Annotated in this window: 50 protein-coding genes, 1 pseudogene and 1 riboswitch; of the genes and pseudogenes, 34 read left to right on the top strand and 17 right to left on the bottom strand. The window is 67.5% G+C overall.

Translation table 11 applies throughout. The annotated features are described in order from the left end of the window. Positions 1–257 precede the first annotated feature (257 nt). From K3F48_RS12685 to K3F48_RS12705, 5 genes are all read left to right on the top strand, one after another. The gene (locus K3F48_RS12685; protein WP_222575892.1) at positions 258–833 is read left to right on the top strand and encodes an HD family hydrolase; all 576 of its coding nucleotides are present in this window, start codon (positions 258–260) and stop codon (positions 831–833) included. Between the two features lie 2 nt (positions 834–835). After that, positions 836–1,348: a tyrosine phosphatase family protein gene (locus K3F48_RS12690; RefSeq protein WP_222575811.1), complete on the top strand. Its 513-nt coding sequence runs from the start codon at positions 836–838 to the stop codon at positions 1,346–1,348. Beyond that, positions 1,345–2,358, top strand: a complete 1,014-nt coding sequence (locus K3F48_RS12695) for an NAD regulator (RefSeq protein WP_222575812.1) — start codon at positions 1,345–1,347, stop codon at positions 2,356–2,358. Before K3F48_RS12690 ends, K3F48_RS12695 begins: the two co-directional genes overlap by 4 nt. Positions 2,359–2,437: 79 nt before the next feature. After that, positions 2,438–3,208, top strand: coding sequence for a hypothetical protein (locus K3F48_RS12700; protein WP_222575813.1), 771 nt, complete (start codon positions 2,438–2,440; stop codon positions 3,206–3,208). A 258-nt stretch (positions 3,209–3,466) separates the two neighbouring features. After that, positions 3,467–5,134 carry a DUF882 domain-containing protein gene (locus K3F48_RS12705; protein WP_255608944.1) on the top strand — a complete coding sequence of 556 codons (1,668 nt, stop codon included), beginning with the start codon at positions 3,467–3,469 and terminating at the stop codon, positions 5,132–5,134. Positions 5,135–5,294: 160 nt separating this feature from the next. On the opposite strand, the gene K3F48_RS12710 is transcribed toward K3F48_RS12705, so the two are convergent. After that, on the bottom strand, positions 5,295–7,769 hold the full coding sequence (locus K3F48_RS12710) for a bifunctional diguanylate cyclase/phosphodiesterase (protein ID WP_222575815.1): 2,475 nt from the start codon (positions 7,767–7,769) through the stop codon (positions 5,295–5,297). A 270-nt stretch (positions 7,770–8,039) separates the two neighbouring features. Between K3F48_RS12710 and cobT the strand changes: the two genes are divergently transcribed. After that, positions 8,040–9,953, top strand: coding sequence for a cobaltochelatase subunit CobT (cobT, locus tag K3F48_RS12715; protein WP_222575816.1), 1,914 nt, complete (start codon positions 8,040–8,042; stop codon positions 9,951–9,953). Positions 9,954–9,956: 3 nt separating this feature from the next. Here the strand turns inward: cobT and K3F48_RS12720 are convergent, their stop codons facing one another. Then, a complete protein-coding gene (locus K3F48_RS12720; RefSeq protein WP_222575817.1) occupies positions 9,957–11,699 on the bottom strand; it encodes a DUF4153 domain-containing protein in 1,743 nt (580 codons plus the stop codon). Positions 11,700–12,245: 546 nt separating this feature from the next. After that, positions 12,246–12,542 (bottom strand): 50S ribosomal protein L28, encoded by a 297-nt coding sequence (gene rpmB, locus K3F48_RS12725; RefSeq protein WP_222575818.1) that lies wholly within the window; start codon positions 12,540–12,542, stop codon positions 12,246–12,248. A 231-nt stretch (positions 12,543–12,773) separates the two neighbouring features. Here rpmB and K3F48_RS12730 point away from each other — a divergent pair, with 231 nt between their 5' ends. Together K3F48_RS12730 and K3F48_RS12735 are read left to right on the top strand one after the other, a co-directional pair. Beyond that, on the top strand, positions 12,774–13,256 hold the full coding sequence (locus K3F48_RS12730) for an AAA family ATPase (RefSeq protein ID WP_222575819.1): 483 nt from the start codon (positions 12,774–12,776) through the stop codon (positions 13,254–13,256). Between the two features lie 116 nt (positions 13,257–13,372). Then, on the top strand, positions 13,373–14,707 hold the full coding sequence (locus K3F48_RS12735; RefSeq protein ID WP_222575820.1) for a TldD/PmbA family protein: 1,335 nt from the start codon (positions 13,373–13,375) through the stop codon (positions 14,705–14,707). Here K3F48_RS12735 and K3F48_RS24340 read toward each other — a convergent pair. Continuing rightward, entirely contained in the window at positions 14,646–15,029 is a 384-nt protein-coding gene (locus K3F48_RS24340) for a hypothetical protein (RefSeq protein ID WP_255608948.1), read from the bottom strand. The two genes, K3F48_RS12735 and K3F48_RS24340, sit on opposite strands and share 62 nt — an antisense overlap. Next, a complete protein-coding gene (locus K3F48_RS12740; protein WP_255608950.1) occupies positions 14,939–17,107 on the bottom strand; it encodes a tetratricopeptide repeat protein in 2,169 nt (722 codons plus the stop codon). The genes K3F48_RS24340 and K3F48_RS12740 overlap by 91 nt, the downstream gene beginning before the upstream one ends. Positions 17,108–17,366: 259 nt before the next feature. Here K3F48_RS12740 and K3F48_RS12745 point away from each other — a divergent pair, with 259 nt between their 5' ends. From K3F48_RS12745 to K3F48_RS12765, 5 genes are all read left to right on the top strand, one after another. Further along, entirely contained in the window at positions 17,367–18,980 is a 1,614-nt protein-coding gene (locus tag K3F48_RS12745) for a globin-coupled sensor protein (RefSeq protein ID WP_222575821.1), read from the top strand. Between the two features lie 268 nt (positions 18,981–19,248). After that, positions 19,249–21,999: a PAS domain S-box protein gene (locus K3F48_RS12750; protein ID WP_222575822.1), complete on the top strand. Its 2,751-nt coding sequence runs from the start codon at positions 19,249–19,251 to the stop codon at positions 21,997–21,999. Next, positions 21,996–22,646: a response regulator FixJ gene (gene fixJ, locus K3F48_RS12755; protein ID WP_222575823.1), complete on the top strand. Its 651-nt coding sequence runs from the start codon at positions 21,996–21,998 to the stop codon at positions 22,644–22,646. Before K3F48_RS12750 ends, fixJ begins: the two co-directional genes overlap by 4 nt. A 196-nt stretch (positions 22,647–22,842) precedes the next feature. Further along, complete coding sequence (locus tag K3F48_RS12760; protein ID WP_222575824.1) at positions 22,843–23,397, top strand: hypothetical protein; 555 nt, start codon at positions 22,843–22,845, stop codon at positions 23,395–23,397. 237 nt (positions 23,398–23,634) lie between these two features. Then, complete coding sequence (locus tag K3F48_RS12765; protein WP_222575825.1) at positions 23,635–24,225, top strand: Yip1 family protein; 591 nt, start codon at positions 23,635–23,637, stop codon at positions 24,223–24,225. 141 nt (positions 24,226–24,366) lie between these two features. Here K3F48_RS12765 and K3F48_RS12770 read toward each other — a convergent pair whose 3' ends face one another. Next, a complete protein-coding gene (locus K3F48_RS12770; RefSeq protein ID WP_222575826.1) occupies positions 24,367–24,756 on the bottom strand; it encodes a hypothetical protein in 390 nt (129 codons plus the stop codon). A 234-nt stretch (positions 24,757–24,990) separates the two neighbouring features. Between K3F48_RS12770 and K3F48_RS12775 the strand changes: the two genes are divergently transcribed. From K3F48_RS12775 to K3F48_RS12795, 5 genes are all read left to right on the top strand, one after another. Next, positions 24,991–25,512 (top strand): sigma-70 family RNA polymerase sigma factor, encoded by a 522-nt coding sequence (locus K3F48_RS12775; RefSeq protein WP_370631418.1) that lies wholly within the window; start codon positions 24,991–24,993, stop codon positions 25,510–25,512. Then, positions 25,509–26,147 carry an NrsF family protein gene (locus K3F48_RS12780; protein WP_222575828.1) on the top strand — a complete coding sequence of 213 codons (639 nt, stop codon included), beginning with the start codon at positions 25,509–25,511 and terminating at the stop codon, positions 26,145–26,147. The genes K3F48_RS12775 and K3F48_RS12780 overlap by 4 nt, the downstream gene beginning before the upstream one ends. Next, complete coding sequence (locus K3F48_RS12785; protein ID WP_222575829.1) at positions 26,141–26,881, top strand: TlyA family RNA methyltransferase; 741 nt, start codon at positions 26,141–26,143, stop codon at positions 26,879–26,881. Before K3F48_RS12780 ends, K3F48_RS12785 begins: the two co-directional genes overlap by 7 nt. 4 nt (positions 26,882–26,885) lie before the next feature. After that, positions 26,886–28,145: a class I SAM-dependent RNA methyltransferase gene (locus K3F48_RS12790; protein WP_222575830.1), complete on the top strand. Its 1,260-nt coding sequence runs from the start codon at positions 26,886–26,888 to the stop codon at positions 28,143–28,145. Between the two features lie 415 nt (positions 28,146–28,560). Next, a complete protein-coding gene (locus K3F48_RS12795) occupies positions 28,561–29,931 on the top strand; it encodes an FAD-binding oxidoreductase (protein ID WP_370631416.1) in 1,371 nt (456 codons plus the stop codon). 35 nt (positions 29,932–29,966) lie between these two features. On the opposite strand, the gene K3F48_RS12800 is transcribed toward K3F48_RS12795, so the two are convergent. The 4 genes and pseudogenes from K3F48_RS12800 to K3F48_RS12815 all read right to left on the bottom strand — a co-directional run bounded on the left by K3F48_RS12800 (position 29,967) and on the right by K3F48_RS12815 (position 32,917). Next, the gene (locus K3F48_RS12800; protein ID WP_222575831.1) at positions 29,967–30,278 is read right to left on the bottom strand and encodes a hypothetical protein; all 312 of its coding nucleotides are present in this window, start codon (positions 30,276–30,278) and stop codon (positions 29,967–29,969) included. A gap of 366 nt (positions 30,279–30,644) precedes the next feature. Next, a pseudogene (gene rplM / locus K3F48_RS24345) lies at positions 30,645–31,202 on the bottom strand (50S ribosomal protein L13); the annotation flags it as partial. A 500-nt stretch (positions 31,203–31,702) separates the two neighbouring features. After that, positions 31,703–32,335, bottom strand: a complete 633-nt coding sequence (locus K3F48_RS12810) for a hypothetical protein (RefSeq protein ID WP_222575833.1) — start codon at positions 32,333–32,335, stop codon at positions 31,703–31,705. A 48-nt stretch (positions 32,336–32,383) separates the two neighbouring features. Further along, the gene (locus K3F48_RS12815) at positions 32,384–32,917 is read right to left on the bottom strand and encodes an invasion associated locus B family protein (RefSeq protein WP_222575834.1); all 534 of its coding nucleotides are present in this window, start codon (positions 32,915–32,917) and stop codon (positions 32,384–32,386) included. A 358-nt stretch (positions 32,918–33,275) separates the two neighbouring features. On the opposite strand from K3F48_RS12815, the gene coxB reads away from it, so the two are divergent. From coxB to K3F48_RS12895, 16 genes are all read left to right on the top strand, one after another. Then, on the top strand, positions 33,276–34,148 hold the full coding sequence (gene coxB, locus K3F48_RS12820) for a cytochrome c oxidase subunit II (RefSeq protein ID WP_222575835.1): 873 nt from the start codon (positions 33,276–33,278) through the stop codon (positions 34,146–34,148). 46 nt (positions 34,149–34,194) lie between these two features. After that, the gene (gene ctaD / locus K3F48_RS12825) at positions 34,195–35,865 is read left to right on the top strand and encodes a cytochrome c oxidase subunit I (protein WP_222575836.1); all 1,671 of its coding nucleotides are present in this window, start codon (positions 34,195–34,197) and stop codon (positions 35,863–35,865) included. 81 nt (positions 35,866–35,946) lie between these two features. Beyond that, positions 35,947–36,882, top strand: coding sequence for a heme o synthase (locus K3F48_RS12830; RefSeq protein WP_222575837.1), 936 nt, complete (start codon positions 35,947–35,949; stop codon positions 36,880–36,882). A 30-nt stretch (positions 36,883–36,912) separates the two neighbouring features. Further along, on the top strand, positions 36,913–37,095 hold the full coding sequence (locus K3F48_RS12835) for a hypothetical protein (RefSeq protein ID WP_222575838.1): 183 nt from the start codon (positions 36,913–36,915) through the stop codon (positions 37,093–37,095). 1 nt (position 37,096) lies between these two features. Then, on the top strand, positions 37,097–37,702 hold the full coding sequence (locus K3F48_RS12840; protein WP_222575839.1) for a cytochrome c oxidase assembly protein: 606 nt from the start codon (positions 37,097–37,099) through the stop codon (positions 37,700–37,702). A gap of 126 nt (positions 37,703–37,828) precedes the next feature. Next, positions 37,829–38,692: a cytochrome c oxidase subunit 3 gene (locus tag K3F48_RS12845; protein WP_222575840.1), complete on the top strand. Its 864-nt coding sequence runs from the start codon at positions 37,829–37,831 to the stop codon at positions 38,690–38,692. Positions 38,693–38,789: 97 nt separating this feature from the next. Next, entirely contained in the window at positions 38,790–39,170 is a 381-nt protein-coding gene (locus K3F48_RS12850; protein WP_222575841.1) for a DUF983 domain-containing protein, read from the top strand. Beyond that, positions 39,160–39,897: an SURF1 family protein gene (locus tag K3F48_RS12855; RefSeq protein ID WP_222575842.1), complete on the top strand. Its 738-nt coding sequence runs from the start codon at positions 39,160–39,162 to the stop codon at positions 39,895–39,897. Before K3F48_RS12850 ends, K3F48_RS12855 begins: the two co-directional genes overlap by 11 nt. Before the next feature lie 401 nt (positions 39,898–40,298). Continuing rightward, complete coding sequence (locus K3F48_RS12860; protein ID WP_255608959.1) at positions 40,299–41,579, top strand: hypothetical protein; 1,281 nt, start codon at positions 40,299–40,301, stop codon at positions 41,577–41,579. 182 nt (positions 41,580–41,761) lie between these two features. Continuing rightward, positions 41,762–43,171, top strand: coding sequence for a threonine synthase (thrC, locus tag K3F48_RS12865; protein ID WP_222575843.1), 1,410 nt, complete (start codon positions 41,762–41,764; stop codon positions 43,169–43,171). Between the two features lie 10 nt (positions 43,172–43,181). After that, positions 43,182–43,784 (top strand): GNAT family N-acetyltransferase, encoded by a 603-nt coding sequence (locus K3F48_RS12870; RefSeq protein ID WP_222575844.1) that lies wholly within the window; start codon positions 43,182–43,184, stop codon positions 43,782–43,784. 203 nt (positions 43,785–43,987) lie between these two features. After that, positions 43,988–44,770, top strand: coding sequence for a WecB/TagA/CpsF family glycosyltransferase (locus K3F48_RS12875; RefSeq protein WP_222575845.1), 783 nt, complete (start codon positions 43,988–43,990; stop codon positions 44,768–44,770). Positions 44,771–45,114: 344 nt separating this feature from the next. Then, positions 45,115–46,563, top strand: a complete 1,449-nt coding sequence (locus tag K3F48_RS12880) for a chromosome condensation regulator RCC1 (protein WP_370631417.1) — start codon at positions 45,115–45,117, stop codon at positions 46,561–46,563. A gap of 348 nt (positions 46,564–46,911) precedes the next feature. Beyond that, positions 46,912–47,113: riboswitch (cobalamin riboswitch) on the top strand. 103 nt (positions 47,114–47,216) lie between these two features. After that, entirely contained in the window at positions 47,217–49,235 is a 2,019-nt protein-coding gene (locus K3F48_RS12885; RefSeq protein WP_222575847.1) for a TonB-dependent siderophore receptor, read from the top strand. Positions 49,236–49,569: 334 nt separating this feature from the next. Continuing rightward, positions 49,570–50,523 (top strand): bifunctional 2-polyprenyl-6-hydroxyphenol methylase/3-demethylubiquinol 3-O-methyltransferase UbiG, encoded by a 954-nt coding sequence (locus K3F48_RS12890; RefSeq protein ID WP_222575848.1) that lies wholly within the window; start codon positions 49,570–49,572, stop codon positions 50,521–50,523. Positions 50,524–50,733: 210 nt separating this feature from the next. Continuing rightward, positions 50,734–51,261: a hypothetical protein gene (locus K3F48_RS12895; RefSeq protein ID WP_222575849.1), complete on the top strand. Its 528-nt coding sequence runs from the start codon at positions 50,734–50,736 to the stop codon at positions 51,259–51,261. On the opposite strand, the gene K3F48_RS12900 is transcribed toward K3F48_RS12895, so the two are convergent. The 7 genes from K3F48_RS12900 to K3F48_RS12930 form a co-directional block, all read right to left on the bottom strand. Beyond that, positions 51,252–52,325: a hypothetical protein gene (locus tag K3F48_RS12900; RefSeq protein ID WP_222575850.1), complete on the bottom strand. Its 1,074-nt coding sequence runs from the start codon at positions 52,323–52,325 to the stop codon at positions 51,252–51,254. The two genes, K3F48_RS12895 and K3F48_RS12900, sit on opposite strands and share 10 nt — an antisense overlap. Positions 52,326–52,397: 72 nt before the next feature. Continuing rightward, entirely contained in the window at positions 52,398–53,357 is a 960-nt protein-coding gene (locus tag K3F48_RS12905; protein ID WP_222575851.1) for a hemolysin family protein, read from the bottom strand. A gap of 5 nt (positions 53,358–53,362) precedes the next feature. Continuing rightward, positions 53,363–53,869, bottom strand: a complete 507-nt coding sequence (gene ybeY, locus K3F48_RS12910) for an rRNA maturation RNase YbeY (RefSeq protein WP_222575852.1) — start codon at positions 53,867–53,869, stop codon at positions 53,363–53,365. Then, entirely contained in the window at positions 53,866–54,912 is a 1,047-nt protein-coding gene (locus K3F48_RS12915; protein WP_222575853.1) for a PhoH family protein, read from the bottom strand. Before K3F48_RS12915 ends, ybeY begins: the two co-directional genes overlap by 4 nt. Further along, positions 54,909–56,267 carry a tRNA (N6-isopentenyl adenosine(37)-C2)-methylthiotransferase MiaB gene (gene miaB, locus K3F48_RS12920; RefSeq protein ID WP_255608964.1) on the bottom strand — a complete coding sequence of 453 codons (1,359 nt, stop codon included), beginning with the start codon at positions 56,265–56,267 and terminating at the stop codon, positions 54,909–54,911. The genes K3F48_RS12915 and miaB overlap by 4 nt, the downstream gene beginning before the upstream one ends. An 84-nt stretch (positions 56,268–56,351) precedes the next feature. Beyond that, complete coding sequence (locus tag K3F48_RS12925; protein ID WP_222575855.1) at positions 56,352–57,155, bottom strand: 1-acyl-sn-glycerol-3-phosphate acyltransferase; 804 nt, start codon at positions 57,153–57,155, stop codon at positions 56,352–56,354. Positions 57,156–57,248: 93 nt separating this feature from the next. After that, entirely contained in the window at positions 57,249–57,599 is a 351-nt protein-coding gene (locus tag K3F48_RS12930; protein WP_222575856.1) for a hypothetical protein, read from the bottom strand. Positions 57,600–57,671: the final 72 nt, after the last annotated feature.

The raw sequence follows: 57,671 nt of genomic DNA on the forward strand, positions 1-57,671 counted from the left end.
CGGACCGAAAGGTCCGGCCGGTTTTTCTTTGGTGCGTCGCCATTCGATGACGGCCGGCCGGCGCGAGGCGCCTCCGCCCGAAGAAATTGCCGCGGCGTGCTTCGGCGCGCTTGTCGCGCCGACGCCCTCTACGATATTGGGCGAGGACAGCGTCATCGCGGGCCGGCGTTCCGCCGCCGCGGCGCGCAGACGGCGTCCACCGGAGAAGGCGGGTGAAAGACAAGACCGCGCAGTTTGCGCCGCGCGCCTGGCAGCGCATGCTGTCCGGCCGGCGCCTCGATCTGCTCGACCCCTCGCCGCTCGATATCGAGATCGAGGACATCGCCCATGGCCTCGCGCGAGTGGCCCGCTGGAACGGCCAGACGATCGGTCCACATATTTTTTCGGTCGCGCAGCACAGCCTGCTGGTCGAAGCGATCGCCGGCGCGCTGGAACCCGGATTGGATCGAAGGGGCCGGCTATTCATGCTGCTGCATGACGCGCCCGAATATGTGATCGGCGACATGATCTCACCGTTCAAGACGGTGATCGGCGACGCCTACAAGGGCGTCGAGAAACGCATCCTCGCCGCGATTCTCCTGCGTTTCTCCCTGCCGCCCGAACCCGATGCGGCGCTGCTTCGCCTCGCCAAGCGCGCGGACAAGGCCGCGGCGTTTTTCGAGGCGACGCATCTCGCCGGCTTTACACGCGCCGAGGCCGAGCGCATCTTCGGCCGCCCGGCGATCGCGCCGGACGCCTGCGAGGAGGCGCTCGCTCCGCTCGGCGCGGAGGCGGCGCAACAAAGTTTTCTCGCCCGGTTCGCCGCGATCGAACGAGGGGATGAGGGGGGGTGAAAATGGCGCGCCTCTACGTCTGCTCGCTCACCAAGGTCGTCGACACGGTCCGCTCCAGCGGCGCCCGCTCGCTGGTCACCATTCTGACCGGCGGCGCCTCCCTCGTGCGACCCAATGAGATCGCGCCGGAGCGCCATCTGCGTCTGTCCGTCTCGGACATCGACGTGCGCCAGGAAGGACATGTCCTGGCCTGCTGCGAGCATATCGAGACGCTGCTCGCGTTCGCGGCCGCTTGGGATCGCCGTGAGCCGTTGGTCATTCATTGCTATGCGGGGGTCAGCCGCTCGCCGGCCGCCGCCTTCATTCTCGCCTGCGCCCTGTCGCCGCAGAAGAGCGAGGGCGAGCTCGCCCTCGATCTGCGGCGCGCCTCGCCGACGGCGACGCCCAATCGGCGCCTCGTCGCGCTCGCCGACAAAATTCTGCGCCGCGACGGCCGCATGTCCGAAGCGATCGAGGGCATCGGCCGCGGCGCCGATTGTTTCGAGGGAGCGCCCTTCGCGCTCGAGCTCGCGTGACCTCGCGCCTCGGCGCGACCAGCGAGCGGAGGGACGATACAACGGGCCCGCTGCCGGTCGAGATCGGCCTCACCGCCGCGATCGTCGCCGTGCAGGGCGACGCGCCGTTGATCCTCACCGTGCGCGCGAGCGAGGTCGACACGCGCGCCACTCTCCCGTCCGGACCGTTCGATCCCGTCCGGCACAGAACGTTCGAAATCGGGCTGCGGTCCTGGGTCGCCGAGCAGACCGGCATGAGCCTCGGCTATGTCGAGCAGCTCTATACTTTCGGCGATCGCGGGCGGCACGCGCGGGCCGGCGACCGCGATCCGCACGTCGTTTCCGTCGGCTATCTCGCGTTGACGCGGATCGCCGAGGGCCAGACCGGCGAACTCGCCGGCTTTCGCAGCTGGTATGATTTCTTCCCCTGGGAGGATTGGCGCCAGGGTCGCCCGGAGCTGCTGGAGACGACGATCCTCCCCGGCCTCGCCGAATGGGTCGAGGCGGCTCCCGCGGCGTTGTCGTCTTCGGGCCTGCGCCGGCGCGAGCGGGTCAATCTGCTGTTTCAGCCGGCCAGCCGCGGCTTCGACGACGAAAATGCGCTCGAGCGCTACGAGCTGCTCTATGAGGCGGGGCTGGTGGAGGAGGCCTGGCGCGACGGGCGCGAGGCGGCGCTGCAGCGCGGGCGGCGTCCGCCGCCGCTCGGCGCGCCCATGCAGCACGACCATCGCCGCATCCTGGCGACCGCCATGGGGCGGCTACGCGCCAAGATGAAATATCGCCCGGTGATCTTCGAGCTGATGCCCCCGGCCTTCACGCTCACCGAACTGCAGCGAACGGTGGAGGCGATCGCCGGTCGCCATTTGCACAAGCAGAATTTCCGGCGCCTGGTCGAGACCTCCGCCGCCGTCGAGCCGACCGGCGACGTCTCGCTGAACACCGGCGGGCGGCCCGCCGCGCTTTTTCATTTTCGCCGCAATATCCTGCAAGAACGATCGGCGCCGGGGCTGCGGGTCGGCGTCAGAGGATGATCGCCTGCTTAAGAGGTTGTTCACCATGAAGTGGTGAATTTTCCTCGGGGCCTGTCCTCGTCGAGCGTAGGGGTGTTGCTTGGGTTATCTGTCGCCGCCGCCGTCTCCGGCGCCGGTCATCGTCTATAAGGACGTGGGCGGTCTCGTCTCGGATTATCAGGCGCAAACGGAAATCTATCGACGCGAGAGCCGTGAGGTCCGTCTCCATGAATGCCGATCGGCCTGCACATTGGCGCTGAGCCTGCCCAATGTCTGTGTCTATCCCGATTCGCTGGTGAAGTTCCATCTCGCCTATAATGCGATCGACCGTCAGACCGACGCCGGCGTCTCGGCGGAGCTGTTTCGCTCCTATCCGTCCGCCGTGCAGCAGCGTCTCGGCGGGCTCACCCGCCAATACAAGGTGCTGACCGGCAATGAGCTGATCTCGCTCGGCGTGCGCAATTGCAACGGCGACCGCACGATGATCGCCGAAGGAACTCCCCTGCGGCGCCGCCGGACGCCGGCCGCGCCCGCAGCGCCGCATGGAGGCTCTATCGGGGATCTCGCCGAGACGGTCCGCGGCGCGGTCGCTGAAGCCTTCGGCTCGTCCGCGCCCGATCCGCAACGTCCGATCCGCGTCGCCGTGGCCCGGCCCGAGCCGCCTCGCTCGCTCGGCGTCGATCCGAGCCCCACCGCCTCGATCGGCGTCCGCGCCGTCGACGCGCCCGAGCCGCCCCGTCGGCCGCCGACGGCGGCGATCGCGCCGACGCCCGCCGAACATCCGGCACCGCCGCTCATTCCGGGCGGCCAGCCGATCCTCGCGAGCGGCGCCTTCGTCCCGCCGCTGCCAGCGCGGCTCGCGCAGCAATGACAAAGAAAGCGCGAGCGCGGCATTGTGTCCGAATGGCGCCTCGGCTATTTTTCGCCACGATGTTGCTCTACGGACACAGTCGGCGGGCAAATCGTGGCGTGCGTGCGCAAACCCAATGCGTTCCGCGTCACGGAGAAGCGCTGATCGGGCGCTTCGCCGACGGGTGACTCTTCCCATCGCAGTCTCGCGCCTCCTCGCGCGCAAATGAGCCAACACGTCGGGCGCCCGCGCCCGCCGCCAGCGGAAAGACGAGATAATTTGCTGGATCGCTGGAGACTGACGTCTTTTGCCGAGTCACGATCGATCGCCCGCGTCGCCGGCGCTTTCGCGATCCTCGCGGCGTTTTTTGTTCCATCCTTCACCGAAGACGCGGTCGCCAATGGCGAGACTCGCACGCTCTATCTCTATCACGCCCATACTCAAGAGCAGATCGCCGCGACCTATCTGGTGAACGGCCGCTATGACGAGAGCGTGCTCGAGAAGCTCAACTGGTTCCTGCGCGACTGGCGGCGCGACGAGCCGGCCAAAATGGATCCCCGCCTGTTCGATGTCGTCTGGCAGGCCTATCGCGAGGCCGGGGCGAGCGAGCCCGTGCATGTCGTCTCCGCCTACCGCTCGCCGGAGACCAACGCCATGCTGCGCGCCCGCTCGCGGGCGGTGGCGCGCTATTCCCAGCACATGCTGGGCAAGGCGATGGACACGACCATGCCGGGCATGTCGATGTCGCATATTCGCGAGATCGGCATGCGCATGCAGCGTGGCGGCGTCGGCTATTATCCCCATGCCGGCACGCCCTTCGTCCATCTCGACGTCGGCAGCGTGCGCTCCTGGCCGCGCATGAGCTATGAGCAGCTGGCGCGGCTGTTCCCGGACGGCAAGACCGTGCATCTGCCGACCAATAATCAGCCGCTCGCCCGCTATGAGGAAGCCAAGGCCGAGATCGAGGCGCGCGGCGGCTCCTATGCGCCGGTCGAGAGGAAGAGCAAGAGCTTCTTCGCAATGTTGTTCGGCGGCGGAGAGGACGACGAGGACGCCGCGGCGGCGGCGCCGCCGCCCGCCGCGCGCCGGCAATGGGCGTCGCTGGCGCCGCGCCAGATGGCGCGCTTGGCGGAGGCGGAGGAGGAGGGCGCCGTCGAGGCCGCGCCCGTCGAAAAGCCGCGACGCGGGCGCGCGGAAAAGCTCCTGGCGGCCGCCGAGCGAAACCTGCCGCGCGGCGAGACGCAGCTGCGGCAGGCGCCGCCCGAGCCCGCGCCGCCGGAGAGGCCGGCGCCGGTCGCTGTCGTCGCCTCGCTCGCGCCGGCCGCCATGAACGAGGCCGATCCGGCGCTGGTTCCGCTGCCGCCGCGCCGGCCCTCGGGGCTCAGTCTTCTCGGCGCGCCGCTGCCGCCGGCGCGACCCTACGGGCTCGTCGCCGCGGTCGACGGCTTCGCCTCGGTTCCGCTGCGGTCCGGCGCGGGCGTCGCCGCCATCGCCAATCTCATCGACGCCACGGCGTCGACGCCGCTCGCGCCGCCGCCCGAGCCGCGCCCCGCCAAGCCGGAGCCTCTGCTCGCCTATGCTCCGACGGCCGAGCCGGCTGCCGCGCCGCCGCCGCTGGTCGCGCCCGTCTCGGCAGCGCGCGAGGCGTCCGAGCCGGCTGCGGGGCTGCGCCTCTCCGCTTCCGTCATCAAGTCGCCGCCTGCCGCCGCCGCCAAAGTCGCGCTGGTTCCGGCGCGGCTGGATCGGTCGAATTTCCAGGCGCTGACCTCGGCCCGCTCGGCGCGGCTGCTCGCTTTGGGCTCGGCGCTCGGCTCGATGATCGGCGCGCCGCGCTCGGCGGCGCGGGCGGAGGCCAGCCTGTTCTCCGCCTCCCTGACCGGCGGTCAGACCGGCGTCTTTGCGTCCGCCGCGAATCTGCTCCCGACCGACCATTTCGCGCGGCGGTGAGCCGGTCGCCGGGGTCGCCCCCGTCGAGGACGAGCCTGAAGGCTCGCGCTTCGAAAACGCTAGCGCTTTCCGATCGAACGGAATCGTTCGATCGATCAGAATTCGCTCAACAGAAAGAACCCCAGAGCCTTATCCGATCCAATTGGATCCGGATAAGGCTCTAGGCCGCCGTCTCGATCGACCGTTCGGCGGCCAGCATCCGCCGCAGCTCCGCGGCGGGCGTCGGCCGGCTGAACAAAAAGCCCTGCATTTGCGTGCAGCCTTCCTCGCGCAGCCGCGCCAATTGGTCGAGCGTCTCCACCCCTTCCGCCACTGTCGCCACGCCGAGGCATTGGCCGAGGCCGGCGACCGCGCGCACGATCGCCCCGCATTCGTGATTTTCCGGCAGCTCCCGCACGAAGGAGCGGTCGATCTTGATCTTGTCGAAGGGGAAGGAGCGCAGATAGCTGAGGCTCGAATAGCCGGTGCCGAAGTCATCGAGCGAGATGCGCACGCCGAGCGCGCGCAACTGGTGCAGCACCGAGAGATTGGCGTGGTTCTCGGCGAGCAGCACGGTCTCGGTGATCTCGAGCTCGAGCCGGCGCGGCGCGAGGCCGCTGGCGGCGAGCGCCGACATCACCGCCTGGGCCAGCGCCCGCGAGCGGAACTGGGCGGGCGAGAGATTGATGCTGACGCCGAATCGCTCGGGCCAGGTCGCCGCCTCGCGGCAGGCTTCGCGCAGCACCCACTCGCCGATCGGCACGATGAGCCCGGTATCCTCGGCGAGCGGGATGAAATCGCTCGGCGCCACGGCGCCGCGAATCGGATGGAACCAGCGCAGCAGCGCCTCTGAGGCGACGATCTCATTGGTCTCTATGTCGATGACCGGCTGATAATAAATCTCGAATTCGCCGGCGCGCAGCGCGTGACGCAGATCGGCCTCCAGCGTGCGGCGCTGGTGTATGGTGGCGGCCATCTGCGACTCGAAGAAGCGATGGACGCCGCGCCCGTCGGATTTGGCGCGATAGAGCGCGATATCGGCGTTCTTCAGCAGAGTGTCGGCGTCGTCGCCGTCATTGGGCGCGACCGAGACGCCGACGCTCGCCCCGATGTTCACCTGATGTCCGTCGATCTCGCAGACGCGGCCCAGCGTCTCGACGACGATTCCCGCGAGACGTTCCGCCTCGGCGCGTCCCGCGCCGAACTGCACGATCGCGAATTCGTCGCCGCCGAAGCGCGCGACGAGGTCGCCCGGCGGAAGAATGCGCCGCAGCCGCTCGGCGATCGCGACCAGCAGCCTGTCGCCGATCGGATGGCCGAATGCGTCATTGACGTCCTTGAAGCCATCGAGATCGAGATAGAGCAGGCCGAGCCCTGCGCCGCCGGCCTCGCCGAGGCGCTCCAGCCCCTCCGACAGCCGCATGCGGAACAAGGTGCGATTGGCGAGGCCGGTGAGCGGATCGTGGTGCGCGAGATGAGCGATGCGCGCCGCCGCCTCGCGCTGCTCGGTAACGTCCACGACGGCGAGCAGCACGGCCGGCCGGTTGTCGAAGACGAGCTCGCGCGCATAATTGAGAACCTCGATGACGCGTCCGCCGGCGGCCCTGTTCGACCACACGCGGTCGGCCGGGTGGCGCCGCGACGGAAAATCGCGACTCATCGCCAGCGCCGCCCATTCCTCCTCCGCATAGAGGTCGAACAGGGTCGAGGCGAGAAAGCGCTCGCGCGGCAGGCCGTAATGCGCGACCGCGGCGTCATTGACGGCGAGGATGCCGAGGCTCTGCGGATCATGGACCCACATGGGCATCGGATTATTCTCGAACAGGAGGCGAAACGAGGCTTCGCGCTCCTTCAGCTCGGTGACGTCGGTCAGAGTGAGACCGATGAGGTCGCCCATCGGCGAGGCGGCGACGCGCAAATGCGTGGTCTTGCCGCCGGCGCGATGCGCGACGTCGAATTCGTCGTGCCGCATCGCCTCGAAAATCGCGCCGAGGCGTTCGAATGTCCCATTGCCCATCCATTCGGGCGCGATCTCGCGCAGCCGCCGCCATTGCAGGTCGCCCTCCGAGCCGCCGAGAATGCGAGAGGCGCTCTCGTTGAGGCTGACGATCTGCAGATCGACGATGCGGCGGCCGGCCTCATGGACGGCGGCGAGGGTGACGAGGCCGTCGCGCGTCGCGCGATAGATCGCGTCGACGAGATTTTGCGTCGAGGCGCGCTCGCGCGCGAAGATCAAAAACAGCGCGCCGCCCCAGCGGCTGGAGAGCGGAAAGGCGACGATCTCGCAAGTGCGCACCAGCCCGTCGCGAATCGTGCGGGCCAGGGTCGCGGCGGGAGTCGCGCGCAGATGCGCCAGGCCCAGCGCGTCGTGCAGCGCGTCGGCGTGATTGCGGGGAAGCTGGTCGGTCGGCAGGCGATGCGGCGCGACGCCGAGCCAGGCCGCGACGCCGTCGCCGCCGTAGAGAATCTCGTAGGAGCCGTTCCTGCGGCGTATGGCGAGCGCCAGATCGTCGGCGAGGCGCCCGAGGCTGCCGATCCCGATCTGCTCATAGGGCGGCAGTCGGTCCGGAGTCGTCTCGACCTGCCAGTTCAGGCAGAGCTCCTCGACATCCGCGAACTGGGTGGCGACGCCATATTGCGAAGCGATTTTCTTCATGGGGGGAAACGGGGCTGGCGAAGCGCCGGGCGGCGCCGAATGGCGCTAATGTGACCGATCGCTTTGAAAAAAACGTAAATGTTTCAACATCTTGCGTGAAAATGTTGTCACATTGACTTCATAATTTCATCTAGCTAATTGATTATAAAACACAAACGCCATCTCTTTGCGGGATCGCGGACCATGCGCGTCTTTCTTGGAGCAGGCCGCCGAACATCGGCTATATTGAGCGCGTCAGCCGCCGCTCGGGATCGCAGCAGAAAAAGACGAATGGCCACGAATCGCAAGCCCGCCACGCCGAGGGAGGCTCCGCAGGAGCCATTCAAGCGCGCCGTCGCCGGCGCCATGCGCGCCATGGCGAGAACGCCGGAGCTCGAGGTCGCCTTTGCGCCCGAGCGCGCGGCCTTGTTCGGCTCCGACGGAAAGGCGAAGGCGCGCCTGCCCGAACCGCCGCGCAAGCTCACCGCGCAGGATGCGGCGGTTCTGCGCGGCCACGCCGATTCGATCGCGCTGCGCCTCGCCTGCCATGACGAGGCGGTTCACCGCCGCCTGCAGCCCGCCGATCTCGAGGCGCGCGCCGCCTTCGACGCGCTGGAGCAGGCGCGCGTCGAATCGATCGGCGCGCGGCGCATGACCGGCGTCGCCGCCAATATCGGCGCCATGCTCGACGATCGCTATTCTCGCGCCAGGCTCGGCGAAATTGCGAGCCGCGAGGACGCGCCGCTCGAGGACGCGCTGGCGCTGCTGGCGCGGGAGCGGCTCACCGGCCTCGCGCCGCCGCCCAATGCGCGCAAGCTCGTCGATCTCTGGCGCCCCTTCGTCGAGGAGCGCGCCGGCTCCGATCTCGACAAGCTCCCCGAGGCGATCGAGAATCAGCGCAGCTTCGCGCAGCTGGCGCATCGGCTGCTCACCGCGCTCGAGCTTGCGGGCGAAAGCGCCGGCGGCGAGGAGCAGTCGGAGGATTCCGAGCAGGACGAGCCGAAGAGCCCCGATGAGTCCGAAGGCGACGAGAACGAGGACGAGACGCCTTCCGGCTCCTCCGAGATGGAGACCGCCATGGCCTCCGAGGACTCGCTGAAGGAGGGCGAGAGCGAGCCCGCCGAATCTCCCGACGCCGAGAAGATGGAGGAGGTCGAAGCCGGCGATCTCGACGAGGCGATGGAGACGCGCCGCGGCCAGTCGCCGCCGCTCGACCGCGCCGGCGGCGACTATCATGTCTACACGACGCGCTTCGACGAGATCGTGAAGGCCGAGGATCTGTGCGATTCCGAGGAGCTCGACCGGCTGCGCGCCTATCTCGACAAGCAGCTCCTGCATCTCTCCTCGGTCGTCGGCCGCCTCGCCAACCGCCTGCAAAGGCGCTTGATGGCGCAGCAGAACCGCTCCTGGGAGTTCGACCTCGAGGAGGGCATGCTCGATCCGGCGCGCCTGCCGCGCGTCGTCATCGATCCGCAGCAGCCGCTCTCCTTCAAGCGCGAAAAGGACACGGATTTCCGCGACACGGTGGTGACGCTGCTGCTCGACAATTCCGGTTCTATGCGCGGCAGGCCGATCACTGTGGCGGCGACCTGCGCCGACATTCTCGCGCGCACGCTGGAGCGCTGCGGCGTGAAGGTGGAGATTTTGGGCTTCACCACCAAGGCGTGGAAGGGCGGCCAGTCGCGCGAAGCCTGGATCGGCGACGGCAAGCGGCCCAACCCCGGCCGGCTGAACGATATTCGCCACATCATCTACAAGGCGGCCGACGCGCCCTGGCGGCGCGCGCGCCGCAATCTCGGCCTGATGATGCGCGAGGGGCTGCTCAAGGAGAATATCGACGGCGAGGCGCTCGATTGGGCGCATCGCCGGCTGCTGGCGCGCCCCGAGCAGCGGCGTATTCTGATGATGATCTCCGACGGCGCGCCGGTCGACGATTCGACGCTCTCGGTCAATCCCGGCAATTTCCTCGAGCGCCATCTGCGTCATGTGATCCATGAGATCGAGACGAAATCGGCGGTCGAGCTGATCGCCATCGGCATCGGCCATGACGTGACGCGCTACTACCGCCGCGCGGTGACGATCGTCGACGCGGAGGAGCTCGGCGGCGCGATGACCGAGAAGCTCGCCGAACTGTTCAGCGAGAATGCGCGGACGCCGCTCGCGCCCCGGCGTTCGTCGCGCGGCAGGCCGATCGCGGCGGAGTGAGGCTCACTTCGTCGCGAGCACGAAGCCGCTGTATCGCGTCGGCGCGCTGACGCCGTCGTCGACACGGATGGCGAGAGCATCGACGAGCAGGGCGAGATCGCCGGCGCCGTCGGACGTCGTCACGATCTGCGGCATGGCGAGTCTGCTCTTGTTTTCGGCCAGGCGCCACATGAGATCGGCGAGATCGAACGTCGACCGGACGTGACCCGGCGCCTCGACGATCAAGCGGGAGCCATTCGCCTCATAGGTCAGGCTTGCGCTCGCGTTATCCGCGCCTGGGCCTCGAAGCGTTTCGGTTCGCGCTCCGGGCACGACGATGCGCGCGACGACGTGGGCTGTGCGGAGCGCGTCATCGCTCGCCAGCCAGCTCGATTCCGAAGAGGCGGTGAAGAACTTCGTACGGCGCGCAGATTGTAGGGAGTCCTTGACCATCACACGCGCTTGCAGCGCGCGCTCGATCGTGCGAGCGTCCTCCGGCGCGCCGGGGAACAGCGCCGACCAGCCATGATGGCGTTCGAGCACGTCTCGCGCGGCTTGCCATTTTTTCGTCTCGGCCTCGGATAATGCGATGCGTTCGTCGTTGTCGGCGAGGCGGTTGTCCGTCGACGCGCCATGGGCCACGAGAATGGATCGCATCGACGCCGCTTGCCAGCGCGTCGAGACGGCGATCGCGCCCCATGGGCCGAGGCTCGCCAAGAGTGACCCGATCGCTGCGGCGGCGGGGGCGAAGCGGATGATGCGCTCGCGCCGGCCGAGCGCGACGACGCCGTTCGCCGCGCAGAGGGCGGTGAGTAAAACGGCGATATAGCGGTCCGGCGTGAATCCATAGGCGTCGACCCGCTCCCAGATCGCGACGGTGAGCAGGATGAGCGGGGCGGGTAGGAGATAGGGCCAGATGCGCCAGAGCAGACGCACGTGGCGCGGCCCGCTCGCGCGATCGGGAAAGACAAAGGCGATCGTGGCGAGAGCCGAGAAGCCGAAGGCGCCGACCATCCTGCCGACCTCGCCCATTGGCAGCGAGCCTGCAAGCGCGATCTTGCCGGCATAGGCCCACAGCAGCGCAGAATAGACGAGGACGAAGGGCGCGAGCGCCCAATTCGTGACAGCGGCGACGCCGCGGCGGGTCAGGTCCCTCGCGCCCGCTGCGAGGCCGATCTCCTCCACCGCAGGCAGTCGCGCCGCGAATACGATCGGGGCGACGCCGAAGAACAGGAAGATCGCCGCGCGCTGGCTCGTCTTCCATGAGGATTGTGCGTCATAGAGATGGAATAGCAGCTCTGCGCTCCAAATGGTCGCCCAGACGCTGACCCAACCGACCGCCGCTCCGAGCCCGGCGACGCGCGCGGCGAAGCAGAATTTTTCGACGAACGCCCAATAGGCCTCGGCGTCCTTCAACGCCGGCAGAGGGGCGGCGAGGCAGGCGAAGGCGAGGGCGGCGAAGAAAGCCGGATGGAAGAGAGCGAGCGGCTCGGAGAACCATATCGCGGCGCCCGCAGCGAGGGCTGCGAATGATTGCAGCGCGTAGTCCTGCGCAGCGTTTCGCCGCAGCGCCGTCGCCAACAGGCCGGCTGCGAGGCTCGCCAGCCAAGCAGCGATCAGCGCCTCCACGATAATCTCGCGGCGCTCGCTCGAGGGCGACTCGACGAGCTGCAGGGCCGCGCAGGCGACCGCGAGCGCATCGGCGAGGAGGGGACGGAAGCGGCGTTCGTCTCGTGAGAAGAACCGACGGAGAAAGAAGGGTTTCATGAACTCGCTCCGAAAAATCAGAGCGGGAAGCATCGGTGTCCAGAACGGCCGAATTACGGCCTCGGTGTTTCACCGGATAGGCCGAAGATTGAAAAACTGTTAATTTCGCGCTCAGCGCTCAGCGCTCAGCGCTCAACCGCGCCGAAACCAAGAGTCGGCGGCGGGAACTCGAGGGCGGCATAGGCGTTTACGTTTCGGCGCGATCGTGGCGCTCGCGTGATGTGACGATCATCCGGCGCGCCTCGCGCGGCGGATGAAAGTGAGAGGTTGCGTAATGATTTCCTTTGGCAAAGTTCGAAATGCGGGATTGCCCGCGGCGTCTTACGAGCCGCTCGACGTCCAGAGGGTTCTGTGCGTCGCCGCGATCTTCTCGCTCGCCTCCCTTCCCCTGCTGCTCAGCGTCGCGTTGTCGATCTGGGGCTGACATGCCGCCCGGAGCGATTGCGGTCGACCTCGAGAGGCTCGGCGGCAAGGGCGGCCGGCGACGATAAGAGACCCCGCGTCGTCGGCGCGGGGTCTTTTATGTTTTCGCTATCCGCTGCTGGCTCAAGCGCTCGGCGCGGCGGCCGCCTTTTTGACGATCTCGCGCTTCAGCGCGCGGGCATTGTCCGAGAGGTCCGTCTCGCACGCCTTCAGAAGGAAGGCGTCGAGGCCGCCGCGATGCTCCACCGAGCGAAGCGCCGCGGCCGAGACGCGCAGCCGCACGGCGCGCGCCAGCGCGTCCGAGGCCAGCGTCACATTGACCAGATTGGGCAGAAAGCGCGTGCGCGTCTTGCGATTGGAGTGGCTGACGAGATTGCCCGTCTGCACGCCTTTGCCGGTCAGTTCGCAACGGCGGGACATTTTCTTCTTCCTTTCGATCGGTCGAAGGCGCGCGGCTCGGCGCTTCGAAATCGTCGCATGACGAGAAATTCGCAAAAGGTTCTCGCACCCCGGGGCGAGCCCTTGGTCGGGGCCTTATAGCGGCACGGGGCCCGAAAGGTCAACAGAGGATCGCATTGAACTCGCTCGATTGCGGCCTAGAATGCGGCCGAAGCGTGTCGGCGTCGATCGCGATAGGACAGATCCGAGATCATGCGCAACGGGACCGCAACCGCCTTTCTGATCCATGGCTATCTCGGAGCCGGCAAGACCACATTGGCGCGTCGCTTGGAAGCCGAGAAGCAGGCAGTCCGGTTCACGCATGACGAATGGATGCGCTCGCTCTACGGCGACGATCCTCCGCAAGCGATGTTTCGAGAGTGCGCGCTGCGCGTATCCAACGTCATCGAGGCGACGTGGACGCGGTGCGTCACCCTGAAAATGAATGTCATTCTGGATTTCGGCTTTTGGTCGAGGCAAGAGCGGGATCGTGTGCGAGGCTTGGTCGCCTCGCTCGGAGGCGAAGCTATACTGTATCGTCTCGCCTGCCCGGATGATGTCGCCTGGGAACGGATCAGCAAAAGGAACCAGCGGCTCGAGTCGAGCCTCTATATTTCTCCGAACACGTTCGAAATCCTGAAAGCCGAGTTCGAGCCGCTCGATCCGGACGAAGAGCGCGTCGCGATCCAAGACTAGTTGCCCGTCGTTTTTTGATCCGGAGCGAATTCCGTTCGATCGGAAAGCACTCTAAGCAATGGTCGGCGCGCGCCGGCCTGTCGCCGTCCCGCCGAGCCAAAGCCTCGAGCCCCGCCATGTTCCTTACGCGAGACGACGTCAAATCCATCGCCGACCGCCTCATCGGCCGGTCGAACGCCGATTCTTGCAAGATCTTCGTCGAGGGCTCGGAAACGCAGAGCCTGCGCTTCGCCTGCGGCAGCGCGACGACCAATGTCGCGAGCGCGCAGGCGCGGCTGCGCGTCACCTCGCATATCGGCGCGCGATCGGGCTCCGTCTCGATCGGCGGCCTCGACGCTCGGGCGCTCGAGCGGGCGCTGGCGCGATCGGAGGAGATCGCGCGGCTGATGCCCGAGGATCCCGAGTTCATGGCGCCGCTCGGCCCGCGGAACTATCTTTCCGGCGCGCGCTATGACGAAGCGACCGCGGCGCTCGGCCTCGGCGATCTCGCCGAGGCGGCCGGGCGCATCATCGCGGCAGGACGCGGGAGCGGCGTGAACATGTTCGGCTTCGCCGGCTCGGGGCGCGGTTTCGAGGCGATGGCGACGAGCAACGGCCTCTTCGCCTATGATCGGACGAGCTTCGTCGATCTCTCGACCACCGCGCGCCGGCGCGACGACCTCTGGTCCGGCTGGGCGGGCGGGCGCGCCTTTGCGGCGGCGGGACTCGACGCCTCGGCGATCGGCCGCCGCGCCGCCGAAAAGGCGGCGCAGGCGGCGGAGCCGGTCGATCTCGAGCCGGGACGCTATACGGTCGTCCTCGAGCCGGTGGCGGTCGGCGAGCTCGCCCGCTGGCTCGTGTGGATGATGGACGCGCGCGCCGCCGACGAAGGCCGCAGCTTCTTCTCCGGCCGCGGCGGCGCCTCGCGCATCGGCGAGGCGCTGTTCGACGAGAAGATCACGCTGCGCTCCGATCCGCAGGACGGCGTCGCTCCCGAAGCGTGCTTCGGCGCCGAGGGCCTCGCGCAGACGCCGCGCCGATGGATCGAGAAGGGCGTGCTGCGCGAATTGGCGCGCTCGCGTTTCTGGGCGCGGAAGACCGAGCGCGAGAGCGTCCCCGCCGCGCGCAGCTTCACGCTCGAGGGTGGCGGAACGAGCATCGACGAGATGATCCGCGCGACGCGCCGCGGCGTGCTGGTGACGCGCCTCTGGTATACGAACATGCTCGATCCGCGCAGCCTGCTGCTCACCGGCCTGACGCGGGACGGCAATTTCCTCATCGAGAATGGCCGCATCGTCGCGCCGGCGCGCAACATGCGCTTCAACGATAGCCTCGCGCAAATCTTCTCGCGCGTCGGCGCTCTCGGCCCGAGCGCGCGCGTCTGGCTGGACATGGGCGACGACGCGGCGATCAGCGCGCCGCCGATGATGGTCGAAGAGTTCGAGTTCTCATCGAAGTCGAGCGGGATATGAGCGCTCTCCCGCGTCCTTGCTGCTGCGCCTCGTCGTAGGATTTCTCCTCGACGATGGCCGAGCCGCAGAGATCGTCGGTGCGGCGCTTCAACAGCGCGCGATGGTCGTTGCGCTGATAGACGCCGCGCGCGAGCGCGACGAACTCGTCGCCGAAATCCTGGCGCTTCTCGCAAGCGCGGATGCGGTCTTCGATGTCCCACAGCGCGAGATCGGCGTCCTTCAGCTCGCGCGTCAGCGCGTCGAGCGCGCCGCCGGCGCCGGCCGCGCGGCGTGGACGGCGCGCTCCAGCTCGCGCGCCATGCGGGAGAACACATCGTCCCAATCGCCGCGCCGCTCCTGCCGGAACAAGCGCGCGCTGTCGTACCAGGGCGTGTCCTCGCGCTCCAGCATCCAGCGCCATTCGGGCGAATGCTTGATCGCGATCCACACCTTTTGACCGAGCGCGCCGGCGAGATGGGCGATCGATGTGTCGATGGTCACGACGAGATCGAGATTTGCGATCACCGCGGCGGTGTCGACGAAAGCGTCGGCGCCGCAATCGAAATCCGCGCCGAGCGATTCGACGCGCATGCCTGCCGGCGCGCTCCGCAATTGTTCGGCGCCGAAATTCTTCTGCAGGCTGACGAGCCGCACGCCGTCGATGCGCGACAGCGGCGCGAAGGCGGACAGCGGCGCCGCGCGCGTATGATCGGAGCGCGAATGCGAGCTGCCGTGCCAGGCGATTCCGACCTTGAAGCCGCCGTCGCCCAAGCGCTCGCGCCAATGCGCGACGCGCTCCGGCTCGGCGCGGAGATAGGGGCGGCCGGAAATCGTGTCCGCGCGCGTCGCAAAGGCGCGCGGCAGGCTGCAGATGGTGACGCAGCAATCATAATTCGCATCCGGCGGCGGCGCCGTGACGATCTCGACATTCAGCCCGAGCCCGCGCATCACGCGCGCGAGCGAAGGACGGCAATGATAGGCGGCGCGCGCGCCGGCCGCGGCGAGCAGCGGCGCATAGCGGCTGAATTGCAGCGCGTCGCCGAGGCCCGCTTCGTCCAGAACGACGATGGATTTTCCGGCGAGCGGCTCGCCGCGCCATTCCGGCCAGCGATAGGCGATCTCCGCTTTCGGCCGATCGCCCTGCACCCATCTGTGCTCGAACAGCTCCCAGCCTTCCGCGAACTCTCCGAGCAGCAGCAGCAGCGAGCCCTTATTGGCCTTCGCCTCCGCATGGCGCGGGTCGATCGCGATCGCGCGATCGAAATCGGCGAGCGCCTCGTCATAGCGACCGAGCTCCTTGAGCACGATCGCGCGGCCGCAGAGGACGTCCGCATCCGCGCTCTCGAGGCGCAGCGCGCGATCGAACGACACGAGCGCCTGGTCGAGCTCGGCGCGGCGCAGCTCGGTCATGCCGCGGCATCGCCAGGCGAGCGCGAAGCTCGCATCGATGGCGATGGCGGCGAGCGCCGCCGCATGCGCCTCGTCGAAGCGGCCGAGCTCGAACAAGGCCATGCCGCGATTGGTGGCGAGCCGCACATCGTCCGCGGCGCGCGCCAGCGCCGCGTCGAAGACGGCGAGCGCCTCCTCGAAGCGCTTCAATTCGTGAAGCGCATTGCCCTTGGTCAGCAGCGCCGATCCATGGTCCGGCGCGAAGGACAGCACATGGTCGCAGAGCGCGCCTGCCTCATCGAAGCGGCGCAGCGCCATGAGGGCGGCGGCGGCGCCGTCGGCGGCGTCGAGATAGGCCGCATCCAATGCGAAAGCCTGCGCGAAGGACGCGAGCGCCTCCTCATGGCGGGCGAGACGCGCGAGCGACACCGCGCGGTTGCGCAGCAGCGCCTTGTCGGCGCCGGCGAGCGCAATGGCGCGGTCGTAATCCGCGATTGCCTCCGCGTCGCGGCCGAGCGCGTGCAGCGCCAGCGCGCGATTGCCGAGCGCCGCGGCATGGCCGGGCGCGAGCGCGAGAACGCGCGTCCAGGCGTCGCATGCGTCCGAATGTCGCTGCAGCGCGATCAGCGCCTCGCCATAATTGAACCAGCCTTCGACATTGGCGGGATCGAGGCGCAGCGAAGCCTCGTAATCGGCGAGCGCGTCCCGCGCGCGCCCGCATTTTTGCAGCGCGACGGCGCGGCCGTAGAGCGCCTGCGCATGTTCGGGAGAAAGCGCGATGGCGCGGCCGAAATGCGCGATCGCCCGCTCTTCCTCGCCCTTCGCGACGCGAATGAGTCCGGCGAGATAGCTCGCGAAAGGATGCGCATCGATAATGTCTCGGCGCGCGTCGATCTTCTGCGTCGCGACATGCAGCGAGCCGTCGCGCACATCCGCCATCAGCGTCGCGAGAAACAGCTCGGAATCGGCGGGCGGGCGCGAGAGCTCGGGCCGTGTCTTGCCGGGGCGTGTCTTGCGCGGTCTCGATTTCATCGAGCGGGTTCTCGCTGCGGGGATCATCGCCGCAGTAGAGGTTCGAGCTTGTCTCGGACTGACCTCGCGCGAGCATTCGCGCCGGCGTGTAACAATGTCGCACAGCAGCGGCGGGGAATGTGCAAGAAAGTTTTATGTCGGATTTGTAATGTCTGAAGGCTGCGAATCGCGTAACGATTCGTTCGTGGCGTCAATAAGGGAACGGCGACGGCCTCGCGGCGAGTGGCGCGATCGCCGTGCCGCCGGCAGAGGGCACAGCATGACCAATTCGTCGCAGCATTCGATGACGATGGAGCAGAGGCTCGCATTCATAGACATGTCCGAGGAAGGTCGGGCAGCGCTGCGTCAGCTGAAGCCCCTGCTCGCCCGCGCGCTCGGTCCGGCTCTCGACAGCTTCTACGACAAGGTGCGCGCGGATCCCAATATGCGCGCCTTCTTCAGCGACGAGCGCCATATGGCCTCGGCGAAAGCCGCCCAGCAACGCCATTGGGCGCAGATTTCCGAAGCGGACTTCGGCCCCGAATATGAACGCATGGTGCAGAACGTCGGCAAGGCCCATGCGCGGATCGGCCTCGAGCCCAGTCTCTATATTTCCGCCTATGCGGTGGTCGTCGATCGTCTGCTTCGCGCCGTCGTCGACGAATGCGCGCCGACCAGCCTGCTCGGCGGCAAGAGCCGCAACGACCGTCTCGCGCGGACGGTCGTCGCGCTGGTCAAGGCCGCTTTCGTGGACATGGATCTGTCGATCTCGGTCTATCTCGAGACGATGCGCGAGCAGCGGCGCCTCGCGGACGAGAAGCGCGCCGAGGCCGAGGCGATGCAGCGCCACGCGCTCGACGTGATGGCGCGGGCGCTCGACGCGCTCGCCCATGGCGATCTGCAGCGGCGCATCGACGAGAAGCTCGACGGCGGCTTCGACAAGATCAAGGACGATTACAACAACGCGCTCGACAAGCTGCGCGAGGCGTTCGCCGATGTCGGCAATTCCGCGAGCGTCATCCAATCGTCGAGCACGGAGGTGGCGAGGGCGGCCGACGATCTGGCGCGACGCACGGAGACGCAGGCCGCGAGCCTCGAGGAGACGGCGGCGGCGCTCGAAGAAATCACCGCGACGGTGAACAAGACCGCCGACAGCACGCGCCATGCGAGCGAGGTGTTCGACGCGACCAAGGCCGAGGCCGAAAAGGGCGGCGCGATCGTGCGCGAGGCGGTCGACGCCATGCGCCGCATCGAGCATTCGACGCGCGACATCGGCCAGATCATCGGCGTCATCGACGAGATCGCCTTTCAGACCAATCTGCTCGCGCTCAACGCCGGCGTCGAGGCGGCGCGCGCGGGCGAGGCGGGGCGCGGCTTCGCCGTCGTCGCCTCGGAGGTGCGGGCGCTCGCCCAGCGCTCCGCCGAGGCCGCCAAGGAGATCAAAGGCCTCATCTCGGCGTCGACGTCGCAGGTGGAGAACGGCGTCCTGCTGGTGACTCGCACCGGCGAGGCGCTGGAGCAGATCGTCGCGCAGATCGGCGATGTGAGCCAGGTGGTGACCGAGATCGCCGCCGGCTCGAAAGAGCAGGCGACGGGCCTGAGCGAGGTCAATCGCGCGGTCAGCCAGCTCGACGGAATGACGCAGCAGAACGCCACCATGGTCGAGGAGACCACGGCCGCGAGCCACAGCCTCTCGCACGAGGCCGAGGAGCTCGCGGGGCTGATCTCGCATTTCAAGATCGACGCCGCCGGCAGAGACGTCCGGCCCGGCGCGGCCGAGGCGCGACGGCCCGCCCCGGCGCAGACGGCGCCGCGTCGCCGGGCGGCGGCTCAGGCCGGCGGCCGCTCGGCTCATGCCGGCGCGTCCGGAGACGACGACTGGCGCGATTTCTGAGGGCTCTCCGCCCTGTTCGGACGGCGCGCGCAGCTACGTAATTTCCACAGGCAGCTTGCCGCGCGCGCGTGACGTATCAAGCCTCCCGATCCAGCGCGAGGCGAAGCGCCTCGCTTCCACGGTCGAAGCGCGCCGAGCGCGAGCCCGCCCCTGGCGGCCTCGGTCTCACACGCTGCGTCCTCGGCCCGAGCGGCCCCGGCCGCGCGTGACTTCCAGACGCAGGCGTCGACGACGTCCGCTTCCGTCGCGGAAGGGGGGAGGCAGGTCAGTGGATGAATCCTGCGTTCGTGTCTGTTCGCCCTCGGAGCGGCAGCGTCGCTCGTCGAACGGCGCGGCGCGCGCTGAAGGCGGCGCCGACGCTTTTCGGCAGAGCGTCGAGCGCATCTGCCGCCGCCTGCGCGAGATGCGCGAGGGCACGATCGAGCTGGACCGGAACGCGGTCATTCTGCACTGCAATCGGCGATTTCGCGAAATGATCGGGCGGCCGGCCGGGAGGCTCGTGGGCGGGCGCCTCGTCGACCACGTCGCGCCGCCGCAGGCGGCGCGTTTCGCCCGATTTCTCGCCGCGGGACAATCGGAGAGCCGGGAATTCGAATTCGCGCGCGCCGACGGATCGCTGCTGCCGGTGAGCGTCGCGCTCGGCGCGCCGATCGGCGCCTCCGCGCCGTCGCGGCTCGCCGTGGTCACCGATCTTTCGCCGATCAAATGGATGGAGCACAGCTTCGCCGCGAGCGAGGCGCTGCGCGAGCGCGAGAAATGGCTGCGTCTCGCCGTCGCGTCGGGCCGGGTCGGCACGTTCGACGCCGATCTCGTTCGGGGCTGCAGCTGCTTCTCCGCGACTGCGCATGAGATTCTCGGCCTGCCGCCCGAGCGCGCGATCTCCCTCGCCGATGTCGAAGCCCTGTTGCTCGAGGAGGACCGGCCCGGTTTCGACGCCGAGCTGCGCGCGGCCTGCACGGGCGGGAGCGGGGCCGAATGGAGCTATGAGCTTCGCATCCGGCGCGCGGACGGCGCGCTGCGTTGGGTCGCCGTCGCCGGCCAATTCGAGCTGCGGTGGAGCCCGCGCGGGCCCGTGCCGGTGCGCGTGCTCGGCACCGCGATCGATGTGACCGAGCGGCGCGAGATCGAGGACTCTCTGCGCCGCAGCAACGAGCGTCTGCGGCTGGCGCTCGCCGCCGGCGCCATCGGCAGCTGGGAGCTCGACATCGGCTCCGAGACCCTCGACGTGGACGCCAAATATCGCGAGATCTACGGCATCCCCGCCGAGGCGTCGATCTTTCCGCAGATGGTGCTCGATCTCATTCATCCCGACGACGCCGAGGACGTGCGGCACGCCGTGCTTTCGGCTCTCGATCCCGCCGGCGACGGCCGCTATCAGTCCGAATATCGCATCCGCAGGCTCGGCGACGGCGACGAGCGCTGGATCGCCTCGCGCGCGCAGGCGCAGTTCGAGAGCAAGCGCGCCGTCCGCATGATCGGCGTCGCGAGCGACATCACCGAGAAGAAGCGGACCGAGAGCGAGCTGTGCGAGAAGGTGAAGCTCGCCGAGCAGCTCGCCGGCGTCGCGGCGTCGGTGCCGGGGCTGATCGCCTCGTTCCGGCTCACGCCGGACGGCAAGGCGTCGCTTCCATACACCTCGCGCAATGTCGAGGACGTCTACGGCCTTTCGTCCGAGGCGTTGCGGGAGGATGCGGAGATCAAATTCGCGCGCGTCCATCCCGACGACATTGCTCATGTGCGCGCGAGCATCGCCGAGTCGGCGCGATCGATGACCGTCTGGCGCGACAGCTATCGCTATAACCATCCTCGCAAGGGCTGGATATGGATCGAGGCGCAATCCTCGCCGATTCGCGAGCCCGACGGCGCGGTGCTGTGGAACGGCTATCTTCAGGACGTCACCGAGCGCAAGCGCATCGAGCGGGCGCTCGTCGACAAGGAGGCGCGGCTCCACGCGACGGTCGAAGGCGCTCATGACGCGATCGTCACCCTCGACGAGCAAGGCGCGATCCAGTCGCTGAATTCGGCGGCGGTGCGCATGTTCGGCCATTCCGAGGCGGAGGCGATCGGGCGCGGCATAGAGGCGCTCATTCCCGTGTGTCTGTGCGGCGGCCGCCGGTCGAGCCTGCTCGCGCGCGTGTACGAGACCTGCGCGGAAGACGGCGCGATCTGCGAAGCGGAGGGGCGGCGCAAGAACGGCTCGCCATTTCCGGTGGATCTCTCGGTCAGCGAGGCGGCCTTTCACGGTCGGCGCCTGTTCATCGCCTTCGTCCGCGATCTCAGCGAAAGGCGCCGGATCGAAGCGCGCATGCAGAAGCTGCATGCGGAGCGGCTCAGCGCGGTCGGGGAGCTCGCCGCCGGCCTCGCCCATGAGCTCAATCAGCCGCTGTCGGCGACGACGATCTATCTCAAGGCGGCGCGGCGCCTCCTGCAGATGCCGGCGGACCAGCGTCCCGCCAATGTCGAGGACGCGCTCGACAATGCCGCGACGCAGATCATGCGCGCCGGCCAGATCATCTGCCATTTGCGCGAGTTCATCACGCGCGGCGAGCCCGACAAGACGATCCAGAGCCTGCACGAGCTCATCGACGAGGCCAATGAGCTCGTCATGGTGGAGGCCAAGCAGGCCAATATTCGCGTCGCCTTCCAATTGAACGCGCCGGACGATCGGATTGTGGCCGATCGGGTGCAGATCAAGCAGGTCGTCGTCAATCTGATGCGAAACGCCAAGGATGCGATGAGCGCGTCGCGGACGCGCAGCCTGGTCGTCTCGACCCGCGCCGCCGGCCGGAGCATGATTCGCGTCGATGTCGCGGATACGGGCCTGGGCCTCACCGAGGAGGCCCGGGCCAGCCTGTTCGAGCCTTTCACCACGACCAAGGCCAACGGCCTCGGCGTCGGCCTGACCATCGCGCGCTCGATCGTCGAGGCGCATTATGGAAAAATATGGGCCGGACCCAACCGGGACGGCGGCGCGACGTTCAGCTTCACTTTGCCGCTCGGCGCGGAGACGGAGACGTGAGCCATCCCATCGTCCATGTGATCGACGACGACGCCGCGGTGCGCGACGCCTTGCGGATGTTGTTGAAGACCGAAGGCCTCGATGTCGTCACGCATGATTCCGCGCTCGGCTTTCTCGACTCCGTCGATCGCGCGGGCACCGGCTGCGTCGTCACCGACGTGCGCATGCCGGAGATGACGGGCATGGAGCTCTTGTTCAAGGTGAAGGAAATGGGCCTGTCGTTGCTGGTCATCGTCATCTCGGCCCATGCGGATGTGCCGCTCGCCGTGCAGGCGATGAAGGAGGGCGCGCTCGACCTGTTGGAGAAGCCTTTCGACGACGAGGCGCTGCTCGCCGCGGTGCGCCAGGCGCTCGCTTTCGACAGCGGCAAGCGAGCGCAGTCGTCGCAGGAGCAGGAGATCGCGCGCCGGCTCACGACGCTCACCGGGCGCGAGAACGAGGTGCTGGCCGGTTTGCTGAGGGGCCAGCCCAACAAGATCATCGCCCATGAGCTCGGCATCAGCGTGCGCACGGTCGAGGTGCATCGCGCCAATGTGATGGCGAAGATGCAGGCCGGCAGCCTGCCGGAACTCGTGCGCATGTCGTTGACGGGGCAGGCGAAAGGGGCGGCGGCGGAGGCGGGCGCCCAGCCGCCGGGGGATCGTTGACCGAGGAGACGGGGGAGCAGCAGGATGTGTTTGCATCCTTTCGAATAATATACACGTATAGATGGTATTTCGCATTACTCCACGCGATGCGCCGTGCGCGAGGCCCTCGAGGCGTCTCGCCGCCGCGCGAAACCGCTGCGGGTCGCTTATGACAATGAATTGTTCGAGCTTTGCGAGGGGCGGCCCGGCTCGGGCCTTGTTGGTCTGCGTCACCGAATCGCTTCGCGAGCCGCCGTCCGGGCCGCTCGCGGCGAGCGCGCTCGAGGCGGCCGGGTCGAAGCTGCTCGGTCGGTGGGAGAACGCCGACTGGCCGGCGGTTTTTGTCGAGCCGGATCCCGCCTTCCGCCTCACGCCGTCCTATTCGATGTCCGACTCGGTCGCGGTTGGACGAGAGCGCGGCGGACCGGCGCGGCCCGATCCGCGCCGGCGGCCGAAGCCGGACGATTTCCTGTTCCAGCCCCGGCGGCCGTCCTTGCTGCGCCATGGCGGCTTTGCTCGGTTGTTCGAGACGCTCGGCGGTCCGCTGCTGATCCTGCTCGGAGACGAGCTCGGCGAAATCGTGCTGCAGACGGCGATCGACGGTTTCCTGGCCAGCCATCCGATCATCGTGGTGAAGGACGCGGCTCCGCCGGGATTCATGTCGAGCGCCGAGGCCGAGGCCGCGCGCCTGTCGGCGCTGCCGCTTCTCTCCTGTTTCGCCCGGCTGATGAGCGCCGCCGAATTGATGCGGGACTGGACCGGCGCCGATTAGAGGGTTTTCCGCTCGAAACACGTCGCCGGAGCCATGCGTCCCTGTTTCGACGAGCGAGCCTCTCAGGCTCGCGGTCCGGACGCGCCCTTGGACCGCGAGCCTGAGAGGCTCGCGCTCGAGCGATCGCAATTTGGCCGACGCGAGGCGCGCGATCTTCGCGGGCGAGCTTGTCTCGGCGCGCGGCTCGAGCCAGTCTCCTTGCCGCGGCTGAAATCGAAGACCCCGGGGAGCCAAGCGATGGACATCAAGGAGCGGGCGAGGGACATCGCCGAGCGCGCGAAGCGCATCATCTTGTCGCCGAAGAGCGAATGGGCGGCGATCGAGGCCGAGCCGATCACCGTGCGCGAGATCTACCTGAATTATGTCGTCTATCTCGCCGCCATCCCGGCCGTGGCGAATTTCCTCGGCAATTGGCTGTTCGGATTCGCGCGCGGCTCCGATGGCGTCGTGCATACGACCTTTTTCGGCGGGCTGTGGCGCGCGCTCGCGCAATACGGGCTCGGCCTGCCGCTGATCTATCTGGTCGCGATCGCCATCTCGCGCCTCGCGCCGAGCTTCGAAGGAAAATCGGACGATCTGCGGGCGTTCAAGCTGGTCGCCTTCTCCTACACGCCGATCTGGCTCGCGGAGATTTTCGGCCTCGTTCCCGGCCTGCGCTGGCTGGATGTGCTCGGGCTCTACGCCGTTTATCTGTTCTATGTCGGCGTGGCGCGCATGACGCGCAGCAAGGACGAATATGCCGACGTCTATACGGCCGCGGGGGTCGGGCTCGGCATTGCCGCCGCCTTCCTCCATGGCGCGTTCATCCATCTGATCGCGCCCCTATAGAAATTTGGAAAGCGAACGGCCTCCCGGAGGGGAGTCCGGGAGGCCTCGAATCCGCCGTCGCGCGAGAGGGGGCGGGGGAGCGGCGGCGGGCTTCGGGCGCCCTCGGGGCGGAGGGCGCCGAAATCAATTACAGACCTGCGCTCAGTTGCAGACCTGCACGCGGCGATAGCCGACGACCTGACCCCAATCATTGTAGAGCGGCTGATCGGCCGGATAGCAGGCGGGGGCGTAGTAATAGGGCCGTGACGCGGCGGCGGCGGCCGCGCCGAGCGCCAGTCCGCCGATCAGGCCGGCGGCGGCGGGAGCCCCCCAGCCATAGCCGCCGCGGTGGCCCCAGCCGCCGCCGCGATATCCCCAGCCATGGCCACCCCATCCGCCGCCATGATGACCCCATCCACCGCCATGGCCGCCCCAGCCACCGCCATGGCCCCAGCCATAGCCTCCGGCCGCCGCCGGCGTCGCGAGGACGATGGAGCCCGCCATCATGACGCCCGCGGCGGCGGCGGCGAATTTCTTCACTCTGGCGTCCATCGACCCTGCTCCTTCTGTGGCGGCCCTCGGCGGGCCGAATATCGACTATGGGAAAAGATTAACCGAACGAAGCTGAACGTCCGATGGCCGTCTCGTTCATCTTTCCGTCAGCTTTGGTCCGCCGCAGCGGCCGAGCCTCGACGCGGAGCAAGGCTTCGCGTAACGAAAGGCCGCGTTTCGACGAAGGATGGATGTGACGTGGGCTCGCCGAAAGAGGAGGAATGGGCCGTGCTGATGCGCGCCGCGGTGGGCGGGGATAAAGACGCCTATCGCAGGCTGCTCTCCTCGCTCGCGCCCATGCTGCGCGGCGTCGCTCGGCGCGACTGCGCCCGCATCGGCCTCCCGCCGGGCGACGCCGAGGATGTCGTCCAGGAGGTTCTGCTGGCGATCCATCTCAAGCGCGACACATGGGACATGGATCGGCCGATCGGGCCCTGGATCATGGCGATCGCCCGCAACAAGCTGATCGACGCGCGCCGCCGCCGCGGCGACAGGACGCCGCTGCCGATCGACGATCTCGCCGAGAGCCTCGTCGCCGCCGAGGCCGCCGACGACGGCCTCGACCGGCAGGACCTCGATCGTCTCCTCGGCGGGCTCGGCGAGCGTCAGCGCGAACTCGTGCGATCGCTCTCGGTCGAGGGACGCTCGATCAAGGAGACGGCCGAGCGGCTGCACATGAGCGAGGGCGCCGTGCGCGTCGGGCTGCATCGGGCGATCAAGAGCCTGGCCGCGCTCTATCGGAGGGGCGAGGGATGAGGACCAAGGAGCTGATCGGCGCGCTGGCGATGGACCTCGCCCCGTCGCGGCTGCGATTCCGCCGTCTCTTCGCCGGCGCGCTTCTGTGTGGAGCGCTGGCGGCCGCAGCCTTGTTCCTCACCTTCGTCGGGCTGCGCCCGGACCTTGCGGAGGCGGCCTTCAGCCTGCGCTTCGTGCTGAAATTCGTGGTCACTCTGGGCCTGCTCGCGGCGGCGGTCGGTCTTCTCTTCCGGCTGGCTGTTCCAGGGCGCGAGGCCGGCCGCTGGGCGCTCGCGCCTCTCGCCGCGCCGCTGCTGCTCGCGCTGGCCGCCGCCGCCGAGCTCGTCATTTTGCCGAGCGACCAATGGCGCTCGCATCTCATCGGCCATAACGCGCCATTCTGCCTCGCTCTCATTCCGCTGCTGGCGATCCTTCCGCTCGCCATTATGCTTTCCGCCCTGCGGCGCGGCGCGCCGGATCGGCCGGGGCTCGCCGGCGCGGTCGCCGGCCTCGCCGCGGGCGGGCTGGCGGCGGCGCTCTACGCCGCCCATTGCGCGGACGACAGCCCGCTGTTCGTCGCCGCATGGTATTCGCTGGCGATCGGCTTCGTCACGCTGGTCGGCGGCGCGCTCGGCTCGCGGCTGCTGCGATGGTGAGCGAGCCGGCGCCCTTGCGCGCCGATGTGGCGCTCTGCGCGCGCGGCCTGTTCGAGAGCCGCGCCAAGGCGCGCGAGGCCATATTGGCCGGCCTCGTCGAGGTCGATGGGCGCAAGGTCGAGAAGCCCTCGCAGCTCGTTGCGCCCGACGCCGAGATCGCAGCGCGGGCGCCGCATCCCTTCGTCTCGCGCGGCGGCGTCAAGCTCGCCCATGCGCTCGAGGCTTTCGCCGTAGAGGCGCGCGGCCGCTATTGCCTCGATGTCGGCGCCTCGACCGGCGGCTTCACCGACGCGCTGATCGCCGCCGGCGCCCGCCACGTCGTCGCCATCGACGTCGGCCACGGCCAATTGCACGAGAAGCTGCGCGGCGATCCGCGCGTGACCTCGCTCGAAGGGCTCGACGCCCGCGCTTTGACCGCGGCGCATCTCTCCGCGCCGCCGTCGCTCGTCGTCGTCGACGCCAGCTTCATCTCGCTGTCGCTGGCGCTGCCCAACGCGCTCTCGCTCGCCTCGCCGCGGGCGGAGCTGTTGGCGCTGGTGAAGCCGCAATTCGAGGCCGGCCGCGCCGCGGTCAAGAAAGGCGTCGTGCGCGACGCCGCCGTTCACGCCGAGGTCTGCGCGCGGGTCGCCGCCGAGATCGAGGCGCTCGGCTGGCGCGTCCTCGGAATCGTTCCCTCGCCGATCGCGGGCGGCGACGGCAATCGCGAGTTTCTGCTGCATGCGAAACGGGGTTGAGCTCATGCGCCGGCGTCTGGTGATCGAGCGGCTCGGCCATCGCGGGGAGGGGATCGCCCGCGACCACGGCGGGCTCGTCTTCGTGCCCTTCGCCCTGCCCGGCGAGACGGTGATCGCCGAGGTCGAAGGCGAGCGCGCGCGGCTGCTCGACATCGTCGAGGCCGCGCCGGAGCGGGTCGAGCCGCTCTGCCGTCACTTCGGCCGATGCGGCGGCTGCGTCGCCCAGTCGCTCGCGCCGGACGCCTATGCGCGATGGAAGCGCGGCCTCGTCGAGACGGCCTTGCGCAACGCCGGCCTCGACTTCGATGTCGGGCCGCTCGTCGACGCGCATGGCGACGGGCGCCGCCGCGTCGCCTTTCATGCGCGCTGCGACGGCGGCGCGGTCCGGCTCGGCTTCATGCAGGCGCGCTCGCATGAGATCGTCGAGATCGACGCCTGCCCGCTGCTGGAGCTCGGCCTTTCGCACGCGCCGAAGGTCGCCAGGGTTCTGGCGCAAGCGCTCGCCGCGCGCAAAAAGCCGTTGGATGTCGCGATCACGCTGACCAGCGGCGGGCTCGATGTCGATTTGCGCGGCGCCGGCGCCTTGGAAGAGAGCGAAACGCGGGCGCTGCTGGGTTTCGCCGAAAGCCTCGATCTCGCCCGCCTCGCCAATCACGGCCGGCTCATCGCCTTGCGTCGTCCGCCCGCGGTGGCGGCAGGCGAGACATGGGTCGTTCCGCCGCCGGGCGCCTTTCTCCAGGCGACGGCGCGCGGAGAGGCCGAAATTGCGGCGCGGGTCGAGGCCGCGATCGGCGCGAGCGCGGGGCGCGTCGCCGACCTCTTCTGCGGCGTCGGCGCCTTCGCCTTGCGGCTCTCGGCGCGTGCGCAGGTCACAGCCGTCGACTCGGACGCGCCGGCAGTCGAGGCGCTGGACAAGGCCGCGCGCGCCGCGATGCGGCCGGTCGAGGCGAGGGCGCGCGATTTGTTTCGCAGCCCGCTCACGGCCGACGAGCTCGCGCGCTTCGACGCCGTCGTGTTCGATCCGCCGCGCGCCGGCGCGTCGGCGCAAGCGCGCGAGATCGCCCGCTCCGGCGTTCGCCATGTCGTCGCCGTCTCCTGCGATCCCCAGAGCTTCGCCCGCGACGCCGCCATTTTGAAAGAGGGCGGCTATGCCGCGGGCGTCGTCACGCCGATCGATCAATTCCGCCATTCGCCCCACGTCGAGATCGTCGCGGGCTTCGAGCGGCGGAGCAAGCCGCCGCGCCGGCGGCTGCTGTCGAGATAGGTAGCTTCCCTGATGGCGGCGCTCCGACAGGTCGCTAATTGCAGCCACGAGTCGCAGAATATGCGACAACGAACGGAATTTAGATAATATCGAGCGTCGCGAGCGATTCTCCTTGCCAGTCCCGGTCTTTCAGGCATAGCATTTGCGTCCGTGTCCAGCGCAGGTGATGAGACTAGGTAGGTCTCGTTCATAACTGGAAGGAGATGGTCACATGAATGCGCTTCTCGCCGCAACATTGTGCAGTATCGTCCTGGGCAGCCTTCCCGTCGCCGCCGTCGCCTATGCGCGGGTGAAGCGCTCCGACAATCGCCGTCACCGTCACAGGTGAGCTTCTTCAATTTTCGGGTGATCCGCGCTGACTGCCATCGCTGAACGGCCGTCTCAATCGCCCTTGCTCGAGCGCCTGGCCGCGGTCGTGAGCCGAAACGGCGTGATCGCCGATCTGGCCGACATGGTCGCCTATGTGAAGGAGCCGCGCGACGCCTATCATGGACGCGCGCTCTGCGTCGTGAGGCCGCGCAGCGCCGAGGAGGTCGCCGCCGTCCTCGCCCTCTGCCATGACGCCGCGGTGGGCGTCGTGCCGCAGGGCGGCAACACCGGCCTCGTCGGCGGCCAGACGCCGGATGAGAGCGGCGCGCAAATCATTCTGTCCCTGCAGCGGCTCGACCGAATTCGCGAGGTCGATCCCGCCTCCGACACCATGACCGTGGAGGCCGGCGTCGTTCTGGCGCGCGCGCAGGAGGCCGCCGAGCAGGCGGGACGCTATTTCCCCTTGTCGCTCGCCGCCGAAGGCAGCTGCACGATCGGCGGCAATCTGGCCACCAACGCCGGCGGCGTGCATGTGATCGCCTATGGAACGGCGCGCGACCTGGCGCTGGGCGTCGAGGTGGCGCTCGCCGATGGGCGGCTGCTCTCCAATCTCTCCAAGCTGCGCAAGGACAATACGGGCTATGACCTCACCCATTTGTTCATCGGCTCGGAAGGCACGCTCGGGATCATCACCGCGGCGACGCTGAAGCTGTTTCCGCTGCCGCGCTCGCGCGCCACTTCTCTCGTCGGCCTCGCCGATCCGCGCGCCGCGCTCGCCTTGCTGAGCCTCGCCAAGGCGCGCGCCGGCTCGGCGCTGGTCGCTTTCGAGATCATCCCGCGCATCGGCGTGGAGTTCGTGCTGCGCCATCAGCCCGGCGCGCGCGATCCGCTGGCGGGCGCGCACCGCTGGTATGCGCTGATCGAGCTCGCCTCCCCCGCCGAGAGCGGGACTGAGGAGCTGCTCACCGAGCTGTTGGGCGAGGCGCTGGAGCGGGGCGTCGCCGAGGATGCGGCGCTGGCCGCGACGCTCGAGCAGCGCGCCGGCCTCTGGCGCCTGCGCGAGACGCTGCCCGAGGCGCAAAAGCCCGAGGGCGGATCGATCAAGCACGATGTCTCGGTGCCGATCGAGAGCATTCCCGCTTTTCTCGCCGAGGCCGAGGCGCTGGTCCTGCGCCAGGCGCCGGGAGCGCGGCCGGTGCCCTTCGGCCATATGGGCGACGGCAATATCCATTACAATATCTCGCAGCCGGAGGGCGCCGACCGTGCGGCCTTTCTGGCCCGCCGCGACGAAATGAACGAGCTGGTGCATGGGCTCGTGCGCAAATATTCGGGGTCGATCTCGGCCGAGCACGGCGTCGGCCGGCTGAAGCGCGAGCTGCTGCAAAAAGTGAAGGACCCCGTGGCGCTCGATCTGATGCGCGCGATCAAGCAGGCGCTCGACCCGAAGGGCGTGCTCAATCCAGGGAAGCTGCTCTGAGCGTCCACGCTCTCGGCGCGCGCAGGAGCGCCGAATCAGCGGCCGGCGGCGCCCTCATTCCTGACCGTCTGCTCGACCCCGCAGACCGCGAACCAATTCGGCCGAGCGACGCACGCCCAGCTGTGATACGCGGTCCAGCCCTGGACGGCGCCGCCTATGCCGCCGAAAATGGTGGCGGCGGCCATGATCGCGGCAATGATCTTCTGGCCCCTCGTCAATGCCGATATGGGGCTCGTCACGACGGGCTTGCCGTCCCAATACAGCCGACCTTCGTAGTCGATGCCCAACAGATGCATGTCCTGCGGAAGAATAGAGCGAATCCGCCCATTGTTCGAACGGTTGGACATGCAAGCTCATCCTCGCAGGTTTTTCAGCTCGCTCGAAAGCTTTTCCAAAATATCCGCTGTTCTTCGGGTGTTTTCTGCGATGCTGCGCAGCTCTTCGTCGGTTCGATTCTGATAAGATCTGGTTTCTTTGTGAAACTGCTGATTGCTGTCGTATTCCGCCACGGCTCTCTTGTAGAAATCGTCGAATGATCTGGTGAGAGCGCTCATGGTCTGGTCGGCGGAATCCTGCTTCTGCTTGATCTCGTCGAGACGCTTTTCGAGCCGATTCTGCGAGGTCGCCAATTCATCGGTCAGCCTCCGCATCATCGCCTCGAGAGCCTCCATGAAGTCGTTCGTCCGCTCTCTCGCCATATCGTCACGCCGCCCTGCGGTTTTCTTGTTTTTCGGATTGAGCGCCGCCACGTCGAGCAAAATCGGCTTTTGAGCCGCATGCGGATGATTCGGGCCCTTGTAGACGCGCAGATTGCCGAACTGGGCGCGTCCGAGCGGCCCCCTCGGCAGCATGCGTTCGACCGCCTTCTCCAGCACGCGCTCGGGAAAGCGCCCCTCCAGAACGAATCGGGCCGAGCGCTCCTGCAGTCCTCCGGGAAAGCCCGTATGACGGCGATAGCGCTTCTCGTCCCGCTTGCGTCCTGTCAGCGCCACCTTCTCGGCGTTGACGACGACCACATTGTCCCCATCGTCCATGTGCGGGGTGAAGGTCGCCTTGTGCTTGCCGCGGAGGCGCAGAGCGATGATCGACGCCAGACGGCCGACCACGAGTCCGTCCGCGTCGATCACTATCCATTTCTTTTGCGTCTCCGAACGTGTCGAGAAATGGGTGGAGCGGCTCAACCCAGGCCGTCCTGCCGCCGCCTTGGCTTGCCACGAGCGAGGCTCGACGGCCTCCACGAAGGACGAAAGCGCGATTTGCTCGAGGGCCATATGCGTCGGTGCTCAGATAACTACAGCGCTGAACCACTTTGAACATCCCTTATCCGTAGCAATTGGACGACGGTTCTGCAACCAGATCGCGACTGGAGCGAGCCGACAACGCCGAACGCGCGAGGGAAAAACGCCGAGCCATCCCGGCAAGGGCCGCGACGCGGAGCGCGCAGGCGGAAGCCGCGCGTCGCTGTCGAATCATCGATCTGCGTGAAAAGCTAAGTCACAAAGCGGCGAAGGTCCAATCCCTGTCGTGCGCGGCAGGGCTCCGAATGCGGGTTAACGAGCAGAGAGTTTTCAGCGTCATGGCCGCGCTTGTCGCGGCCATCCACGCCGTGACGGCCCGCAAAGCCGGAACATGAGCCGAACATCACCGCCTCTTTTTCCCGCACGTCGCGATGTCACGGCGTGGATGCCCGCGACAAGCGCGGGCATGACGCGGTTGCACGGAATTTGTTAACCTGGATTCGAAGCCGTGTCGTGCGCGGCCGCACGGGACGTTATCGCGCCGCGCCGCGGCGGCCGTGGCGTCGGCGCTCGGCCGCGCCCGTCTCCGCCACGCCGCCCTCGAAGCCGACGAGAATCTCGTATTCGTCGGCTGCCTGGGGGCCGACATAGGGGACGAGCAGCGGATCGGCGATCACGCGGAACGCGCCGCGCGTCGCGCCGGAGGGGATTGTCGCGGAGACGCGATAGGTCTTCGAATCGGCGATGGATTCGTCCTTCTGCCGCCGCACGGAGATGCGCAGCGCGCCGGAATAGGCGCCGGGCGAGCCGGCCGGGCCGAGCACGGCGGCGCCTTCGACGCCGACCTTTATCGCGATGCGGTCGCCCTGCATCGCGCATTCGCGCGCCATGTCGCCGAGCGAGAGCTGATAGCGCACGGCGGCATTGTCCGCGCCCGGAGGCGAGCGCAGCGAGGCGGCTCCCGAATCGACGAGGATCTCGGGACAGTCGACGCCGAGCGATCCGCTCGCCGGGGGGGCGGGGGGCGCGCCCGGCGCCTGCTCGGCCTTCTTGTCGCCGAACAGGCCGAACGGGTCGGGCAGATCGAGGCCGCGCGCCGCCCCCAGGGAGAACGCGAGGCCTGCGCCGAGGGCTGCGAGCGACGCCGAGATGCGCTTTGCGTCCATGCAACTGTCTTCCTTCTCGTCCTCATTGCCGCCCGAGCGCCCGCGCCGTCACGGGAGCTTGGCGAAGCCCTCCTTGAAGCCGGCGAGCGACAGCGGCAGGCCGACGCCTTCGTCCGGCGTCAGATAGATCACGAAGGTCGCGGTCTTGCCGCTCTTCAGCTGCTCGATCAGCGCGTCGTCCATCACCACCTCGGCCACGCAGCCAGAGGGCAGGCAGCGCAGGAAGCCGGTGTCGCCGATGCGCGTCTTGTCGATGGTGAGGCCGAGTCCCTTGATGAGCAGCACGTTGAGCGGCGCGATGACGCGCAGCAGGCGGCTCTTGCCGTCGCTGGTCTTCAGGACGATCACGACCAGATTGATGTTGGCCTTGTCCTCGGCGGCGACGCTCTGAATGAGGGCGCATTGCTCGCTCGCGGCGCCGGGCGGAGTCTCGCAGCGAATCTCCCAATCGCCGAATCGCGATTTGAGCGCGCCTTGCGCGGCGGCGGGTGGGCAGGCTGCTTGTGCGGCGCCCGCCAAGACGACGCCCGCGACTAGATGTCGCAACCAGCCCAATCGGCGATCGGGGGCGCTTGGCCTCATTTTCGCTCCGTGACGCTCGATGTGTGTCATTCAATGCGGAATCCACTGGGCCATAAGATCGAATCCCGGCCGAATCGGGGCGTTGCGCAACGCCGCGCGATCCTATTCGCTGGGTAGCAAATGGCCAGTGTCTGTCAAGCTGCACGCCGCCGCCGCCGCTGTGCCGCCGGTCATGGGAAGGCGCGACTATTTGTCAATCGGGCTGTGGCGCCGCAGCGATTGCGTAGGAGCGCCGTTTGTGATTGAACCCGCGTCGGAACATGCGTCGTGCGCGGCTTGCGGCGGGCCGCCCGGCGCGAAATAACCCGGACATCAGAATCATAACGACCTTGTTCCGAAGGTCCGAGAGGCGAAGTTCATGCTCATCGGCAGACGATATTTTTTCCGCCGCGCGGCCGCAACGGCAGGCGCCATTCTCCCCGTCCTGCTGTTCGCGGGACTGGCCTTCGCCCAGGTCGAAGGCAGGCCGACGCCGGGAGGGCTGGGGCTGCCGGCCACGGTCACCGACGTCGGCGCCGAGACGCAGTTCTTCTACAATGTCATTCTTCTTCCGGTCATCAGCTTCATCGGCCTCTTCGTTCTCGGCCTCCTCGCCTATGTCTGCTGGCGCTTCAGCGAAAACGCCAATCCGGTTCCCTCCAAGCTGACGCATCATACCGGGCTCGAGATCGCGTGGACCCTCGTTCCGGTCCTGATCCTCGTCTTCATCGCCGTGCCCTCCTTCCGGCTGCTCGCCCATCAGGTCGAAATTCCCGAGGCGGCGGTGACGATCAAAGTCACCGGCAACCAATGGTACTGGTCCTTCGCCTATCCGGAGGATCAGGGCGGCGGTTTCTCCTTCGACCAGTTCATGAAGACCGACGCCGAGCTGAAGGAGGGCGACATTCGTCTCCTCTCGGTCGACAATGAGGCGGTGGTCCCGGTCGGCGAGGTGATCAAGCTGCAGGTGGTCGCCTCCGACGTCATCCATTCCTACACCATCCCGGCTTTCACCATCCGCATCGACGCGGTGCCCGGCCGGCTCAACGAGACATGGTTCAAGGCCGAGAAGGAAGGCGTCTTCTACGGCCAGTGCTCGAAGATCTGCGGCAAGGATCATGCGTTCATGCCCACCGCCATCCGCGTCGTCTCCAAGGAGAAATATGCGGAATGGCTGGTCGAGGCGAAGAAGAAGTTCGCAAAGCTCGACGACGGTCGTGTGAAGCTCGCCGCCGACGTCGAGCAGCGCTGATCCGGCATCGCAAAACAAATAAGCCAAGCATTCGAGGACGAAAACCATGGACGCGATCTCGACCGCCGAGGCGGGGGCTCACCACGGGCATCCGACAGGACTGCGACGTTACCTCTTCTCGACCAATCACAAGGACATCGGCACGCTCTATCTGATCCTCGCGGTCGTCGGCGGCCTCATCGGCTTCCTGATGTCCATGGCGATCCGCGCCGAGCTCGCGCATCCCGGCATTCAGGTCTTCCCGGGCCTCGCGGCGCTGCTGCAGGGCACCGACCCGACCTCTATCGACGCCGGCAAGAACCTCTACAATGTGTTCATCACCGCCCATGGCGTGCTGATGATCTTCTTCTTCGTCATGCCGGCGCTGATGGGCGGCTTCGCCAATTGGTTCGTGCCGATCATGATCGGCGCGCCGGACATGGCCTTCCCGCGCCTCAACAACATCTCCTTCTGGCTGCTCGCCGCCGCTCTGGTGCTGCTGGTGCTGTCGGCCTTCGCCGAGGGCGCTCCGGGCAGCCTCGGCTTCGGCGGCGGCTGGGTGTTCTATCCGCCCTTGTCGTCCAACACCGGCCATCCGGGGCCGGCGATGGATTATGTGATCCTGTCGCTGCATCTCGCCGGCGCCTCGTCGATCCTCGGCTCGATCAACTTCATCACCACCATCTTCAACATGCGCGCGCCGGGCATGACGCTGCACAAAATGCCGCTGTTCGCCTGGGGCATGCTGGTGACCGCCTTCCTGCTGGTGCTGACCCTGCCGGTGCTCGCCGGCGCCATCACCATGCTGCTGACCGACCGCAACTTCGGCACCACCTTCTATGACCCGTCGGGCGGCGGCGATCCGATCCTGTTCCAGCATTTGTTCTGGTTCTTCGGCCATCCGGAAGTCTATGTTCTGATCCTGCCGGCCTTCGGCATCATCAGCCACATCGTCTCCACCTTCTCCAAGAAGCCCGTGTTCGGCTATCTCGGCATGGCCTACGCCATGGTCTCGATCGGCTTCCTCGGCTGCATCGTGTGGGCGCACCACATGTATACGGTCGGCCTGTCGCTCAACGCGCAGCGCTATTTCGTCTTCGCCACCATGGTCATCGCGGTGCCGACCGGCATCAAGGTGTTCTCCTGGATCGCGACCATGTGGGGCGGCTCGATCTCGTTCCGCGCGCCGATGATCTGGGCGATCGGCTTCATCTTCGTGTTCACGCTCGGCGGCGTCACCGGCGTGGTGCTCGCCAACGCCAGCATCGACCGCCAGCTGCACGAAACCTATTATGTCGTCGCGCACTTCCACTACACGATGTCGCTCGGCGCGGTGTTCGGCATCTTCGCGGCCTTCTACTACTGGTTCCCGAAGATGACCGGCTACATGTACAGCGAGACACTGGCCAAGGCCCATTTCGTCCTGCTGTTCGTCGGCATCAATCTGGTGTTCTTCCCGCAGCACTTCCTCGGCCTCGCCGGCATGCCGCGCCGCTATATCGACTATCCGGACGCGTTCGCGCTGTGGAACTACTGGTCGTCGGTCGGCGCGTCGATCGCTGCGGTCAGCGTGCTGCTGTTCTTCTACACAGTGGCCGAGGCCTTCTGGCGCAAGCGCGCCGCCGGGGCCAATCCGTGGGGCGTGGGCGCGACGACGCTGGAGTGGACCCTGTCCTCGCCGCCGCCGTTCCATCAGTTCGAGGTGCTTCCCCGCATCTCCGGCTCCGGACATCAATGATCGGCGCCGCCGGATCCGGGGAGCGGCGCCCCGGTCCGGCGGCCATATCGCCTTCGAGAGGCGGGTAGGGTTGGAGCGATCATGAGCGATGCTTCCTTCATCCTCGACGACAGCGCGCCGCGCGTCCCCACAGCAGCGCCGGGAGATTATCTCGCCCTGTTGAAGCCGCGGGTGATGTCGCTGGTCGTGTTCACGGCGCTGGCCGGCCTGCTGCTGGCGCCGACCCCGCCGCATCCCGTCCTCGCCTTTGCGTCGCTGCTCGCCATCGCCGTCGGGGCGGGCGCCTCCGGCGCGCTCAACATGTGGTTCGACGCCGATATCGACGCGCTGATGACGCGCACGCGGCTGCGTCCCATCCCCGCCGGGCGGCTCGCGCGCGAGGAGGCGCTGGCCTTCGGCCTCGTGCTCGCCGTGATGGCCGTCTTCACGCTCGGCCTCGTCGCCAATTGGCTGGCTGCGGCGCTGCTCGCCTTCACCATCTTCTTCTACGTCGTCGTCTACACAATGTGGCTGAAGCGCTCGACGCCGATGAACATCGTCATCGGCGGCGCGGCCGGGGCGCTGCCGCCGGTCGTCGGCTTCGCCGCGGCGACGGGCTCGGTCGATCTCTCCAGCATCGTGCTCTTCTCCATCATCTTCATCTGGACGCCGCCGCACTTCTGGGCGCTGGCCCTGGTCAAGCGCGACGAATATGGCCGCGCGGGCGTGCCCATGCTGCCCAATGTCGCCGGCGAGGACCGCACACGGCTGGAGATTCTGGCCTATTCGCTGGCTCTCGCGCCGATCGGCGTTGCGCCCTATCTCCTCGGCTTCGCCTCGCCGATCTACGGCGTCGCCTCGATCCTGCTCGGCGCGGCCCTCATCCTCGGCGCGGTTCAGGTGTTCCGCCTGCGCAGCGGCGAGGCGGCGCGGCGCGCGGCGATGCGCCTGTTCTTTTTTTCCATCGTCTATCTGTTCCTGCTGTTCATGGCCCTGGTGATCGAGCGGCTGGTTCATCTGTCGCCCTGGTTCGCCTGAACGCAATCGACACGAGAGGACGAAGCCATCATGGAGCGACGCCGAAACGAGAGGCCGACAGAGCCGGAGGGATACGTCCTCACTCCGGAGCAGGAGAAGAGCCGGCGGGCGCGCAACATCGCCATCGGCGTCGCCGTCGCACTGTTCGTGGCGCTGTTCTATTTCGTCACCATCGTGAAGCTCGGCGGCAACGTCGTGCCGAGGAGCCAGTGAGATGAAGGAGAATGCCCCGCGCCGCGACGAGCAGGGGGCCGGGCGCTCGCGCCTCGGCCGGTCGGCCGGCGCGCTCGTGCTCGGCTCCGTCGCCATGCTGGCGCTCAGCTTCGCCTCGGTCCCGCTCTATCGCGCCTTCTGCGCCGCGACCGGGTTCGGCGGAACGACGCAGGTCGCCAAGGCGGCGCCGGCAAAGCCCGGCGAGCGGCGACTCGGAGTGCGTTTCGACGCCAATGTGGCGCGCGATCTGCCCTGGCGCTTCGAGCCGGAGACGAGCCGGGTCGTCGCGCGCACCGGCGAGACGACGACGGTCTATTACAAGGTCGTCAATCTCTCCGACCGCGAAACCATCGGCGTCGCCGCCTATAATGTCAGCCCCGACCAGGCGGGCGCCTATTTCAACAAGCTGGCCTGCTTCTGCTTTTCCGAGCAGAAGCTCGGTCCGCACGAGACGGCGGAATGGCCGGTGGTGTTCTTCCTCGATCCGGCGCTCGAATCCGACGAGACGATGAGCCGCGTCGAGGAGGTCACGCTCTCCTACACATTCTTCCCCGGCAAGGGGGCGCCCAAGGCGGCGAGCGCCGAAGGGACGAAGCCGAGGTCCTGAACGAAGCAGGATGTCGGTGAGAGCAATAAGCGATGGGCGCGCCGGCGGCGGGGCGCGACGGTCGCTCGAAGGAGCCTAGTCAACGAGAGCCGGCAGAGGCCGGCGCACTGTCTTGAGGAACTGAACATGGCGGACGGACACGCGAAACCCCAGCACGATTACCATCTCGTCGATCCGAGCCCCTGGCCGCTCGTCGGCTCCCTCGCCGCTCTCGTCACCGCCATCGGCGCCATTCACTGGATGAAGGGCCTGCCGATCTTCGGCCTGTCCTACGGCGCGCCGGCGCTGTTTTCCGCCGGTTTCGCCGGCGTGCTCTTCACCATGTGGTCCTGGTGGGGCGACATCATCCGCGAGGCCGAGCACGAAGGCCATCATACGCCGGTCGTGCAGCTGCATCACCGTTATGGGGTGATCCTGTTCATCCTCTCGGAAGTGATGTTCTTCGTCGCCTGGTTCTGGGCCTTCTTCAACTCCTCGATCTTCCCGGCCGATCCCACGCAGTTCACGCGCGCCGAGCTGTTCCATGGCGTGTGGCCGCCCCATGGCATCGAGGTGCTGAACCCCTGGCATCTGCCGCTGCTCAACACAGTCCTGCTGCTCAGCTCCGGCGCGACGCTGACCTGGGCGCATCACGCCTTGCTGCACAATGACCGCGACATAGTGAAGAAGGGGCTGATCGCCACCATCCTGCTCGGCCTCACCTTCACCTGCGTGCAGGCTTACGAATACGCCCACGCGCCCTTCGCCTTCAAAGGCTCGATCTATGGCGCGACCTTCTTCATGGCGACCGGCTTCCACGGTTTCCACGTGATCGTCGGCACGATCTTCCTGATCGTCTGCCTGGCGCGCACCTATGCCGGCCAGTTCAAGCCCGAGCAGCATCTCGGATTCGAATTCGCCGCATGGTATTGGCATTTCGTCGACGTCGTCTGGCTGTTCCTGTTCGCCTCCATCTACGTCTGGGGCAATTGGGGCGGGGCGATGGAATAGGCCGGCTCGCCGATTCCAGCGTTTTTGGAGCGCCGGCGACACGCCGGCGCTTCTTTCATTTTCGGCGTCGCCCCTGCGAGCGACGGAAAGGAAACCCATGTCCGCCGAACCCGAACGTCTCCCGTCCCCCTATCTGACCGGCCTGCTCGGCCGCTGCCCGCGCTGCGGCAAGGGCCATTTGTTCAATGGCTTTCTGAACCTCGCGCCGACATGCGACGTCTGCGGGCTCGATCTTACTTTCGCCGATGCGGGCGATGGGCCGGCGGTCTTCGTCATGACCCTCGCCGGATTCATCGTGGTCGGCGCGGCGCTCTATGTCGAGGTCGCCTATTCGCCGCCCTATTGGGTGCATTTGTTGATCTTCCTGCCTTTGACCATCATCGTCTGCGCGGGCCTGCTGCGGCCGACCAAGGGCCTGCTGATCACGCTGCAATACGCCAATAAGGCGGAGGAGGGCCGGCGCGCCGATGAGGGCTGAGGCGCGCGCGCTGCTGGGGCCGGCGGTTTTCACCGCGCTGATGGTGGCGCTGTCCTGCACGCTCGGCGTCTGGCAGCTGCGCCGGCTCGCCTGGAAGGAGGCGCTGATCGCCAAGGTGGAGACGCGCGCCCATGCCGCGCCCGTGGATTTGCCGCCGCGCTCGGAGTGGCGGTCGATGCGGCCCGAGGACTATGATTTTCTCCATGCGCGCGCGACGGGCCGTTTCGACCTCGCGCGCGAGGCGCTGATCTTCGCGCCGCCGCCGCAGGGCGCGGGCGTCGAGCCCGGCTATCGCATTCTGACGCCCTTCGCGCTGGAGGAGGGCGGGGTCGTGCTCGTCGACCGCGGCTTTCTGCCGATCTCCCTGCGCGAGACCGAGGCGCGCCGCCACGAGCCGACGGGGAAAACGACGATCGTCGGCGTGCTGAGAAGCCCTCAGGCGCGAAATCTGTTCACGCCGGCGGACGATCCGAACGCCGGCCTATTCTATACGAGCGACGCGCCGGCGATCGCCGCCGCTCTGAAGCTCGAGGACGCCGCGCCATTCACCCTGGAGCTCGACGCTGGGGACTCCGCGCCGCACGCGCCTGATTTGCCGCGCGCCTATGGCGCCAATGTCGAGCTCGTGAACAATCATTTGTCCTATGCAGTGACCTGGTTCTCCCTGGCCGCGGCGATTTTCGGCGGCTTCGTCTTCTATGCGCGGAGCCGTCACGCGCGCTCGTGACCAGCGTCGCCGAGAAAAACAACAGGGCAGTCGGGTGAAGGATAAAAATCCCTGACCCTCGTCCTGAGGAGCCGCCGCAGGCGGCGTCTCGAAGGACGGCCGCAGGGCGAAATCAAAGGCTTCTCCCCATTGCCGTCCTTCGAGACGCCCGCTTCGCGGGCTCCTCAGGACGAGGGTGATGGGGCCAAACCAATTGCGTTGACATGACTTTGTCGACTCCACAGCATGGACTCCGCTTGGAAAAAGCGGGCGTTTCGATGCTGTCTCGAGGCTCTCACGCCCGTGCAATCCGCTGGCGGCGCGGTTCCGGATCGGCGCCTCGTTCTCGACGGAACGTTTCGACCGGCTGCGCCTCGCGCGCTCGAGGCGGTTTTGAACTCATCAGATTCGAGGAGAGGCATATGAAGAGCATTCGAGCCCTGAGCTTCGTCGCCTGCGCGGCGATCTACCTCGGCCCTGCGGTCGGGCCGGCTCTGGCGGTCAGCCTGACCGAGAAAGCGATCGATGGCGTCCAGGTCTACCATTATTCCTGGACGGATTCGAAAGGGCGGCCGCGCTCCGTGTCCCTCAAGAAGGAAGGGGCGGGCAATTCGGGCCATGGCGGCTACGCCGTGCGAGCGACCTATCAATATTTGGACGGCGGCGCGTGGAAGACGAAGATCGTGAAATCCGGCTCCGCCGGCGAAGGTTTCGGCTATTTCGTCTCGCATGAGCGCGAACGTCTGTTCAGCGACGGCAAGCGCGGCACGATCGCGCAGAAGATATTCCACATCGACGATTCGCCGCTCGGGCGAGGCTTCGCGGTCACCGCCGACAAATTCACCCCGGGCAGCCAGCTGAGATTCATCCGTTTCAGCCTCGCCTATCCCCGCTATGGCACGATCGCGGCGAATGGGATCGATCCCGAGACGGGCGACGACAAGCCGCGGCTCGGCACATCGCCCGCGCTGTTCGCGAAATACAGCCTGCCTGTCCGCATCTATTGGTATTTCCAGGACGGCGCCGATTATCCGCGCATCCGGACGCAGGTGAGCCTGAGCAATCTGCCGGGCCCGGACCGCGTCAGCTTCGACGTGCGCGGCCCCTACGGAAAGCTCGACTTCGACGGAGGCGCCAATGCGATCGAGCAGGTCCGCTGGGGCGACTCCTATCACTTCGCCTCGACGACGACGCCTCTGACGCGAAACTCCAAATGGACATGGAACAGCGTCAACAGCTCCAATCGCTATTTGTCGCTCAGAGCCAAGGGTTTCGAGATGGGCCTGGTGAGCTTGGGCGGGAGCCGGCTCAACGACGGCTACGCCGACGGCCGCGGCCAGACGTCCTCCACCTATTTCAACGGCAACGGCTGTTCCTTTCAGAGCCAGCTCATTCCCTGCGATTATGAATGGCCCTACCAAGCGTCTCAATACGAGCTGCCCTATGACAATCGCAACGGAACGACGACATCGGAGAAGATGGCCTGGGGCTCGTCGCCCTATCTCGGGACCAGCTTGACGAGCACTTATGACGGCCGCGCCTCGCACCCATTCGACGGCTTCCCCGCGAACAAGACGATTTCCTATGATATCTGTCTCGTGCTCGGGACGACGATCGACGGAGGCCGGACGCGGGCGGTGGCGCGCGACGCCAAGCTGGGAACCGCCAGCTGCGCCAGAACGACGCCACTCCAAGGCGTATAGTCGCTCTGCGGAGCATCCGCGCTGCTACGACCGGGGCCGTCGCGGCGCATGCGCCGTGATCGGCCTACGTCGAAACTGGCTCGGGCTCTGCCGGACGCTCGGCCGCGCGGTCGCATAGCAGACCCGGCGCGCGCTTTCGCCGGGGCTTTTCGCGACGCCATTCGACGGCTAGAAGAAGAGTCGTGCGCTACATCTCGACCCGCGGCGAAGCTCCCGAGCTCGCTTTCGAAGACATCCTCCTCGCCGGCCTCGCCGCCGACGGAGGTCTCTACACGCCTGTTTCCTATCCGCGCCTCGCGCGGGAGGAGATCGCCGGCCTCGCCGGCCTTCCCTATGCTCGGGCGAGCGCGCGAATCCTCGCGCCTTTTGTCGGCGAGGCCTTCGCCGGCCCCGCGCTCGCGGAACTCACGCAAAGCGCCTATTCGAGCTTCCGTCACGCCGCGGTCGCGCCGCTCGCCCAGATCGGCGACAATCTGTTCGTGCTGGAGCTGTTCCACGGGCCGACGCTCGCCTTCAAGGATGTGGCGATGCAGCTGCTCGGGCGCATGATGAACGAGGCTCTGGCGCGGCGAGGCCTGCGCGCGACCATCGTCGGCGCCACCTCGGGCGACACGGGCGCGGCGGCGATCGAGGCCTTCCGCGGGCTCGACCGCGTCGACGTGTTCATCCTCTATCCGCATGAGCGAGTCTCGAATGTGCAGCGTCGGCAGATGACCACGGTCGCCGACGAGAACATCCACACGGTCGCGCTCCGGGGCTCGTTCGACCACGCGCAGGCGATCTTGAAGGCGCTGTTCCGCGATGCGCGTTTTCGCGGCGAGCTCGGTCTCGCCGGGGTCAACTCCATCAATTGGGCGCGCGTCGTCGCGCAGACGGTCTATTATCTCACCAGCGCCGTCGCGCTCGGCGCGCCGTTCCGCGCGGCGAGCTTTGCCGTGCCGACCGGCAATTTCGGCGATATTCTCGCCGGCTTCGTCGCCAAGCGCATGGGGCTGCCGGTCGAGCGCCTGCTCATCGCCACCAACGCCAATGATATTCTCGCGCGCACGCTCATGAGCGGCGCTTATGAGCTGCGCGGCGTCACGCCGACGCTGTCGCCCTCGATGGACATACAAATCTCGTCCAATTTCGAGCGCCTGCTGTTCGACATGCTCGGCCGCGATCCGGCGCAGATCCGCGCGGCGATGGGCTCGCTCGACCAATCGAGGCGCTTCTCGCTCGCGCCCGCGACGCTCGCCGCCATTCGCGCGGAGTTCGACGCCTGCTCCAGCAATGACGAGGAGACGACGGCCGAGATCGCCCGCACCTTCCGCGAGACCGGCTATGTGCTCGATCCGCACGGGGCGACGGGCGTGCGCGCCGCGCGCCGCCGGCTCGCCGAGGACCCCGCGACGCCGGTCATCGCGCTGGCGACCGCGCATCCGGCCAAATTCCCGGATGCGATCGAGGCCGCGATCGGCCGCCGGCCGCCGCTGCCCGAGCATCTCGAGCCCATTCTCACGGCGCGCGAGCGCTTCTCCATCGTCGACAATGACGTGGCGAAGGTCGCCGCCTTCATCCGCGAGCGCGCCCGCGCCGCGCGGGCGGCGTGAAGGCGCGGCCATGGCGCTGTTCGGCCTCGTCCCCAATTACCGCGACCTGCCGCTCCGCGGCGACGGCGTCTATCTGCGCATGTCGGACATGCGCGATTACGCCGCCTGGGCCGCGCTGCGCGAGCGGAGCCGCGCCTTTCTCACGCCCTGGGAGCCGACCTGGCCGGCCGATGATCTGACCCGCGCGAGTTTTCGCTATCGCGTGCGCCGCCACGCCGATGAGATGGCGCGCGACGAGGCCTATTCCTTCTTCGTGTTCCGCGCGGCGGACGATGAACTGGTCGGCGGCCTGACGCTCGGCCATGTGCGGCGCGGCGTCTCGCAGGCGGCGACGCTCGGCTATTGGATGGGCCAGCCTTTTGCCGGCAAGGGCTATATGTCCCGCGCGGTGCGCGTGGCGCTCGATTACGCCTTCACCCGCCAGCGCCTGCACCGCATCGAGGCCGCCTGCCTGCCGGCCAACGAGCCCTCCATCCGCCTGCTCGAGCGCAACGGCTTCAAGCAGGAGGGCTTTGCCCGCGCTTATCTCAACATCAACGGGCAATGGCGCGATCATCTGCTGTTCGCGCGGCTCGACAGCGATCCTCTGCCGGGCCGGCCCGGCGCGGGCTGAACGGTCTCGTATCCGCACGGCGACGCTTCGGCGCGGGCGCGTCGGGACGCTCCGCCGATCTCCCCATTTTCTCCCGGTTCTCCGCAGCTTGCGCCGCGGCCCGGCGGCGCGGCCGCCTCTGGCGCGTTTCTTTCTGCCGATCCTGCACGTCGCGATCGCGCGTTCCGGAACAGGACATGCAGGCGTAGCAAAGGTTTGGGTGAATGGCGTCGAGAGGTGGAGGACATGCTTTCGGGGCGGTGGAGACTGTCGTCGTCGGCGGCGCGCGCGTCGCGCGGCTCGGGCTCGACGAAACCGCCCGGCTGATGATAGAGACGGCGCGAGCGCCGACGCCCGAGGGGGCTCCGCTGTTCCTGACTTCGGTCAATGGCGAGGTGCTGGCGCGGCGCGACGCCGATCCCGATTTCGCCGCGCTCATCGACAGCGCCGATCTCGTCAACGCCGACGGCCAGCCGCTGGTCGTCGCCTCGCGGCTGCTCGCGCGGAAGGCGCTGCCGGAGCGCGTCGCGACGACGGACCTCTATCCGCTCGTCGCCGCCGCGGCCGAGGGGGAGGGTGTCAGCTTCTACCTGCTCGGCGCGAGCGAGGACTCCAATCGCGGGACCTTCCTGGCGACGAAGCGACGTTTTCCGCGGCTCGACATTCGCGGCCGCTGCCATGGATTTCTCACCGGCGCGGCGCTCGAGCGCAAGATCGACGAGATCGACGCGCTCGCTCCGGACATTCTCTGGCTCGCTCTCGGCGTGCCGCGCGAGCAGGAATTCGTGCGCCTTTGGCGCGATCGCCTTCGCAACGTCAAAATGATCAAGACATCTGGCGGTCTGTTCGACTTCATGGCCGGCGCCAGGAAGCGGGCGCCGCTGTGGATGCAGCAGGCCGGGCTGGAATGGGCGTTTCGGTTGGCGCAGGAGCCGCGCCGGCTGCTGCGGCGCTACGCGCTGACCAATCCGATCGCGCTGAAGCTGTTGATGCGCCACACGCGCTAGAGATTGGCGGCTCGCGTCGACGAATTCTAAGTCTCTCGAGAGTGAGCGTGGCTCGCTCAAATCGGCCGAAGCACGCCGCTCGCAAAGCGAAGAATTCCCGCCCGGCGTCTTGCGTTCGGGGCGGGAGACCAGGGCCGACAAAGTACCGCGTATCGGCTTTGGGTCCCCGGCGCGCGCCTCCGTCCGCGCCGGGGACGGCGCCTTTTTCGGCGCATGCGGACAAAGGGCGGCCCGAAGCGATGTCCTGGGTCATCGCGGCGCAGGCTCGTCCCATTGTCCTCGGGACCAATTCCGGCCAAGATCTCGCTCTATCGAGCGTATCTTTTCAATCGAGGGGGGTTTTTGTGATTCGTGGAGCTCTTCTTTGTCTCGTCGCCGGCGTCATCGCCGCCTCGACTTCCTTCGCCTCGGCGCAAAACGCCGCGATGCGGCTTCTATCGCTGGCCAATCCCTCCGCGCCCGGCGCGCGGGTGACGCTGAGAGCGGAGGTCGACGGCCTGGGCGGCGGCGCGCCGACCGGGTCGGTCTCCTTTGCCGACGGTTCCGTCCACATGGGATCGGCCCGTCTGGCCGTCCTCGGCGCCGGCCAGGCGGCCTATAGCGCCGGCGGCGGCCACACCTGCGCGCTCAGTCAGACGGGGGGACTCAAATGCTGGGGCGATAACCTCAACGCCTCCATCGGCGACGGCACGGCGACCGATCGCAAGACGCCCGTCGACGTTCCGGGGCTGACGTCCGGCGTGGTCGCGGTGGCGGCCGGCGACGGGCACACTTGCGCGCTGACACGCGCCGGCGGCGTCAAATGCTGGGGCGAGAACTCCGATGGCGAGGTCGGCGACGGCACGGTGTCTCAGCGCAAGCTCGCGCCTGCCGGCGTGGTCGGCCTCGCGAACGGAGTGGTCGCCATCGCCGCCGGCGGCAATCACAGCTGCGCGCTGACCGCCACGGGCGGCGTGAAATGCTGGGGCTATAACGGCTCCGGACAGCTCGGCGACGGCACGACGAGCACCCGCGCGACGCCGGTGAACGTCGTCGGACTGACGGCCGGCGTCATTGCGATCGCGGCCGGCGACCGCCACACATGCGCGCTGACGCGCGCGGGCGCGCTCAAATGCTGGGGCGACAATATCTACGGGCAGATCGGCGACGGCGCGACGACCAACCGGATGAAGCCGGCGAGCGTCCTCGGGCTGGGCGGCGCGGCCTCGGCCGTGTCGCTCGGCTATACGCACAGCTGCGCGCTGATGAAGACCGGCGGCGTGAAATGCTGGGGCTACAACGGCGCCGGACAACTGGGCGACGGCACCCGGATCACGCGATGGACGCCGGTCGATGTGCTCGGGCTGACCAGCACGATCGTCGCGATCGACGTCGGAAGCAATCACGCCTGCGCGCTGACCGCGGCGGGCGGCGTCGAATGCTGGGGCGAAAATCGCTATGGCCAGCTCGGCGACACGACGACGATCAACCGATCGACGCCCGTCGCCGTGGCGGGGCTGGCGAGCGGCGTCGCAGCGCTGTCGGCGGGCAATCGGCACAGTTGCGCGCTGACTGTCGGCGGCGCGTCGCTGTGCTGGGGCAGCGATTCGGACGGGCGGCTCGGCATCGGCGGCGTCGCGCCGACGATTCGCACGCGCCCCGCTTCGACGCTGAGCTTCGCCGGCCTCGTGCGCGCGAGCGCGGCGTTCACGACGCCCGCGCTCGCCGCCGGCTCGCATGCGATGAAGGCGAGCTATGGGGGCGACGCCGGACATTCGGCATCGTCCGGAACGCTCCAGCAGAAGGTCCAATGACGGAGACGAGCGCGGTGCCGGCTGCGATAGTGTCTTGCGCCAGAAAGGGCGAGCCTGAAGGCCTGCGGTCCAGATGGACTGCGAGCCTCGCGCTGGCGCGAGCGCAAACAGGCCGGCCCGGCCAGGCAATCGGGTGAAGGACTATAGCCCCATCACCCTCGTCCTGAGGAGCCCGCGAAGCGGGCGTCTCGAAGGGCGGCAACGGGGAGACATCTTTGATTGCGCCCCGAGGCCGTCCTTCGAGACGCCGCCTGCGGCGGCTCCTCAGGAACGAGGGTTGGGGATTTTATCCTTCACCCGATCGCCCTGCGGCCCGGCGGCGCGAGCTTGACTCTCGCGCGGTCTCGCCTATGACTCCTCCTCGATGGTTCCCATGTGGGATTGAATGGGAATGCGGTGAGCGTCGACGGCGGCGCGATTCCGCGGCTGCCCCCGCAACTGTGAGCGGATAGCCGAAGACCGAAAGCCACTGGAGCAAAAGTTCCGGGAAGGCGGTCTGAACGGCGAGGACCCGCGAGCCAGGAGACCTGCCATCAGTCGTGGTCACGCGCGAGAGCGTCGGGCGGGGTGCACCGGTGCGGCCGAGATCCGTTCGACGGACGGGTCGAGACCTTCGCAGTGACGGCCCACGTCCGCTGCGAGGCGATTCGTAAATGTCCTCCCTTCTTGCAAGACGCGCCGTTGCGGGCGCGCCGCTTTTTTCTGCTTCGCTCCTCATCCTTGTTCCCGCTCTCGCCTGCGCCCAGGAGGCGCTGCCCAGCCTCGAGATCGGCGCCGCCACCGTCGTCTCGGCCGATCGCGTGGAGGAGCCGGCGGCGCGCGCGACCTCCGCCGTCAGCGTGATCTCGTCGAAGGAAATCGAGAAGCGCGGCGCCACGGGCCTGCTCGAGGTTCTGCGCGGCGCGCCGGGCCTCGACTTCTATTCGTCCGGCGGCGTCGGCACGACGAGCTATGTCTATCTGCGCGGCGCGGCGCCCGGCCAGACGCTCGTGCTCATCGACGGCGTGCGCATCGGCGATCCGTCCGCGACCGACGGCGCCGTCGATTTCGGCGCGCTCGTCGCCACCGACATCGAGCGCATCGAAGTGCTGCGCGGGCCGCAATCGGCGCTCTACGGCTCCGACGCCATGGGCGGCGTCATCGACATCATCACGCGCAAGGGCGAAGGAAAGCCGAAGGGCTCCGTGCTCCTCGAAGGCGGTTCCTTCGGAACCATCCACACGCGCGCCACCCTTTCGGGAAGCGAAGGCCCGCTGTGGTACGCCTTCGCCGTCGACGCTCTGCATGTCGGCGGACATCCGCGCTTCGGCTATCGCATCACGCGGCCGCTCACCATCGGCGACGGGGTGACGCCGCTGCCGCCTCTGCCGGTCGACGATCCGACCAACAAGGGCGGCGCGAGCGCGCGGCTCGGCTATCGCTTCTCCGAGGAGCTTTCGGTCGAGGCCGCCTTCACCGGCTATGACAATGCGTTCCGCTTCGACAATCCGTTCGCCTTCGCGCCGGCGGATGTGTTCGACCGCGAGAATCACGCGCATTCGTCCTTCGGACAGGGCTATGTGCGCATCGACGCCGATCTGTTCGACCGCCGTCTGCACAATCGGCTCATGCTGTTCGGCAATGTGATCGATCGCGACATCTGGCAGGCCAACGCTTGCTTCGATGCGAGCTTTACGTCGTTCGACTGCCGGAGCGGATTTCGCGGCGAGCGTCGCGGGCTCGAATATCAAGGCGATCTGAAGCTCGAATCCCTCGGCCTTCTCACCTTCGGCGCGCGCGAGGAGACCGAGACGGTCCACACCTCGCAGGATCCCGCGCCGGCGGGGAGCTTCACGCCGATCGACGCCACGCAGACGACTCATTCCGGCTTCGCGCAGCACAAGCTCACTCTGCTCGATCGTTTCGACCTCTCCTACGGAGGCCGCATCGACGCCGTGGAGGCCAATCACACCTTCGGCACATGGCGCGCGACCGCCGCCTATCGCCTCGAGGAGACCGGGACGAAGCTCAGGGCCAGCGCCGGCACGGGGGCGCGCGTCGCCTCGCTCTATCAGCGCTTCAGCCAATATGGCGATCCGCGGCTGAAGCCGGAGACCAGCCTCGGCTATGACGTCGGCTTCGATCAGACCTTGTTCGGCGATCGCCTATTCGCTTCGGTGAGCCTGTTCGAGAATGATTTCCGCGAGCTCATCGAATATGGCTCGGCGCCGACCTGCACGGCGACGCAGCCGTTCGGCTGCTATTTCAACGTCGGCAAGGCGAAGACGCGCGGAGTCGAGTTCTCCGGCGAGGCTGCGCTCGTTCCCGGCGAATGGCGCCTGAAGGCGAGCTACACGCATCTTGCGGCAGAGGATGTCGAGAGGAACCTCGGCCTGTTGCGCCGTCCGCGCGACAAGGGCATGGCCGCGCTGGTCTATAGCGGCTTTCCCGGCCTCGAGCTGGAGGCGCGGCTCAATGTCGTCGGGCCGCGTCCCGATTACGATTTCATCACGTCGCGGCGGGTGGTGGACGCGACCTATGCGCGGCTCGACCTCTTCGCGGACTACAAGGTCAACGAACTCTTTTCCGTTTTCGCGCGCATCGAAAACATCAACGACGCGCGCTATGAGGAAATCTACAATTACGGAACGGCCGGGCGCTCCGCCTATGGCGGCGTGCGCCTGAAATGGTGACGAAGGGGCGCGCAATGCAGCGTCTCGCCGAGGTCGCCGCGCCAGTCATCGACAAGGAGACGCTCGGCGGCGACAGTCGCCCCGCTTTCATGCTAGGTTGCGCCATAGTCTCTTTCCATTCCGCGCAAGCAGAATCGTGCGGTCCGAAGGGCCTGAGCGGCCGTGAGGGGGAAGAGTTCGCCCGGAAAGGCGAGGGGAAGGCGGGACATTCACCGACCGAACCCCGGCAATCGGGCCGATAATTGCCCCGCGCGCGGCCCTAAAGCCGCGCGCGGCAATGAGTCCGCAAACCGGACAACACTGGCGCTCCTGGAGGCAAGAAATTATGGAACAAATGCTGGCCGAGAAACCGCAGGTGGCCGAGACGGCGACAAAGAGAGAAATTTACGGCGTCGAAGAATTGAAGCGCGGAGCGAGCTCCTACACGAATATTTGCTCGACATGGAACCATCCGAACCTCATTCCGCATATGAAAGCCCATGCGGAAAAACGAAAAAGGGCGTCCTCGGCCGAATATCTGAAGTCTTTCGTCACTCAATTCTATGAGGGGTCGCGCAAGAAGTTCGAAGAAGGCTTGGCGCATCCGGATCGCGACCAGTTTTTTGCCGACAATCTCATCCCATATTACAAGCTCGAAGAGGACTTCACGACCCGCATGGCCGACAAGCGGCGCTTCAGCCGCGACCTCATCGAGCGATATTTCCCGATCGCTCCGGGAGGCAAAGTCCTCGAAATCGGCTCCGCCTTCGGCATCACGACCTACCAGCTGCTCGCACGCGGCTATCGGGTCACGTCGCTCGAGCCTTCGAAATTCGCGAGCGGCGTCGCGGTGAAGGCCTTGACGCAGATCGGCGTCATGTCCGGCGACAATTTGAAGATCCTCAACGAGGGCATTCCGGCGGCGCTGACCGGGCTCGAGCCGGGGTCCTTCGACGCCGTGCTCGCGTCGAATGTGTTCGAGCATGTGCCCGATCCGGCCTATCTCGCCTCGCTGCGGCCGTTCTACGACATTCTGAAGCCGGGCGGGCTCCTGTGCATCGTTGCGCCGGACGGCAATCAGGACCTGCAGAACCTGATCAAGAACCCCGCCTATGGCAAGAGCCTCGCGTCCGCGACGCATTTCGCGGTCAAGAGCCTCGCCTATTACACGACGACCTGCGCGGCTGCGGGCTTTACGATCAAGGCCGCATTGTTCGCAGGCAAGCCGAGCTATCCGCGTTGCGTCGTCTCCGCCGAGAAGCCGGCCAGAGCGGTCGAGGCGGTTCCGTTGCAGCCGTCGTCCTGGTAAGCGCGACGCGCGACTCCTCGAAGCGGGCGAGGCCTTGTCGCCCGGGCTCGCCGAAGTCATTCACGGTCTCGCATCTGGCGCGACCGAGCTTCGTCGGGCCCCGGCGCCGACCGGGACGCAGCCGAGCGCTCACCCATGGCGGCGCGCGGCCGACTGGCGACCATCACTGCCGGGCGTCGCCGCTCGGCCGCTTTGAAGAGGAGACTTGTCATGACGCTTTCTCTCGACCGCTTCGGCGGCCTTCGCCTCGCCTGGCTCGGCGCCTTCGTCGCCGTCGGGGCCTTCGCCAGTTTCGGCGTCTCCTGCGCGGCACCCTTCGCCGCTTTCGCGGCCATCGCCGCGATCGCCAATCCGCGTGGCGCGGCGCTGGCGCTGACCGCCTCCGCCTGGCTCGTCAATCAGGTCGTCGGCTTCGCCGTCCTGCATTATCCGTCCGATCCGGAGACGCTCGGCTGGGGCGGCGCGCTGCTCGCCGTCGCGCTGCTCGGCTGCGAGACCGCGCGTCTCGTCGCGCCGCGCGCCGGCGTCATTGCGGCTTTCGTCGCGAGCTTCGTCGCTTATGAGGGCGCGCTCTATCTCGCCACTGTGGCGATGGGCGGCGTCACCACCCATTACGCGCCGGAGAGCGTCGCGCGCCTCTTCGCCATCAATGCGGCCGCTTTCGCCGTCTTGTTCGCGGCGGGCAAGCTCGCCTCGGCGATCGTGGCGCGGCGCGCGCGCGCCGTCGTTTACGGCTGAGCGTCGCGGCGCGGATCGGCCGCGCCGAGCTTTTGCGCGAGCGCGAGGCTCGCGGCGACGAAGCGCCGTTGTTCGAGCAGGCGCTTCGCGCGCTCCTCTATGATCGCCGCGGCGGCGTGATCGGCAGCCGCCGCGGCCGCCATGCGCGGCAGCTCGAGCGATGTGAGCGGCGCCAGCCTTTCGATGTCTTCATCGACCAGAGCGACGAGCCGCGCGCGCCGCTCGTCGTCGACGCGCAGCCGATCGTCCGCGCGTCGCGGCGTCGCCGCGAGCGAGCGCAAGATCGCCGATCGCATCGACGTCAAAGCGAGGTGGCGCAGATAGCCGCGTCGCGGAAACGTCTCGCGGTCGCCGATGATCTCGTTGACGCGGCGCATCGCCTCGAGCGCGCTCGCGCCCGGATCGGCGTTGACGCGAACGCCGCGCTTCGGCGGCGCGCCGTCGAAGCCGAGCATCTCGGTCCACAACAGCTCGACGATGTCGCGCGATTTGCGGAAGGGGAAGATCGCGACCCGTTCGGCGCCGAACACGCGGCGCCAGCGCGAGATCGTCTCCGCATAGCGGCAATACCAATTCTGAGGAACGAGCAGCTCGTCGACAAAGGCGTCGAGCGTGAGGCTGCGGCCGGCGCGGATCGTGCTCGAATAGGCCGAATAGACGCGCTCCTCGTGGGGGCGCAGCACGATCGCGATGCGGCAGTCGAAGCCGGCGAAATCCTCGGCGAGCTTCTCGATCTGGAACGGATAGAGCCGCGAGGAGAGATGCTCGGCGCTGACGAGCGCCGTCGGCGCGGCGTCGCGCTCGATCTCGGCGGCGAGCGAATCGACGACGGAGCGGCGGCCCTTCCACGAGCGCGCGAGATTGAAATCGGCCCAGCCCGCGCCTTCGTAATAGCCGGCGACGAGCGCCGCATGATTGCGGCTGCGCCGCGAGAAAGCGAGGTTCTGCGTCGGATAGAGCACGCCGCGCGCGGCGAGGGCGCGGCGATGCGCATGACAGAAGCGCTGGAACGAGCTGGTGCCGGTCTTTTCCAGCCCGATGTGGAAGATGATCGTCTTGGGCATGTTTTGCGCGTGATCTATCGCTCGGGGGCCGCCGCCCTCCTGCGGCTTCGTCGAAGGGCGACTCCTCTCGCGCTATTTCGGCGCATGCACCAGCAGCCGGCCGACGCGGCGCGGGTCGGCCTCGACGATCTCGAACTCCCAGCCCTCGATCGGCGCCGGCACGATCTCTCCGCGCATCGGCACATGGCCGGCGAGCGAGGCGACGAGGCCGCCGAGGGTCGTCACCTCCGCGCCCGTATCCTCCGGCCCGAAATCGACGCCGAGCCGGCGCGAGACCTCCTCGAGATCGGCTTTGGCGTCGACCATATAGACGCCTTCGGAGACGGTTTCTATGCGCGGCTCCTCGTCGACGTCATGCTCGTCCTCGATGTCGCCGACGATCATCTCGACGATGTCCTCCATCGTCGCCAGCCCATGCGTGCCGCCATATTCGTCGATGACGAGAGCGAGATGGGTGTGCGTCGCCTGCATTTTCACGAGCAGGTCGAGCGCGGGCATGGACGGCGGCACATAAAGCACCGGCTTCAGCACGTCGATGGTCGAGAGCGGCGCGGAAAAGTCGATCGCCGCGAGCGAGGCGGTCGGCGCATGTTCTCCGGCCTCCGCCGGCGCGCCGGCCGTCGCCGGCTCGGCGCGTTCGGCGAGCGAGGCGAGATAATCGACGAAGTCGCGAATGTGGATCATGCCGCGCGGATCGTCGAGCGTGTCGAAATAGACGGGAAGGCGCGAATGGCCCGCGTTGCGGAACAGAGCCAATGTCTCGCCGAGCGTCGCATCCTGGCCCACGGCGACGATGTCGGCGCGCGGCACCATGGCGTCGGCGACGCGCAGATCATGCAGCGCCAGCACGTTTTTCAGCAGAACGCGCTCATGCGGCGTCACGTCGCCGCTCGCGTCCTCCAGCGCTTCCTCGATATCCTCGCGCACCGAGGCGGAGCCGAAGCCGATCAGAGCGCGCAGCCGATCGACGATGCCGATCCGCGGCTCGCCGCGACGCGAACCCGCATGCTCGCCGTTATCGATCCTAGACATTGCCTTCAGCAGTTCCCCATTGTGGAAGGCCCGTCCACGAGCTCGGAGCCTTCGTAAGGATCGGCGAGGCCGAGCGACGCCGCGATGCGGCGCTCCAGCGCCTCCATCGCCTCGGCCTCGTGCGGCGATTGATGGTCGTAGCCGATCAAATGCAGAAATCCGTGGATGATCAAATGCGTGAGATGAGCCTCGAAGCTCTTGCCCTGCTCCTCGGCCTCCCGCGCGACCGTCTCATGGGCGATGACGATATCGCCGAGCGCGACGCGCCGCGCCAGCGGACCCGGCGTCTCGAAGGAGAGGACATTGGTCGGCTTGTCGATGCCGCGCCACTGCGCGTTCAATTCGCGGATGGCCGCGTCGTCGGTGAAATTGACGCTGAGCTCGCAATCTCGCGCGAGCTGCGCCGCCGAGACGGCGACGCACTCGCGCACGGTACTCTGCGTGAGCTCGTCGAGGCCCGCCTGCTGCTCCCAGCGGGGGGCCGTGACGATGATGTCGATAGAAAGGCTCATGACTCCCGAGACTTTGCTCTTTCCCGTCCGGCCGCCTCATAGGCGCCGACGATCTGCCGCACGAGATCGTGGCGCACCACGTCGCCCTCGGCGAATTTGACCCGGCCGACGCCCTCGATGGTCGAGAGCAAGGCGATCGCCTCGCTCAATCCGGATTTCTGGCCGGGCGGCAGGTCGGTCTGCGAAGGATCGCCATTGACGATCATACGCGATCCTTCGCCCAAACGGGTCAAAAACATTTTCATCTGCATCGAGGTGGCGTTCTGCGCCTCGTCAAGCAAGATGCAGGCCTTGGTCAGCGTGCGCCCGCGCATGAAGGCGAGCGGGGCGACCTCGATCATGCCGGTCTGAATGCCGCGCTCCACCATGCGCGCATCCATGAAGTCGTGCAGTCCATCATAGATCGGGCGCAGATAAGGGTCGACCTTCTCGCGCATGTCGCCGGGCAGGAAGCCGAGACGCTCGCCGGCCTCGACGGCGGGACGCGACAGAATGATGCGCTCCACCGCGCCCTGCTCGAGCAGGGAGACCGCATGGCCGACGGCGAGCCAGGTCTTGCCGGTGCCCGCCGGCCCTTCGGCGAAGACCAGCTCATAGCGCTTCAGCGCGCGCAAATAGAGGTCCTGGGCCAGATTGCGGGCGCGCACCGGGCCGCGGCGGCGGGTCGAAATCTGCTCGAAAACGGCGCGGCCGGCGTCGGCGTCGGGGAACAGCGATCCCTGCCGGGCGCATTCCTGAATGGCGCCGTCGACGTCGCCGAGGCCGACGCTCTGGCCGAGCTGCACGCGGCCGTAGAGAATCTCCAGCACCCTGCGGGCGTGCTCGCAGGCTTCGGAGCGGCCCCTCAGGGTGACGTGATTGCCATTGGCGAAGCAGACGATCTCGAGCTTGCGCTCGATCTTGGCGAGATTCTGGTCATAAAGGCCGAAGACCAGCGAAGCGTAGCGATTATCCTCGAAGGCGAGCGTGATCTCGGCTTCCGGTTCGCCGGGACGCGCCGCGTCCGGCTGCTCGAACACCCTTAGCTCGCGCTGAAGCCTCACAGGGCAGCCTCCCTCATGGGCCCGCCGATTCGTCCAGCGAGCGAATTGGAGCCGGCGGCGAGGATCGTCACCGGCAAGAGCGAGCCGATCAGCTCGGAGCCGCCGGTCACGTGAACCGCCTGCATATAGGGACTTTTGCCGGCGATCTGACCCTCGTGCCGGCCCGGCTTCTCGAACAATACCTCGACCGTCCGCCCCACTGTGGCGGCGTTGAACGCCTGGCGCTGCTCCTCGAGCAGTGCCTGCAGAATGGCGAGCCGCTCGGTCTTGGCCGCTTCGGCGATCTGGTCGTCGCGCTCGGCCCCGGGCGTGCCGGGCCGCGGCGAATATTTGAACGAGAAGCTGGAGGCGAAGCGGGTCTCTCGGACGAGAGCGAGCGTCGCCTCGAAATCGGCCTCCGTCTCGCCGGGAAAGCCGACGATGAAATCGGAAGACAGCGCGATGTCGGGCCGCGCCGCGCGCAGACGCTCGACGATGTCCGAGTAAAAATCCGCGTCATGGCGCCGGTTCATCGCTTTCAAAATGCGATTCGAGCCCGATTGCACGGGCAGATGCACGAAGGGCGCCAGCATCGGAAGGGACGCATGGGCGTCGATCAGCTCCTGATCCATGTCGATCGGATGGCTCGTGGTGTAGCGCAGGCGCGTGACGCCTTCGATACAGGAGAGACGCTCGAGCAGGCGGGGCAGGGACGACGGGGCGCCAGTCTCTGCGACGCCGCGATAGGCGTTGACGTTCTGGCCGATGATGGTGATCTCGCGCACGCCGGCGGCGGCGAGCGCCGCCGCTTCGGCGACGATCTCGGCGACAGGTCGCGACACTTCCCCGCCGCGCGTGTAGGGAACCACGCAGAAGGAGCAGAATTTGTCGCATCCCTCCTGCGCCGTGACGAAGGCCGCGACGCCGCGCGGAATGGGCGCGCCGCGCAGCGCCTGGAATTTTTCCGCGACGGCGAAATCGGTTTCGGCGACTCGTTCGCCGGCCTCGGCGCGGGTCAGCAGCTCGCCCAGCCGGTGATAGCTCTGCGGGCCGATGACGAGGTCCACCGCACGCTGGCGGCGCAGCACCTCGACGCCCTCGGCCTGGGCGACGCAGCCGGCGACGACGATGCGGAAGTCCCGGCCCTCGGCGCCGCGCTCGGCCTTGAGCCGCGCGAGCCGGCCGAGCTCGGAATAGACCTTCTCGGTCGCCTTCTCGCGGATGTGGCAGGTGTTGAGCACCACGAGATCGGCGTCGTCCTCGCTTCCCGCTTCGCCATAGCCGCGGCCGGCGAGCAGATCCGTCATCCGCTCCGCGTCATAGACGTTCATCTGGCAGCCGTATGACTTGACGAAGGCTTTCGTTCGCCCGGGCAATGTCTCGCTCGGGCTTGCGGTGAGCGGAAGCGGCGCGCTGGATTTCGAAGCGGTGTCGGAAATGTCGGTTTCTCCTCGCGGCCGTCACGTCTCTTTCTGCGGGGCGATCTTACCCCCCTCGGCGCCGCCCGCAACGCCTCCCTCGAGGAGCGCCCGCACCCGCTGCTCGGTCGCCTGGGCGAGAGCCTTGCGGTCGCCGGCGCGCGGGTCCACCGCCTCGCCCCACAGTATATGACATTTTGCGCCGCCGCGCTTCATCAGGCTCCATAAATGCGGAAGAAAAGTCATGTCGCCATACCAGCCGACGTCGAAGCGTCCGTCGCCTTTCGCTTTTTTCGCCGCATAGATGATCGCCGCCGGGGCGAGGACCGGCGCTGCGCCGTCCTCGCCGAGGCCGGTCAACATGGCGAAATGGGAGGCGTTGAACTTCAGCACGCCGGAGCCGTCGCTGGAGGTCCCTTCGGCGAAGATCACGACGTCCTCGCCGCGGCCGAGCCGCTCGGCGAGGGCGGCGTTGACGATCGGGATCGCTCTGCGATTGCTGCGATCGACGAAGATCGTGCCCTGCAGTCGGGCCAGAAAGCCGAGCACCGGCCAGAGCGCGACCTCGCGCTTGGCGAGGAACACCAGGGGATAACGGCTGGCGAGCGCGATGATGTCGGTCCAGGAGACATGATTGGCGACGACGAAGCGCGGCGCCGCGTCCGGCGGCCGACCCTCCTCGCGCACCTCTATGCCGATGATCGCGCACATGGTCCGGCAAAAGCCGGTTTGAATGCCGTGGCGAATGGCCCAGCCGCGGCGGCGGGCCAGCCATTGGAGGGGAACGAAGAGGACGAACGCCCCGGTCATCGCCAGGACGAAAGCGATCGCGCGCAGATAGGCCATGACCCTTCTTTCAACGCGCGAACGACAGTTTCGTGACACGCGCATGCGTGACGCGGAGAATGAGGCGCCTCGGCGTCACGCCGCGCCGCGATCTCAGTCGTTCCAGCGGGACCTCATGCAGTTGTAGAACCGGTCCTGGAGAGCGTTGCCGCGGGCGTAGTCGCCGTTTCGAAAGGCTGCCCGCGACGCCGCGTTGAACCTGTGGCAGTCTTGCCAGCGTCCGGCGCCCGGATAGCCGGAACGCCCGCCGCGACGCGGCTCCCATCGCTCGCCGCCGCCGCGCGATCCGCTCCAGCCGCCTCCGCCTCCGCCTTCGCCGCCCATCATGCCGCCCGCATGGCTCGGCGGCGCGGCGAGCGCGCCCACTGCGAGCACGGCGATCGCGGCCAGAGTCTGTTTTCGGATGGAGAGCGGCGCGGGCGATTTTTGCATTTCCCTGAGCATGACGACCCCCTTCGCTCCGGATTGAGGAGGAGTGCGGTGAGACGACGCGCTAAGTGGGGCGACGGCGGCGAC

Source organism: Methylosinus sp. Sm6 (assembly GCF_019802345.1).
Lineage (GTDB): Bacteria > Pseudomonadota > Alphaproteobacteria > Rhizobiales > Beijerinckiaceae > Methylosinus.

Bases quoted from the DNA above. Each gene is read 5' to 3' on its own strand.
- K3F48_RS12685 (WP_222575892.1), top strand. From the start codon at position 258: ATGCTGTCCGGCCGGCGCCTCGATCTGCTCGACCCCTCGCCGCTCGAT.
- K3F48_RS12690 (WP_222575811.1), top strand. From the start codon at position 836: ATGGCGCGCCTCTACGTCTGCTCGCTCACCAAGGTCGTCGACACGGTC.
- K3F48_RS12710 (WP_222575815.1), bottom strand. From the start codon at position 7,769: ATGAAGAAAATCGCTTCGCAATATGGCGTCGCCACCCAGTTCGCGGAT.
- cobT (WP_222575816.1), top strand. From the start codon at position 8,040: ATGGCCACGAATCGCAAGCCCGCCACGCCGAGGGAGGCTCCGCAGGAG.
- K3F48_RS12720 (WP_222575817.1), bottom strand. From the start codon at position 11,699: ATGAAACCCTTCTTTCTCCGTCGGTTCTTCTCACGAGACGAACGCCGC.
- rpmB (WP_222575818.1), bottom strand. From the start codon at position 12,542: ATGTCCCGCCGTTGCGAACTGACCGGCAAAGGCGTGCAGACGGGCAAT.
- K3F48_RS12730 (WP_222575819.1), top strand. From the start codon at position 12,774: ATGCGCAACGGGACCGCAACCGCCTTTCTGATCCATGGCTATCTCGGA.
- K3F48_RS12735 (WP_222575820.1), top strand. From the start codon at position 13,373: ATGTTCCTTACGCGAGACGACGTCAAATCCATCGCCGACCGCCTCATC.
- K3F48_RS12740 (WP_255608950.1), bottom strand. From the start codon at position 17,107: ATGAAATCGAGACCGCGCAAGACACGCCCCGGCAAGACACGGCCCGAG.
- K3F48_RS12745 (WP_222575821.1), top strand. From the start codon at position 17,367: ATGACCAATTCGTCGCAGCATTCGATGACGATGGAGCAGAGGCTCGCA.
- K3F48_RS12765 (WP_222575825.1), top strand. From the start codon at position 23,635: ATGGACATCAAGGAGCGGGCGAGGGACATCGCCGAGCGCGCGAAGCGC.
- K3F48_RS12770 (WP_222575826.1), bottom strand. From the start codon at position 24,756: ATGGACGCCAGAGTGAAGAAATTCGCCGCCGCCGCCGCGGGCGTCATG.
- K3F48_RS12775 (WP_370631418.1), top strand. From the start codon at position 24,991: ATGCGCGCCGCGGTGGGCGGGGATAAAGACGCCTATCGCAGGCTGCTC.
- K3F48_RS12780 (WP_222575828.1), top strand. From the start codon at position 25,509: ATGAGGACCAAGGAGCTGATCGGCGCGCTGGCGATGGACCTCGCCCCG.
- K3F48_RS12785 (WP_222575829.1), top strand. From the start codon at position 26,141: ATGGTGAGCGAGCCGGCGCCCTTGCGCGCCGATGTGGCGCTCTGCGCG.
- K3F48_RS12790 (WP_222575830.1), top strand. From the start codon at position 26,886: ATGCGCCGGCGTCTGGTGATCGAGCGGCTCGGCCATCGCGGGGAGGGG.
- K3F48_RS12800 (WP_222575831.1), bottom strand. From the start codon at position 30,278: ATGTCCAACCGTTCGAACAATGGGCGGATTCGCTCTATTCTTCCGCAG.
- K3F48_RS12810 (WP_222575833.1), bottom strand. From the start codon at position 32,335: ATGGACGCAAAGCGCATCTCGGCGTCGCTCGCAGCCCTCGGCGCAGGC.
- K3F48_RS12815 (WP_222575834.1), bottom strand. From the start codon at position 32,917: ATGAGGCCAAGCGCCCCCGATCGCCGATTGGGCTGGTTGCGACATCTA.
- coxB (WP_222575835.1), top strand. From the start codon at position 33,276: ATGCTCATCGGCAGACGATATTTTTTCCGCCGCGCGGCCGCAACGGCA.
- ctaD (WP_222575836.1), top strand. From the start codon at position 34,195: ATGGACGCGATCTCGACCGCCGAGGCGGGGGCTCACCACGGGCATCCG.
- K3F48_RS12830 (WP_222575837.1), top strand. From the start codon at position 35,947: ATGAGCGATGCTTCCTTCATCCTCGACGACAGCGCGCCGCGCGTCCCC.
- K3F48_RS12835 (WP_222575838.1), top strand. From the start codon at position 36,913: ATGGAGCGACGCCGAAACGAGAGGCCGACAGAGCCGGAGGGATACGTC.
- K3F48_RS12840 (WP_222575839.1), top strand. From the start codon at position 37,097: ATGAAGGAGAATGCCCCGCGCCGCGACGAGCAGGGGGCCGGGCGCTCG.
- K3F48_RS12845 (WP_222575840.1), top strand. From the start codon at position 37,829: ATGGCGGACGGACACGCGAAACCCCAGCACGATTACCATCTCGTCGAT.
- K3F48_RS12850 (WP_222575841.1), top strand. From the start codon at position 38,790: ATGTCCGCCGAACCCGAACGTCTCCCGTCCCCCTATCTGACCGGCCTG.
- K3F48_RS12855 (WP_222575842.1), top strand. From the start codon at position 39,160: ATGAGGGCTGAGGCGCGCGCGCTGCTGGGGCCGGCGGTTTTCACCGCG.
- K3F48_RS12860 (WP_255608959.1), top strand. From the start codon at position 40,299: ATGAAGAGCATTCGAGCCCTGAGCTTCGTCGCCTGCGCGGCGATCTAC.
- K3F48_RS12870 (WP_222575844.1), top strand. From the start codon at position 43,182: ATGGCGCTGTTCGGCCTCGTCCCCAATTACCGCGACCTGCCGCTCCGC.
- K3F48_RS12875 (WP_222575845.1), top strand. From the start codon at position 43,988: ATGGCGTCGAGAGGTGGAGGACATGCTTTCGGGGCGGTGGAGACTGTC.
- K3F48_RS12885 (WP_222575847.1), top strand. From the start codon at position 47,217: ATGTCCTCCCTTCTTGCAAGACGCGCCGTTGCGGGCGCGCCGCTTTTT.
- K3F48_RS12890 (WP_222575848.1), top strand. From the start codon at position 49,570: ATGCTGGCCGAGAAACCGCAGGTGGCCGAGACGGCGACAAAGAGAGAA.
- K3F48_RS12895 (WP_222575849.1), top strand. From the start codon at position 50,734: ATGACGCTTTCTCTCGACCGCTTCGGCGGCCTTCGCCTCGCCTGGCTC.
- K3F48_RS12900 (WP_222575850.1), bottom strand. From the start codon at position 52,325: ATGCCCAAGACGATCATCTTCCACATCGGGCTGGAAAAGACCGGCACC.
- K3F48_RS12905 (WP_222575851.1), bottom strand. From the start codon at position 53,357: ATGTCTAGGATCGATAACGGCGAGCATGCGGGTTCGCGTCGCGGCGAG.
- ybeY (WP_222575852.1), bottom strand. From the start codon at position 53,869: ATGAGCCTTTCTATCGACATCATCGTCACGGCCCCCCGCTGGGAGCAG.
- K3F48_RS12925 (WP_222575855.1), bottom strand. From the start codon at position 57,155: ATGGCCTATCTGCGCGCGATCGCTTTCGTCCTGGCGATGACCGGGGCG.
- K3F48_RS12930 (WP_222575856.1), bottom strand. From the start codon at position 57,599: ATGCTCAGGGAAATGCAAAAATCGCCCGCGCCGCTCTCCATCCGAAAA.